The organism is Streptomyces sp. NPDC002701 (assembly GCF_042889045.1).
Taxonomy (GTDB): domain Bacteria; phylum Actinomycetota; class Actinomycetes; order Streptomycetales; family Streptomycetaceae; genus Streptomyces.
Window position 1 is genome coordinate 226,829 of the sequence record NZ_JBIAQL010000007.1, and the last position, 56,577, is coordinate 283,405.

Genomic DNA, 56,577 nt, shown 5'->3' on the forward strand with positions numbered 1-56,577 from the left:
AGCCCGTACCGGTACGCGGGTGCGGGGCCGGGCAGTGAGCGGGCGGCGGCGGTGCCCGCCACGAGCCCGAGGAGCGCGGCCGGTGCGGTCTGTGCCGCCCTCGTCAGCGCGAGACCGGTCGCGGAGGCGCCGCGGGCGCGCCGCAGCCGGTGGGCGTCGAGGCTGCGGCGTACCGCGAGCAGCGCGGTGGCGGCGGCGGCGAGCAGGCCGACGACGAGCAGTGAGGCGAGCGCGAAGGAGATCACGACGCTGCCCTGCCGCCACTGCCGGCCGAAGTCGGTGAGCGTGTCGGCCAGGTGCGAGCTGTCCCGGAGGGTGCCGGCGGGGTGCGGGCCGAGTTGGCAGTACATGCCGCCGTAGTCGGCGATGTCTCCGCAGAAGACGGTCCGTGCGTCGTCCGGGTAGGCGGTGAGCAGCCGGTGCAGTTCGCGCAGGCCCCGGTCGTCGGCGAACCGCGCGGCGGTACGGGCGTCGAGGTCCAGGCGCATCCCCCACGTGACCGTGAGCAGGGCGCCCGCCTGTGCCTGGAGGTCGGTGACGGTGCGGGGCGCGACGAGGGCGCGGGCCTCCCAGTCGATCCCGGAGGCGCTGCGGGGCGGGAGTTCCGAAGGGTTCGCGAGGAGGGGTTGTTCACGCCACAGCCGGTCGCCGCCGGCGGTGCCGGTGCGCCGGCCGGCGTCGCCCTCGGGGTCGGGTCCGGGATCGGGTCCGGGGGCGGGTCCGGGGGCGGCTTCGGCGTCGGCGCCGCCCGCGGTGAAGAAGCCGACGACGACACCGGTGGCCCGGACGTCCTCCAGCGCGCCCGGCCCGAGCGGAAGCCGCTGGCCGAGCCGCAGGTTCAGCACGTCGCGGGTGCGGGTGCTGACGGCGATCTCGACCCTGCCGTCGTCGCCCCCGCCGCTGCCCGCGCCGCGGTGCGGACCGGGCGGCCGGCCCTCGGCGTAGGCTCCGCGACCCGGCGCGTCGGAGGCGTACACCAGGCCGAGTCCCACGTCCCCGGCGGCCGTCGCGGTGGTGAGGAGCGGCAGGGCGACCCGGGTCGAGTCGTGGACGAGGCCGCCCTCCAGGGCGTCGGGCGCCGCGTTCTCGATCACGCCGGTGACCGGGAGCAGGTCCTCGGCCAGGTCGCTCGCCCAGGCGTCGGAGTCCGCACCGCCCGCCGGCTCGAACTGCGCGCTGAGCACGATCCCGGGCTCCGCCCGCTGCTCCTGCGCCAGCCGGGAGGCGAGCGCGCGTCCGGCGAGCCGGTCCATGAGCCCGGGGCCCGCGGCGGCGACCGCGGTGAGCAGCGCCACCAGGACGGCGAGGCAGACCAGCAGGGGGAGATCGGCACGTACCTCGCGCAGGGCGACGGGACGAAGTGCGCGCGAGGGCCGCCTCACCGGTCCTCCCCCGCTCGCAGTACCCGCGCCAGGTCGACGCGTCCCAGGAAGCGGGCGGCGGTCGTCACGACCGCGCAGACGACGAGCGTGGTCGCGCCCGCCGTGAGGGCGACGCGTGTCCAGGGCACGTCGGTGAGCAGTCCCGGATAGACCGGTCTGCCGGTGTCGTCGACCGTGACGACCGGCATGATCGTCGCGGCCAGGGCGGTGCCCAGGAGCGTGCCGAGGACCGCCGCCACCCCCGCGAGCACCAGCTGCTCGGTCCACAGGTACGCGGCGAGCTGTCCGCGGCGCACGCCGAGGGCCCGCAGCAACGCGAACTCCCCTGTCCTGGCCCGCGCCGAGAGCGCCGTGTGCAGCGTGAAGCCGAGGACGGCGAACGCCGGTGCGAGGACCAGACACAGTGTCAGCGCCCCGCGTGCGCCCTGCCGCAGGGGGTCGGCGGCCAGCCGGTCCCGCATCCGCGGCACGTCGACGGCCGTGCCGAGGCGGGGGTCGGCGCGGATTGCGCCCAGCGCCGCCGTCGCGTCCCCGCGGTCGGCCGCCACCCACCAGGCGGACTCGGCGGCGGGCAGGGTTCCGCCGGACACGAACTGGGCGGCCATGGCCCGGGAGTCGACGAGGAGCCGCGGCCGGTCGCGCTCGGCGCCCGGCACGGCATCGATCCTCCCCACGATCCTGAGACGGGCGGTGCCGCCCCCGGCACGCTGCAGCGTGACCGTGTCCCCCACCCGGGCCGCGCCGGAGGCCAGCAGCGTGCGGTCGGCGAGCGCGGGCGCGGCCGGGCGCCCCTTCGCGCGGTCGGTGCCGAGCCGCACACTCCATGTCGGGTACTTGCTCCCGGTGTCGGGTCCGCGCAGCACCGCGTCCAGGAGCGTGCCGGGTGCCGGGCGGTCGGAGCACAGCACGGGTCCCGGGGCGGCGCCGGGCGGCCTGCGCGGTGTCGCACCGGGGCACCCGGCGGTCTTCCGGTCGGGGGCGTCGGTGCGCAGGGGGCGCCAGGCGGCGGGCCGGGCGAGACCGGGCACGCGGTCGACGGAGAGGCGGTAGGTGCGTCGTACGGTCTCGCCGGTCATGGCGAGGCCGAGCTGGACGACACGGGCGCCTTCGGCGTCGACCGGTACCTTCAGGCGCACGGTACGGACCGCGCCGCCGGTGTCCTCCAGGACGACCTCGCTCGCGCCGGTCAGGCCGTCGGCGTCCACGAAGTGCACGGTGAGCGTGACCGGTACGGGAGTGCCGGGCCCGTCGGCGGACAGCCGCACCCGCAGGGGGAGTTCGCGCGCGGAGCCGCCGAGCGGCAGCCCGTACGCGGGAATGTTCCGGCCGAGCGGGGCGATGAGTTCGGCCACCGGCCGGTCGCCGAGGTCGGGGCGCAGGGCGGGGGCGGGGCCGCGTGCGGTGTTGATGCCGGTGACGGTCGTCCAGCTCTGGCCGAGGTATCCGTTCGCCTCCAGCACCGGGGTGACGGCGCCGGCGCCGGGCAGTGCGGCGTACGTGGCGCGCCGCTCGGCCGTGGGGAGCCGCCGACCGGGGTCGACGCGCAGGTCCGCCCCGACCTTGAAGACCGCCTGGTCGTGGTCGCCGCGGTCCAGGACGGCGAGTGCGGTGCTGCTGAGCGCGGCGACGGCCAGGGCGAGTGTCACCAGCAGCGCGGGACCGGCGTGCCGCGCCGCTCGCCGGGCGATCTGCCAGCCGCCCAGGGGCAGTACGAGTCCGGTGCCGCGCCGGGCGAGGGGGTCGGTGAGGCGGGCGGCCAGCGGCAGCGCCCGCAGCACGAGCAATGCCGCGGCGCAGGTCATCGCGACGGGCGCGAGCACCAGCACCGGATCGACCGCCCCGCCGGTCACCGGCGAGCGGTACTGCCTCAGTTGCAGCCAGCCGACCACCGCGACGGCGGCGAGCGCCACGTCGGCGCCGAGGCGCTGCGCCCCCGCGAACCGTCCCAGCCGCAGCCGCAGTCCGCGTACCGCGTGCCGGTCCCGTACCGTCCGTACGGTCGGCAGCAGCAGAGCGGTCCCGTGCACCGCGACGGCGAGCAGCGCGGCGGCCCAGCCCGCTGCCAGGGTCGCCGTCGTGGGGACGTCGCCGGGGATCAGTCCGGCTCCGTCGAGGAGGCGCAGCAGCGGTCCGGCGAGGAACGGTGCGGCCAGCCCGGCCGGCACCGCGACGGCCGCCCACTGCGCCGCCGTCGCCGCGGCGAGCCGCGGGGTCCCGGCGCCGCGTGCGGCGAGCAGCGCGAGTTCGGGCCGGCGGTGCTCGGCGAGCTGGCGCGCGGTGAGCACGAGGGCGGTGGCCGCGAGGGCGGCGAGCAGGGTCGCCGGGATGTAGAGGCCGGCGCGGGCCACGGCGATGGGGGTGGTCAGGTCGTCGAGTGCGTTGTCGAGCGTGGACCTGACGTCGAGCTCGGCCGTGGGGGGCGTCCCGCGGAAGACGGAGAGCGACACGTCGCTGCCGGCGAAGGCGTCGCTGCGTTGCCGCAGTGGCCCGATGTCGCCCAGCCGCAGACCGCCGGTGTCCGGCACGCCCAGCCACAGCGCGTCGGCGTCCCCGGCCAGGCCCGGGATCGCCGTCAGGGCCTGCCGCGGCACGAGCGCCATGGACTCGGTGGCCGAGAAGGTGGGGCTCAGGCTCGCCCAGACGGCCGGGCTGCGGCTGCCCGCCCGGTACAGCCCCGCCACCCGCATCCGGACCTGCCCGCCGCCGGTGGAGCGCACCCGCAGTTCGTCACCGGGCCGCACGGCGAGCTCCACGGCGAAGACGTCGGTCAGCGCGGTCTCGACGATTCCTCCGCCGCCCGTCCGGGGCCAGCGCCCCGTCACCAGGCCGGCGTGCCGGCGCGGGTCCTGGAGGGCGACGAGTGTGACGGGGGCGTCGTCACGCCGGCGGCCGTCCGCCTCGGTCACGCCGAGCGCGGCGGAACGGCCGGCCGGGACCCGTAACGCGGACCACGTGTGGTGCGGTACGCCACCGAAGGCGCGGTCGACGGCGGCGCGTACGAGGCGGTCGGTCTCGCCCGCGGCACGTGAGCGGTACGCGCCCGAGACCTCGACCACGGCTGCCGGGTCGCGGGCGAGCCGCCGCTGCGTCCCGCCCTCGACGGCCTTCTCGGTCAGCGCCGCGAGGGCCGCGAGCACGGTGGCGGCGAGCAGCACGGCCAGCCCGGCGGCCCCCAGCACCAGTCCGTGGTGCGCGGTCCCGCGCACTGCGGTGGGCGCACGTCTCCCGCTCAACTCGCCGGCCTCCCCCCGTACGGCGAGCCACAGTATGGGTCGGTGCGTCCGAGTCCCGCAATCGTCGGGACCGGCCCGCGCCACGATGTCGAGAACGCGTACCCCGCTCCGTCCCGGCAGTGAACGCGACCACAATGGGCCGCACCAGCACCGAGGAGAACCACCATGGCCAAGTACCTGCTCCTGAAGCACTACCGAGGCGCCCCGGCGGCGGTCAACGACGTGCCCATGGACCACTGGACGCCGGAGGAGATCTCGGCCCACGTGCAGTACATGCGCGACTTCGCGGACCGGCTGGAGGGGACCGGCGAGTTCGTCGACGGCCAGGCGCTCGCACCGGAGGGGACGTTCGTCAGGTACGACGGCGAGGGGCGCCCGCCGGTCACCGACGGCCCGTTCGCCGAGACCAAGGACCTCATCGCCGGCTGGATGGTGATCGACGTCGACAGTTACGAGCGCGCCCTCGAACTCGCCTCGGAACTGTCGGCCGCCCCGGGCGCGGGCGGCCGGCCGATCCACGAGTGGCTGGAGTTGCGTCCGTTCCTGACCGAGCCGCCCACCATCACGGAGTGACCTGATCCATGGACGAAGCACTGCTCCGCAGCCTCACGCCGGGCGTGCTGGGGATCCTCGTCCGCCGCGGAGCCGACTTCGCGGCGGCCGAGGACGCCGTGCAGGACGCGCTGGTCGAGGCGGTCCGCGTCTGGCCGGCCGGCCCACCGCGGGATCCCAAGGGCTGGCTGGTCACGGTGGCCTGGCGCCGGTTCCTCGACGCGACCCGGGCCGACACCGCCCGCCGCCGGCGCGAGGAACTCGTCGACGAGGAACCGGCGCCCGGGCCCGCGCAGCCGGTCGACGACACGCTCCAGCTCTACTTCCTGTGCGCCCACCCGTCCCTGACGCCGTCGTCCGCGGTCGCGCTGACCCTGCGTGCCGTGGGCGGTCTGACCACCCGCCAGATCGCCCGGGCCTATCTGGTGCCGGAGACGACCATGGCGCAGCGCATCAGCCGGGCCAAACGCACGGTCTCCGGCGTACGCCTGGACCGGCCCGGTGACGTGGCGACCGTGCTGCGCGTCCTCTACCTGGTCTTCAACGAGGGCTATTCCGGTGACGTCGACCTGGCCGCGGAGGCCATCCGGCTCACCAGGCAGCTCGCGGCGGCGATCGACCACCCCGAGGTGGCGGGGCTGCTCGCCCTCATGCTGCTCCACCATGCCCGGCGTGCCGCCAGGACCGCTCCCGACGGCAGCCTGGTGCCGCTCGCCGAGCAGGACCGCGGCCGGTGGGACACCGCGGCGATCACCGAGGGCGTCGGCATCCTGCAGGCCGCCCTCTCCCGGGACCGGCTGGGCGAGTTCCAGGCCCAGGCCGCCGTCGCGGCGCTGCACGCCGACGCGCCCACCGCCGGGGAGACCGACTGGGTGCAGATCGTCGAGTGGTACGACGAGCTGACCCGCCTCACCGACAGCCCGGTCGTCCGGCTCAACCGCGCGGTGGCCGTGGGCGAGGCGGACGGACCGCGGGCCGGCCTCGCGGCGCTCGCGGCCGTGGACGACTCCCTGCCCCGCCACACCGCGGTGGCGGCCTACCTCCACGAACGGGACGGCGACCTGACGACGGCGGCACGCCTGTACGCCGAGGCGGCGCGCAAGGCGTCCAACCTCGACGAATGCGCCCACCTGACCCGCCAGGCGGCCCGGCTGAACGCGCGCGGGGGACGCCCCTGAGCGGACCCGCGCGAGTCCCGTGGGAGGCGGCGGACCGCCTCGCCCCGCCCCGCCCCGGGGCACGTTCCGTACACGTCGGGCCGCCACCGCCACCGCCGGCCCGGTCCCGGCGGTCACCCGCCGTACGTCCTGTCCTCCCGGAGGCGCTCACGGGCCCGGCGCGTCCAGCGCGGCGGCCGTACGACGCCGTACGCGACGCACCCACCGTGCTCGGCACGGTGGGTGCGTTCGGTGACAGGGCCTCGTGACCTCGGCCGCGGAGGGCTCCGGCGCCGACCCCGAGAGGCGGGTTCAGGCGTTCACGTGACGGCGGGCCGACGTGCCGCGCGGGGCGGCGTGATGGGCGGGCCGGTCCGCGCCCGTGCCCTGGAGGCGCCGCAACCACAGGGAGGTCACGGCCAGCAGACCGGTGAAGACCAGCAGGAAGAGCGCCGACACCCACATCTGCCGGCTCCCGGGATGCTCCCATCCCACCCAGCCGGCCGAGGCCGCCCACAGCAGGACGGCAGCCGCGTAGAAGGTGCGCATCCGGTGCAACTGCCGCACCGCCCGCAGGGACATGGAGTGATCTTTCTTCGGTGCCATGCCGACCCGTGTACCCCCGATGTCCCGTGACTCACCGGGCACGCGGTGTCCAGTGGGTGTCAGGTCTCGCCGGCCCTGTCGAGCCCTTACCGGTCCCGGTGCTCGAAGTCACGTCGTACCGCCGCGCCTTCGTCCTCGACCAGCCCGGACGGGCTCGGGAGTTCGAGCACGGCTCGGCAGTGCTCACACACTGTCGCGTTCTCGGCGGGCCTGCTGCCGCACGCCTTGCACACCCGCTGTGTTTCCCGCCTGTCGCCGGTCTCCGTCATGACCTCTCCCGCTCGTACTCGGTTCCGCGCTCGTCCGTCGTCGTCCGCGGCGTGCTCCGGCCGCGTGCAGACCGGGTTCCCTGAGCGCCGGGCATGATTCCTCGCCGGCGTACCGTGCGGCCCGTCTCACAGTCCCGCGCATCCGCCCGTACCCGTCGAGGATGACTCCGCGTGTCACCCGTACTCGATAGTGAGTAGCCGCGAGGGTCGGCACGGAGGACGACGGCGGGCGCCCGTCCGGCAAGGCTGGTGCGGTTCCCGGAAGCAGCCGCGGATACGGAGACCTCTGTCATGACGGCCCTCGCCCGCCGCGGCCGGCGGTGAGCGTGCCCCGGACGGCCGTGGCCGTGCCGCACGACGACCGCGCCGTGTCTCGTGAATGCGGCACGTGACCGACCATGGGAACAGCGCCCTGACGGAGGACCCGATGCTGACCAGCTGGCGGCGGTACGCCGAACGACACGCCCGCCTCGTCGAGGCGGCGTTCCTGCTGCTGGTGTACGCCGCCACGAGCAGGCAGTACGACAGGGGCGGGCCCGGCTGGGCGTCCGGTCTGCTCATCGCGACCGCCGCCTGTCTCGCCCTGCTGTGGCGGCGCGGGCACCCTCGCGCCGTCGTCGCGGTCACCGCGGTCTGCGCGGGCCTCTCCGGCGGTCTGGGCTACGAGCTCACTCCGCTCATCCTGCTCCCGGTCATCGTGGCGCTGTACGAGCTGACCGTCCGGGTTCCGCTCAGGACGGCACGCACCTGGTGTCTCGCCGTCATCGCGCTCGTCGTCCTGTCCGCCCTGCTCTTCGGCCGCAACGAACAGTCCTGGACGGACAAGACGATCCCCACCGCGTTCTGGCTCATGATGCCGGTGATGCAGGGCTCGGCGGTCCGGGCGCGGCGTGCCCACCTCTCGGCCGTACGGGCCCGCGCCGAGCACGCCGAACGCACCCGCGAGGCGGAGGCACGCCACCGGGTCGCCGAGGAACGTGTCCGCATCGCCCGCGAACTGCACGACGTCGTCGCCCATCACATGGCCCTGGCCAACGCCCAGGCGGGCACCGCCGCCCATCTCACCCGCAGCCACCCCGAACAGGCCGAGAAGATCCTCCTCGACCTGACCGGCACCACCGCGGCGGCCCTGCGCGAGCTGGAGGCCACCGTCGGCCTCCTGCGCCGGCCCGACGATCCCGACGGACCGGACGATCCCGACGCGTCCCTGGAACCGGCACCCGGACTCGGCCGGCTGCCCGAACTGGTCTCCGCGTTCGGCTCCGCCGGGCTCCGGGTCACCGTGTCGGTCGACGGCGAGGAGCGGCAGCTCTCACCCGGCGTGGACCTGACCGCCTTCCGGATCGTGCAGGAGGCCCTCACCAACGTCGCCAAACACGCCGCCGCGCGTACGGCGCGCGTACACCTCGCCTACACCCTGGACCGGGTGATCGTCACGGTCAGCGACGACGGGGGCGCCGCGCCGTCCCCACCGGCTCCCGGCGGAGGTTTCGGTCTCATCGGCATGCGGGAGCGGGCCCGGTCCGTCGGCGGTCGCCTCCAGGCGGGACACCGGCCCGGGGGCGGCTTCGCCGTCACCGCCGAACTCCCCCTGCACACCTGACTCCGCACTCCCGTACCCCCGCGCCCCGACAGCCCCGCACCACCCCCGGAAAGGCCCCGATGACCATCCGTGTGCTGCTCGCCGACGACCAGGCCCTGCTGCGGGCGACGTTCCGGATCCTGATCGACTCCTGCGAGGACATGGACGTCGTCGACGAGGCCGACGACGGAGCCAGAGCCGTCGAACTCGCCCGCGTCCACCACCCCGACGTCGTCGTCATGGACATCCGGATGCCCGGCACCGACGGCCTCGCCGCGACCGCCGCCATCTGCGCCGACCCCGGCCTGCGGGCCACCCGTGTCCTCGTCCTCACCACGTTCCAGACCGACGAGCACGTCGCCCGGGCCCTGCGCGTCGGCGCGAGCGGCTTCCTCGGCAAGAACACCACCGCCGAGGCGCTCCTCGACGGCATCCGCACCGTGGCCTCCGGCGAGGCGCTCCTGTCCCCCGCGGCCACCCGCACCCTCATCACCCGCTTCCTCGCGACCCCGGGGCCGGACGCCGACCCGGCACTCCGCGGGCTCCTCGGCACCCTCACCGCCCGCGAGCGCGAGGTGATGGTCCTGGCCGCGGACGGCAGATCCGACACCGAGATCGCCGCGGAGCTGTTCCTCAGCCCGCTGACCGTACGCACCCACATCCAGCGCGCCAAGACGAAGCTGGGCGCCCGCGACCGCGCCCAGCTGGTCGTCTTCGCCTACCGCGCCGGCCTGATGCGTCCGCCGGGCTGACGGCCGCGGGGGCCGCTCCCCCGTTTCGTGCCCGGCGCGGCGATCAGCTCGACGTCGGCATGGAGAAGAGCAGGCAGCTGCTGGTGGCGTGGGCCAGCAGCCGGTCCGTGGAGTCGAGGAGTTCGGCCTGTGCGAGGGCGGTGCGGCGGCCGCTGTTCAGCACGGTGCCGACGGCGCGGACCTTGCCCGTGTCCACCGTGATCGGGCGCAGGAACTTCAGACTGAGGTCGAGCGAGGTGTATCCCATGCCCTTGGGCAGCACCGACTGGACGGCGCAGCCCGCCGCCGAGTCGAGGAGCGTGGCGTAGACACCGCCGTGCACGCTCCCGATCGGGTTGTAGTGCTCCTCGCCCGGTGCCAGGACGAAGACGGCCCGGCCGTGCTCGACCTCCTCCAGGGTGAAGCCGAGGGTGGCGGAGATGGGCGGGGCGGGCAGGCGCCCGGCGACCATGTCGCGCAGGAAGTCCAGGCCGGTGGCTTCTCCCACCGCAGCCGCCGAGACGGCCGGGTCCCCCCAGGTGAACGTGCGCGACCTGTCCATGTCTCTCCTCCACCGGCTGACTATATTTTTGATAGTTAGCCACTCCCGCGTCTGGCTGTCAATGGCCGGGTCGGCCTAGGGTCGTCGCATGGAGTGGGTCGAGGTCAGCACCGAGAACTGCACCGTCCAGCGGACATTGGACGTGGTCGGCGAGAAGTGGTCCCTGTTGGTGCTCCGGGACGCCATGAACGGCGTCCGGCGCTTCGACGACTTCCGGCGGCACATCGGACTCTCCGACGCGGTGCTCGCGGACCGGCTCCGCAAGCTCGTCGCGGCGGGGATCCTGGCCACCGTGCCCTACCAGGAGTCGGGGCGGCGCACCCGGCACGAGTACCGCCTCACGGACAAGGGCTGGGCCCTGTGGCCCGTGCTGCTCGCCCTCAAGGAATGGGGAGACCGCTACACCGCCGACGCGGAGGGACCGCCCCTCGACGTCCTCCACGCGGACTGCGGCGCACCCGTCCACACGGTGGTCACGTGCGAGGAGGGCCACGGCCCGCTCCGCCCCCGGGAGGCACGCACACGTCCGGGACCGTCGGCGCGGCCGGTGGGCCGGTAGGCGCGGGCCGGCCGGTCGTGGACGCGCCGCACTCGCCGGCCGGCAGGCCCGCGGCGGCGTCGCGGGCTGCCCGACGGGGTCACGGCCGGCGCCTCACCCCCGCCCCGGCCATGGGGCGGGCGGACTCGTCGTCCTGCGGTGGCTTCGTCACGGGCCGCGCCAGATGTTGTCGAAGGCCGCGTCTTCGATGCTGCGGCGCTGCCGCACGGCCTCCAGTTCCCGCACCGCGTCGTTGACGGCGGCCAGTACGGTCACCACGGCGTCGTCGACGAGGCTCGCGGCCTCCTCGGCCAGCTCCTCGTGGATGCCCACCGCGGCCGCGAGGAAGCCGAGGACGGGTTCGTCCGAGGCCCAGCGGTCGGCGGCGTGACGACGGGCCGGCGAGTCGGTCAGAGCCGTCGCGCCGTTCCGGAACGGGATCCACTGGTGGCGCGGCCGGGTGACCTGCCCCTGCGCCTCCAGGGCGGCGAGATAGACCGCGGACAGGCCACGGCCCCGGCGCCACAGCCAGTCCTCGACGGACTCGTACGGCGCCTGACGAACGAGCGCCGCGGCGGCCTCGTCCAACAGGCGGTCGCTCAGCGCCTGTCGGGCGCCGGGCAGGATGCGGTCGCCGTCCAGGGTGAGGGCCCGGGCGGCGCGGAGGTCGATCAGTTCGGCTCCGGCGAGGGCCAGCGACAGATCGCCCTGCCCGACGGGAGGGTCGGACTCGGCCTCCATGGTGACGATCAACAGGTCGCGCGGTGTGGTCGTGACGGGCTCCATGGCAGCAACATAGCCGCAGGTACGCCGCCGGGGGCCGGCTCCGCCACCACGCACGGGCCCGGACACCGCGACCGGCACGCGACCCGCCCGGCGGGCGGCCCGCCGTACACGGACCGCCCGCCGCGCCAGTCGTGGTACTCCGTCGCGGTCGCCCACGAGCTGGACTGCGCCCGCGCCGCCGGGCGCCCTCTGATCGCGGGCCCCCTGCCACTACAGGTCAGGGTGGTGGAACGCGACCCTGACCTGCGGCTGTCCGGCGGTGACCGCCGCCCGGTGTCCCGCACCCCCGCCGCGGAACCCGTCCGGCTCGGCCACGTCGGTCTGCGTCCGCCCGGCCCGGTCGGCGGGGCGGGCGTCGCCTCGTCCTACGGCGCCCGGTCGGCGGGGACGGCCACCGGCGGGTCCTCCCGGCCGCCAGCGCCGAGCAGCAGGCCGGCGGCCACCGCCGCCCCGTCGGTGCGCATCGCGCCGGCCACGGCGGTGGCTCGCGCGCCCGTCGCGGGGGTCAGGGCCCGCACGAGCGCGGCCGACAGGGACTCGACGGTCGGAGTCGGACCCTCGTGCGCGGCGCCGATGCCGAGCTCGGCGACCCGGCCGGCGAAGTACGGCTGGTCGCCGCCCTGGGGCACCACTACCTGGGGCGCGCCGGCCCGGGCGGCCGTCGTCGTCGTACCCGCGCCGCCGTGGTGCACGACGGCGGCCACGCGGCGGAACAGTGCCTGGTGATTGACCTCGCCGACGACGAAACAGTCCTTCTGGTCGTCGACGGCGGCCAGGTCCGCCCAGCCTCGGGAGAGGACCGCGCGGCGGCCCCGCGCGCGGACGGCCTCGATCGCCGCTCGGGCGACGTCCTCGGGCCCCCGCACGGGAATGCTGCCGAAGCCCACGTACACCGGGGGTGTGCCGGCGTCCAGGAAGGCCAGCAGCTCGGCGGGGAGCGGCCGTTCGTCCGGCACGTGCCACGCGCCGGTCTGCACCACCTCCAGGTCCGCCGGCTGTCGCCAGGGCGCCAGGACCGGGTCCGCGGCCAGCCACGGCCGGTCGGTGAACACGTGGTCGCGGAGGTTGTCCACGGACGGCAGACCCACGGACGCCCGGTGGGTGTTGATCACTTCACCGAACACCGCCTGCACGTCCTGGGCGTCCCGGTCCCACAGCACGCGGTTGTCGGTCACGTCCGGCGCGAGCGGCCGGCCGGGCCGCGGGATCGGCGGGTGGTACGGCGACGGCAGACTCACCGGCTGGTAACTCACGTACACATAACGGATGCCGAGTTTCTCGGCCGCCGACCGCACACCCGCCACGGCCGGTACGAGACCGGTGGCGACCAGCACGTCACACCCCTCGGCCGCACCCGTCACCTTGTCGTGGAACTCGGCGACCAGCTCGGCCGCACGCCGGGGCACGCCCGCCGGCGACGGCGGCGTCCTCCCGGTCATCAGCCGCCGCACGGACCGGCCGGTCGGCACCAGGTCCACCCCGGCCCCGGCCAGCCGCTCCGCGAACTCCTCGTCCGGCGGCGCGCACACCCGCACCCGCGCACCCCGTTCCACCAGTCGCACGGCGAGGCCCACCAGTGGTTCGACGCCTCCGCGTGAATCGTAGGCAGACAGCAACACACGCATTCAGTACTCCCGTTCCCGCGGACTTCCGCTCTCGACGGGTGATTCTGCGGCACGACCGGCTCACCACCGCAGACCCCGAAATCTCGCGGGTGTCCTGTCGGACCCCTGTGCGACGATCACCTCGACAACCAATGATCCAGGGGGGATTGCATGTCGGACGACTACTCCTGTCCACCTGCGGGACGGGGGCGGGCGGGCACGGCGGCGGCCGTGTTCGCCGCGCTCGCCGCACTGTTCGCCACACTGCTGACGCTGACCGGGTCGAGCCCCGCCGTGGCCGCCGACGAGGAGTGCGCGCCGCTCGCGCTCGCGCCCTTCGGCGACCCGGGTGACGCCGTCGGAAAGGCGCGCGTCGCGCCCGGGTCGAGCGTCTGCTACACCGTCACCGTCGAGACGCCCGGCCTCTATCTGGCACCGGCGCGGGACGGCGGCGGCAACGCGATGACCCGCCGGCTGCTCGCCGCCGACGGCAGCGAGGTCGACTGCTACGGGGACGCGTACGCCACGAACGACATGTGCGCGGTGCCCGCGGCCGGCACCTACACCCTGAAGGTGCTCAACACCGAATGGGCGGACGCGGACTCGTCGGTCACCCTGGTGCCGCTCGGCTCCACCCGGGGCTGCGCGGACGCCGCCGGCACGAACTGGGACCAGCCGGACGTCACCCGGACGACGGTGAGCCCGGTCGAGGTCGACTGCCAGCCCTTCGAGGGCGAGCGCGGCGACCGGGTCCGGCTCACCTACGGCTCCAGGACGTACGGCGACTCCCTGGCGTGGATCACCGACGCGACCGGAGCGCGGATCTGCGAGCGGTTCCCCGAGGACGACGAGGACAGCTGCGTACTGCCCGGCGACGGCCCCTACCGGGTGATCTCCACCGTCTGGCGCGCGGAGAGCGGCTTCCCCGCCCGGTACGCGGTGAAGGTGCGCCGCCTCGACGACCCGCAGGGCTGCACCACGGCCCCGGTCCGCCCGTACGGCGAGCTGGAGCAGCAGGACCTCGTCACCAACCCGTGCTTCACCTTCACCGCCGGCGCGGCCGGCCCGTTCACCGTGCACTCCGTGAGCGAGGACCGCGAGGTCGGGGTGGCCCGGGTGTACGACGCGGCCGGGCTGAGCGTGTGCCGCTACGGGGCCGACCCGTGCCGGATCAGCACACCGGGGACCTACACGGCCGTCCTCGACGGCACCTCCCCCTTCCGTGACACCCGCGCCGGCCTGGTCGTCCTCGACCGCGCCTCGGACGCCGGCTGCCGGGCGACCCCGATGGGCCTGTACCGGGGCGAGTTGCGTACGGCCGGGCAGTACGACTGCCTGACGCTGGGCGTCCCGCGGGGCGCCAGGATCGGCGCGCTGACCCCGCTCTCCGCCCCCGGCGTGGACGCCGACGTGGAGGTCCTCGACCGGGAGGGCGCCGTCCAGTGCGGCTCGGCCGATCTGTCCGACGGCACCTGCGCGTTGACCGGCGCGGCTCCCTACCGGGCACTGGTGCACACCGAGAGCAGCGGTGCGGACGCCACGGGCCCGTACTCCGTCGCCCTCCACCGCACCGACGCCGCGGACGACTGCGCCGTCCTGCCCGCGGGCAGCTTCACGGCCGACGGCGCCAGGGCCACGCTGACCACCGGTGACGGCGCCTTCTCGCAGTGCCTCGGTGTTCCGGCGGGCGCGCACACGAAGGCCGAGGTCTTCCAGCTGACCGCCTCGTCCGGCGCCGCCGCGGCGAAGTTCTCCGTGCTGGACTCCGGTGGCAGGAAGGTCTGCGACCGCACGGCCACCACCAACGGCTGGATCCTGTGTCCGCTGACGCCCGGCGCGTCCCACACCGTGCTCTTCACGGGCCGCGACCAGGCCGGCACGTACACGCTGACCCGGCGTGACGTCACCTCGACCGCGTCCTCCGCGGGCTGTGCGAAGACCACCGCCGCCGCGGTCGGCGGTCCGTCCGTCGCGGGTGCGTACGGTGATCCCGGCACCCTGAACTGCCATCAGGTCACCACCGGGGCGGCCACGGATGTCGTCCACCTCGACGTGCGGGACAAGCTGGGCACCGCCAACATCGCCGTTCTCGGCGGCGACGGCACCACCGAGTGCTCCTTCCGCAACCGCTCGTGCGCGGCCACCGGGTCCACCACCCACCAGGTCCTGGTGCAGACCCCGGCCACGCTGAAGGCCGCACCCGAGTACCGCCTGGACGCCCTGCGCATCGCGACCGCGGACGGCCCGGCACCGGAGTGCGCCAGGGTCCCGTCCGTGGCCTACGGCTACGGGCCGGTCACCGGCACGCTCGACGAGTCACGCACCGCGGTGTGCGCGGTCCTGCCCACCGCCGGGTTCGACCGCTTCGACGCCCAGGTCACGGACACCACGGGCGCCACCACCACCGCGGTGCCGGCCCTCTACAACAGCGCCTGGAACAACGGCTGCACGCCGTCACCCTCCGGCACCCCGTGCGCGGTGGGCGGTTCGTCCTCGGCCGCAAGCCCGACGGTGTTCGTGCTCGGCCTGCCCGAGAAGGCGTCGAGCACCGCCTACAGCGCCAGGCTGACCTGCCTCTCCACACCGTGCGGACCGGACAAGGTGAGCGTCACCGCGGTCGGCCCGGACACCGGGGTCACCGGCAGCAGGGTCACGGTGAAGGTGACCGGCACCGCGCTGCCCGCGAACGCCACCGTACGGCTGAGCCGGAGCGGGAAGACCGTCACCGCCACCACGGAGTCGGTCTCCGCGGACCACCGCACCCTGACGGCGACCCTCGATCTGACGGGCGTGGCCACCGGCACCTGGAGCGTCAGTGTCCTCACCACCTGCTGCGAGTACTCCCGCGGCAGCTTCACGGTGACCGCGGGGCCCGAGGCGCGGAAGACGTCCGCCGGCAACCCCGCCGAAGGGGGCGCGGGGTGAGCCGACGCGGCTGACGCGGGAGGGGGCCGCCCGGTGCGGCCCCCTTCTGCGTGGGGCGCGCGTGGGGCCCTGCATCTGGTTTGCCGCCCCCGCACATCCACGCGGCAGCGCGGAACCCCGGCCCCGGGAAGGACTTTGAACACTCGCAGTACAAAGTATGGACATGCCAAGTGAAAGTCCCTTAGGTTGGCGGCGCGACGCAGCCACATCAGAGAAGACCGGAACGCAGTCCGGCACGGTCCGGTCCAGCTTCATGGAGGACCGTTGTCCCACCATCAATTCCTGCGTGCCCGAAGACTTCTCACCTCCCTGCTGACCGGAGCCGTCCTGACCGGCGGACTCCTGGCCGCCCCGGCGTCCTCGGCCGCCCCGGCCGCCGTGCCACAGGAACCCGGCGTCACACTCCGCGTGTTCGACGTACAGACGCCGCTGAGCAAGCTGTGCACCCTCAAACCCGGGCAGACCCCCAACTACGACGCGCTCAAGTCCACGGTGGACTGGTCCACGACCGACGACTTCGGTGGCTTCTCCGACCGCTTCGTCACCGAGGTGACCGGCAACCTGGTCGTGCCGAGCGACGGCACCTACGGACTGCGTCTCGTCAGCGACGACGGCTCCCGGCTGGCCATCGACGACGCCACGGTCATCGACCACGACGGCCTCCACGGCGCGGAGCCGAAGGACGCGTCCCTCACGCTCACCGCGGGATCGCACCCGCTGCGCATCGACCACTTCGAGCGGGACGGCGGACAGCAGCTGCAGCTCGCCTGGAAGCCGCCGGGCCAGGACGAGTTCAGCATCGTGCCCCGCGAGGCGCTGACCACGGACGCCGGCGTCGTGCGGGTGACGGCGCCGGGCCGCAAGGAGTGCGAGGGGAGCAACGACACCCCCGGCGACGGCCTCCCGCTCACCGAGGTACGGCCCGACCTGACGCTCACCGATCTCCGCCCCGAAGGTTTCGAACCGCAGGTCAGCGGCATGGACTGGCTGCCCGACGGGCGGCTGGCGATCAGCACCTGGGGCGGCTCCGACAACGTTGCCGGTGAGGTGTACCTGCTGGACAACGTCACCGGGAACACCAGCCGGGACAAGGTCACCGTCAAGAAGGTGGCCGAAGGGCTGCGCGAGCCCATGGGCATCAAGTACGTCGACGGTTCGCTGTACGTCTCGCAGAAGCACGAGCTGACCCGGCTCGTCGACCGCGACCGCGACGACGTGACCGACGAGTACCGCACCGTCGCGACCTGGCCGTACGGCAAGAACTTCCACGAGTTCGCCTTCGGGCTCCTCTACCGCGACGGCCACTTCTACGTGAACCTCTCCGTCTCCATCAACCTCGGCGGCGCGACCACGGTCCCGCAGCCCGCCCCCGGACGTGGAGTCACGTACAAGGTCAGCAAGAAGACCGGGAAGATCAGCCCGGTCGCGGGCGGTCTGCGCACGCCGAACGGCATCGGCTGGGGTCCTGAGGGCGAGATCTTCGCCACGGACAACCAGGGCGGCTGGCTGCCCTCGTCGAAGCTCGTCCACGTCAAGCAGGGCCGCTTCTTCAACCACTACACCGAGCCGTCCGGTCCCTTCGACGCGGCCACCCCGACCGCGCCGGTGCTGTGGCTTCCGCAGAACGAGATCGCCAACTCGCCCTCCACACCGCTCTATGTGCGGAAGGGCCAGTTCAAGGGCCAGATGCTGATCGGCGACGTGACCTACGGCGGCCTGCAGCGCGCGTACCTGGAGAAGGTGAACGGGCAGTACCAGGGCGCCGTCTTCCGCTACACACAGGGCCTGGAAGCCGGCGTCAACCGCCTCACCTACGGTCCCGACGGCGCGATCTACGCCGGTGGTCTGGGCGCCGACGGCAACTGGGGCCAGGAGGGCAAGCTCAGGTTCGGGCTGCAGAAGCTCACCCCCAACGGCGGCAACACCTTCGACATCAAGACGATGCGCGCCGTGCCGGGCGGCTTCGACCTGACCTACACGCAGCCGGTGTCCGCGACGACCGCCGAGGAGCTGGCCAAGCACTACAAGGCCGAGCAGTGGCGCTACACGCCGACCACCGACTACGGCGGCCCCAAGATCGCCGAGGAGGTGCTCCCGGTACGGTCGGCCGAGTTGTCGAAGGACAGGCGCACCGTGAAGCTGCGGCTGGACAACCTGAAGCCCGACCGAGTCGTGCACCTGCGCTCCCCGCGCCCCTTCACGTCCGAGTCCGGCGAGTCGCTGTGGAACACCGAAGCCTGGTACACGCTGAACGCGATGCCCGGCAAGCAGCCGCCCGCCGCGACACAGTACGAGGCCGAGGAGGCGCGTCTGACGGGCGTGGCCGGCATCGCCACGGACCACGCCGGCTACACCGGCAGCGGGTTCGTCGCCCGGTACAACACGGAGGGCAAGGCGAACACCACCTTCGACGTGACGGTCAAGAAGTCGGGCACCTACGACGTCAACCTGCGCTACTCCAACGGCCCGAACCCGTTCCAGGGCACCAAGTCGCTCTCCCTGTACGCCAACGGGAAGAAACTGCGGCAGGTGAAACTCGCCTCCACGGACAACTGGGACACCTGGTCCAGCCAGACCGAACCGGTGCGGCTGCGCGCGGGCAAGAACACCCTGTCCTACCGCTTCGACGCCGGGGACACCGGTCATGTGAACCTCGACGCGATCACGGTGCGCCCGCACGGTGCGCGACTCGCCCTCTTCGACGGGACGGGCGCCTCGCAGGCACAGTGGCAGCACACGGACGGGCGGCGCCTGGAGTGGCCGCTCACCGACGAGAAGTCGATGGAGGTGTGCTGCGGTGACATCCGGACCATCGACGCGTACCAGGACTTCAAGCTGCACGTCGAGTTCCGCGTCCCGCTGCTGCCCGACGACGTCACCGGACAGGACCGCGGCAACAGCGGCATCTTCATCCAGGACCGCTACGAACTGCAGATCCTGGACTCCTACGGTGACACCACCCTGGACACCAACGAGGCAGGAGCCATCTATCTGCAGAAGGCGCCGGACGTCAACGCCGCCAGGGCGCCCGAGACCTGGCAGACGTACGACCTGCTCTTCCGGGCCGCCCGCTACGACGACACGGGCAAGAAGACCGCGGACGCCCGGCTGACCGTCGTGTGGAACGGCAAGAAGGTGCACGACGACATCACCCTCGACGGCCCCACCGCGTCGGGCAGGGCCGAGACACCGGCGGCGGGACCCATCCGTCTCCAGGACCACGGGAACAAGGTCAGGTTCCGCGACATCAGGCTGGAACCGCTGAAGTGACCTGCGGCCGGGCCCGGTTCACGCCGGGCCCGGCACCGTGCAGGGGGGTCTGCAGGGGTCGGGTGGTAGTGCCTGCGGTACCCCGGGGTGGGCAGCGTATGGGTTCGTGACGCCCCCGGTCCGCACGGGAATCTAAAGCCATGACGCGAAGCAAGGCAGTAATCATCCCCTCGGTCCTCCTCTCCCTCGGCGCCGTGGCGGCCGCCACCCCGGCCCTCGCGGACGCGGTGCAGGGCACGCCGGCTCCGACGCACGTCGCGGCATCGGCCACCGCGTCCCGGGACTCGGCCCCCGGCCAGGACCTGAAGGGCGTGGTGGACGCCATCGAGCGCGCCGCCCGTCCCCTCGACAGCACCGATCCCGACAGCCGTTCGCGGGACCTCGGCGCGCTGGACCGCATGATCGGGGACGCCGACGTGGTGGGCCTGGGCGAGGCCACCCACGGCTCGCAGGAGTTCTTCCGCATGAAGCACCGGCTCTTCCGCCACCTGGTCGAGACGAAGGGCTTCCGGACCTTCTCCCTGGAACTGGCCTGGAGCAGCGGTGTGCGGATCAACGAGTACGTGCTGTACGGCAAGGGGGACCTGCGGACCATAGCGCGCGAGGAGTTCCAGGGCGCGTACCGGATCTGGAACAACCAGGACTACATCGACCTCATCGAGTGGATGCGTGAACACAACCGCAGTCACCCGAAGGACCCGGTGCAGTTCATGGGCAACGACATGGGGTACGCGGGGCCGGAGTCGTACCGGCGGGTGACGGATTACGTGGCCCGCGCGCATCCGCAGTTGCTGGGGCGCGTCACCGGGCTGTACCGCGGGCTGGCCCCGACCACCGACGCCGGCACGTACAGCGACAAGTACATCGAGCTGCCGTTGGCCGAGCGCGCCGAGCGGGCGGAACGCACCCGGAAGGTGTACGAGCTGCTGCGCGCCCAGCGGCCGGGCCGCGGCGACGAGCAGGCGCACCTGTGGGCCGTGCAGCACGCCAGGACCATCAACCAGATGGCGGAGGGCTTCTCCCTCGACGTCACCGACGAGGCCGAGGTCACGAAGATGATGAGGCTGCGTGACGAGGTGATGGCGGAGAACGTGGCGTGGTGGCGCAAGCACGCGGGCGACAGGATCCTGCTGTCGGCGCACAACACCCACGTGTCCTACGACTCGTTCGACGAGCGCTACCCCAAGACGCAGGGATCGTTCCTGCACGACGCGCTGGGCCGGGAGTACGTCAGCATCGGCTCCTCCTTCCACCAGGGCGCGTTCAAGGCGTTCGGCACCGAGGACAACGTGATGCGGACCTACCGGGTGGGCGCCGCGCCGGCGGGCTCCAACGAGGACATCCTGGACAAGGTCCGCCAGGAGGACTACATCCTCGACCTGCGTACGGCGCCGAACTCCGCCCGCGCCTGGCTGGCGAAGCCCCGCCTCACCTACAACATCGGCGCCGGGTGGCCCGACCCGATGACGTACGAGATCGGCCTCGGCAAGGCACACGACATCCTCATCCACCTGAACGAGGTCGAGGCCACCGAGTACCTGGGCGCCCCCTGATCCCCACACGGACACCGGCGGGACGGGAGCGAGCACGGGCAGGGGCGTCCGTGCTCGCTCCCGCCGTCCGCGCTCACACCACGGTGCGGATCAGCTTCTTGTTGACGAACTCCTCGATGCCCGGACGCCCGAGCTCGCGGCCGAAGCCCGAGCGCTTGATGCCGCCGAAGGGCAGCTCCGCGCCCTCCGCGCCGACACCGTTGACGAACACCATGCCGGCCTCGATCCGGTCGGCGACCCGCTCGGCCTGGGCCGGGTCGGTGGTGAAGACGTACGAGCCGAGGCCGTACGGGGTGTCGTTGGCGATGCGGACGGCGTCGTCCTCGTCGGCGGCCGGGAAGACCATGGCGACCGGTCCGAACAGCTCCTGCTGTGCGGCGGTGTGTCGGGTGGTGAGCCCGGTGAGGACCCCGGCCGGGAAGTGGGCCCCGTGGCGCCGGCCGGTGCTGTGCAGGGTCGCCCCCTCGCTGACGGCCGCGTCGACCTGGCGGCCGAGGTTCTCGGCGGCGGCCACGGACGACAGGGGCGCGCCGGTCTCCCCGGCGAGCAGCCGCGCGGTGAACTTCTCCACGAACGGCTCGTACAGGTCCTCGACGACCACGAAGCGCTTGGCCGCGTTGCACGCCTGACCGGTGTTGTCGAGCCGCGCGGCGACGGCGGCCTCGACGACCGCGTCCAGGTCGTCGGTGGACAGCACGAGGAACGGGTCCGAGCCGCCGAGTTCGAGGACGACCTTCTTGAGGTGGCGCCCGGCGATCTCGGCGACGGCCGCACCCGCCCGCTCCGAGCCGGTCAGCGACACACCCCGCACGCGCGGGTCGGCGATCACGCCGGCGATCTGCTCGTTGTCGGCGTAGACGTTGACGTACGCGCCGGCCGGGAAGCCCGCCTCGGCGAACAGCTTCTCCAGCAGGGCGGCGGTGGCCGGGCACTGCGGGGCGTGCTTGAGGACGACGGTGTTCCCGGTCGCGAGGTTCGGGGCGGCGAAACGGGCGACCTGGTAGGCGGGGAAGTTCCACGGCATGATGCCGAGCAGGACGCCCACCGGGCTGCGCCGGATGACGGCGGTGCCCGGTCCCGAGGTCACGTCGAGCGGTTCGTCCGCGAGGAACTCCTCGGCGTGGTCGGCGTAGTAGTGGTAGATCTCGGTGCAGAAGCCGACCTCGCCCAGCGCCTCGGCGAGGGGCTTGCCCATCTCCCGGACGATGCTCGTGGCGAGTTCGTCCTGGTGCTCGGCGTGCAGGTCGCCCAGCCTGCACAGCAGGGCGGCCCGCTCGGCCACGGTGCTGGAACGGCCCCACGCGGTGGCGGTGTGGGCCGCGTCGACGGCCGCGGTGACCTCGGCGTCGGTGGCGGTGGGGTAGGTCTCGACGACCTCTGCGGTGGCCGGGTCGGTGACGGCGTACATAGGGACTCCAGGGTCGACGGGGGCGAGAGGTGGTGCGGCCGTCCCGGTCGGCGTACGCGCCGCCCCGCCGGCGATCGCTCTACGGAGGGGAACGGTTCCAGGACTTGCGAGGGTGCTTCTCGGACCACCCTCGACGGTATTCGGACACCGTCACTTATTGGGCACACGACCAATTGCTTATTGGTCGCCCACTCAATAACATTCGCGCCATGACGTCAAGAGGTCCGGCCAAGCGGGTCCGCAAGGCTCCGGCCGAGCGCCGCCACGAGATCGTCGCCGCCGCCGCGCAGGTCGGCCTCACCGAAGGGCTGGAGTGCGTCACCCTGCGCCGGGTCGCCGACGAACTGGGGGTCCGGCCCGGACTCGTCGGGCACTACTTCCCCGCGGCCGACACCCTGGTGGCCGAGGCGTTCACCGCCGCCGCGACGGCGGACCTGGACGCACTGCTGCCCGAGCGGCCGGAAGGACCCGGGGACGGCTCACCACGAGCGGTCCTGCGCCGGTTCTTCACGCTGACGTCCGGTGCCGAGTTCGACGACGTGAGCAGGCTCTGGCTCAACGCACGGCATCTGTCGCGCTACCGCCCCGGACTGCGTGAGCACGTCGTGGCCCTGGAACTGCTGTGGTGCGGGCGCATGGAGGAGACCATCACCGCGGGTACGGATTCGGGGGACTTCTCCTGCGCCGACCCGTGGACGGCGGCCCTGCGCATCCTGGTGGCGATCGACGGGGCCAGCGCCTACATCAACACCAGCGCCGACCGGCGCGGTGCTTCCGTCGCCCACCTGGCCAGGACCGTCGCGGAGACCGAACTGGGGCTCACAGCAGGGGCGTTGGCCCCCTCCTGAGGCGCGACGGCATCGCCGTGCCGCGCTCCCGCGGGGCCGTGCCCTGCCGGAGCCGGCACGGTCACCGGGCCCGTTCGGTCATCCGGCCGTCGGCACGGCGGGCGCCGCTCTCGCGGCCGGCCGGGCCCGCGAGGGCGAGGGCGCCGGGCGCCGCGGCCGGGGCGAGGCTCCCCGCTCGTCGCGGGGACCGGGCTAGCCTGGGGGTTCCGCCATCGAAAGGAGCCGCCATGCCGGAGGAACCGACACCCGGGGGCCCGTTGGGCACAGCGATGCGGAAGGTGACGTTCCCGGACGGGTCGCGCGGGATCATCCTGGTGAAGGCGGGCACGTCGCAGGCGGACGCGGACGCGTTGGCGGCGCAGGTCTGGGCGGACCGGTCGGAACGCGGCCCGGCCGACCGGTAGCCCCTCGACCCGATCCCCGGAACCCCGGGCCATGTCCGCGAAGACCCGTCGTCCGCCCGCCGGGCAGGCGGGACCTTGCGGACACGGGATCTCATCGGACGAGGCCGAGTTCCCGGTCGCCGAGCGGCTCGAAGAAGCGCCGCACGTCGGCGTCGGTGACCTCGGCGAGGGTGCCCGGCGACCAGCGGGGATCGCGGTCCTTGTCGACGACCTGGGCCCGGATGCCCTCGATCAGGTCGGGAGCGGTCAGGGCCGCGCAGGAGACGCGGTACTCCTGCTCCAGCACCCGCTCCAGCGAACCGAGCCGCCGGGCACGGCGCATGGCGGCCAGGGTGACCTTCAGCGCGGTGGGCGACTTCGTGAGCAGGGTCTCCGCGGTCTCCTTCGCGGCCGGGTCCCCGTGGTCGAGCAGGCGCTGGACGATCTCCTCGACCGTGTCGGCCGCGAAGCAGGGGTCGATCCACTCCCGCTGCCCGGCCAGCTCCCCCTCCGGCGACGGCCGCACATGACGCTCCAGCACTTCCCGTACGGGCAGGTCGGCGAGGTCGGCGACGAAGCGCGGCAGCGACGCGGACGGCACGTAGTGGTCGGCGAGCCCGCACAGCAGGGCGTCCCCGGCGCCGATCCGCGCGCCCGTCAGCGCGAGGTGCGTGCCCAGTTCGCCCGGGGCGAGAGCGAGCAGGTGGGTGCCGCCGACGTCCGGCACGAAACCGATACCGGTCTCGGGCATGGCGATCTTCGACCGTTCGGTCACGACGCGGACGCTGCCGTGCGCGGAGACGCCGACGCCGCCGCCCATGACGATGCCGTCCATGAGGGCGACGTACGGCTTGGCATAGCGGGCGATCCGCGCGTTCAGGTGGTACTCGTCGCGCCAGAACGCGGCCGAGGCGGTGCCGTCCCCGTCCCGGGCGTCATCGTGGACGGCGCGGATGTCGCCGCCCGCGCACAGACCGCGCTCCCCCGCTCCGGTGATCACGACGGACTCGACGGCCGGGTCGTGCTCCCATGCCGTCAGCGCCTCGTCGATGCGCCGCACCATGGTGTGGTCGAGGGCGTTGATGGCCCTGGGCCGGTTGAGGGTGATGTGCGCGGCCCGGCCGGCGGTGCGCAGCAGGACAGGTGCTTCGCCGCCGGTCGAAGGGCTGGTCACCCGGGCGGTCACCGGGGTGCTCCCGGCAGGGCGCGGGCCATGAGGACGCGCATGATCTCGTTGGTTCCTTCCGGCTGCCGTCGGACGCCTGACGCGTGGGTCACGGACGATCTTCTCAACCCGGTGCCGGCCCTCGGCGACCCGGTGCCCGACGAGTCGCACGGCGGCCCCGGGACTCCTGCGCGGAGTCCCGGGGCCGCCGTGCTGCTCGGAGCAGACCCGGATCAGACGTGCGGACCGCCGGTGCCGTAGTAGGTGCCCAGCTGGTCACGGTAGCCCTGGTCGCCCAGGTGCTTGTCGCGGTCGAACTCGGGGGCGTCCTTGATCTGCTGCTTGGTGCGGTCGACGATGATCCGCCGCTCCTCCTGATCGATGCTCACGACCGTGCTGGCCGGGAGCAGCACCTCCTTGCCGAAGATCCACACCCCGGTGTCCACCACCAGGTAGGCGTCATCGACCTCGTCGGAGTGCTTGTCGACCTTGCCGATACTGCCGTCCGTGGCCTCGACCTTGTAGCCCGTGAGGTCGGCACCCGCCAGGCGGCCCGCCGTCGACCTGTATCCCCACATGTTCTCCGTCACGTGTGAAACAACTCCTCCGGTGAACAGAGGGCGGCGGAAGGCCCCGCCGACCCTCTTCTTCCGTCGTCGTGCACTGCGGTCCTCGTGACCGGCTGTGCTGCGGGTGCCCGGCGCCCCGGGTCCCACGCCCTCCGGAAGCAGCCGGATTCCCGCCTTGGATAGACGCCGGGCGAAGGGGTACCCAGGCGGCATGACCACCACCGGAACGACCCCTCTGCGGGCTGTCGCACTCGTCTGCAGCCTGTCCCCCTCGCCCGCCGCGTCCAGTTCGCACCTGCTGGCCGAGCAGACCGTCGCGGCGCTCGGCGAGCACGGCGTCACCGGCGAGGTGATCCGTGTCGCCGACCACGACGTGCGGCCGGGGGTCGAGACCGACATGGGTGACGGTGACGAGTGGCCGGCGATCCGGGACACGATCATGGGCGCCGACATCCTGATCCTCTCGACGCCGATCTGGCTGGGGCATCCGTCCAGCATCGCCCAGCGGGTCATGGAACGTCTGGACGCCGAGATCTCCGAGACGGACGACGAAGGGCGGATGCTCACCTTCGGAAAGGTCGCCGCGGTGTGCGTCGTCGGCAACGAGGACGGCGCCCACAAGGTCAGCGCCGACCTCTTCCAGGGACTCAACGACGTGGGATTCTCGCTCGCTCCGAACGCCGTCACCTACTGGGTCGGTGAGGCCATGCAGGGCGTCGACTACCAGGACCTCGACAAGACCCCCGAGACCACCTCGGCCACGACGGCCACCCTGGCGGCCAACACCGCCCACCTAGCCCGCCGGCTGAAGGCGGCCCCGTACCCGCCCAGCTGACACCCGCCCGCCCTGCGACGACCGTGGTGCCGGGGCGAGGACGGCCGATGACGGCCGGCGCACGCGCATGCCGGCCACCTGTCACGGCAGGATGGAGTCGACGTATCCGCCGTCGACGCGCAGAGCGCCGCCCGTGGTGGCCGACGCCTGGTCGGAGCTCAGGTAGACGACCATGTTGGCGATCTCCTCCGGCTCGATCAGCCGCTGCAACAGGGACTGCGGCCGGTGCTCACGCATGAAGACCCGCTGTGCCTCGTCCCACGGCAGATCCCGGTCGACGAGCCCGTACACGAAGTCCTCGACCCCGCCGGTGTGGGTCGGCCCGGCGATGACGGAATTCACCGTGACGCCCGTGCCTGCCGCCCGCTTCGCGAAACCCCGGCCGACCGCGAGCAGGGCCGTCTTCGACATGCCGTAGTGGATCATCTCCGCGGGGATGACCACCGCCGAGTCGCTGGCGATGTACTGGATCCGCCCCCACCCCCGCTCGGTCATCCCCGGCAGGTACGAGCGGGTCAGCCGCACGGCGGCCAGGACGTTGACCTCGAAGTAGCGGCGCCATTCGTCGTCGGTGATGTCCAGCGGGTCCTCGGACCCGAAGATCCCGAGGTTGTTGACGAGGATGTCGACCTGCGGCAGGGCGTCCAGGACCCGCGCCGCGCCCTCTTCGGTGGTGACGTCCGCCGCCACGGGCAGCACGTCCGCGCCGGGCACCTGCCGGGCGAGCCGGTCCGCGCTCTCCTCGGCGCGCCGTGCGTCCCGGCCGTTCACGGCGACGCGGGCGCCGGCCCCGGCGAGACCGGCGGCGATCGCCGCCCCGATCCCCTGGGTGGAGCCGGTGACCAGTGCCGTGCGTCCGCTCAGATCAATGCGCATCCCAAGAACCTTTCGTAGACATCCGTCGGCCGAGTACCCGTTCGCACACTCCGGCAACAAGGGACGCACCGCCGCGGCACCCGGACGGCCGCGGGCGGTGCGGCGGGGGCCGCTTTTTATCGGGCGGCGCGGGAGGCACCGGCGCTGCTAGCCTCGCTGTCATGGCACTCGGTATCTGGTCGCAGAAGGTCCGCTCCGCCCGCTGACGGCGGCGCCTTCTCCCTGCTGAATTCGCGCTCGCCGTCCCGGTTCCCGCCGGGCGGCCCCTTCCGCTGCCCGGCTCCCCTGCGAGCCGCGGAGCATCCGTTGCACCCCATCAGAACCCACGAAGCCATGTCCCTGCCCGTCGGGGCGGGCGGGCGCGCCCATGTCCGTGCCGAGGGCGTCACCGTCACCCTCGGCTCCCGGCTCGTCCTCGACGACGTGTCGGTCACCGTCTCCGCCCGGTCGCGGATCGCCGTCGTCGGCGAGAACGGCCGTGGTAAGACGACACTGCTGCACGTCCTCGCCGGACTCCTCCCGCCCGACGGGGGGACGGTGCAGCGCGCCGGGACGATCGGCCTGGCGCGCCAGGAACTGTCCGCACGCGACGGGGAGACCGTCGGCGACCTGACGGCCGAGGCACTGGCCGCGTCACGGGCGGCTCTCGGCGCCCTCGACGAGGCGACCCTCGCCCTGACCCGGGGAGACCCCACCGCGGACGACCGCTACGCCGCCGCCCTGGACGCCGCCACCCGGCTCGACGCGTGGGACGCCGAACGCCGGATCGACGTCGCCCTCGACGCCCTCGGCGCCTGCGCCGACCGCGAGCGCCCCCTGTCGGCCCTGTCGGTCGGGCAGCGCTACCGGGTCCGCCTTGCGTGCCTGCTCGGCGCGCGGCACGACGTCCTGCTGCTCGACGAACCGACCAACCACCTCGACGCCGACGGGCTGGACTTCCTGACCCGCAGGCTGCGCGAGCACGACGGCGGCCTCGCCGTCGTCAGCCACGACCGGGCGCTGCTGCGTGACGTCGCCGACCGGTTCCTCGACCTCGATCCGACCCGCGACGGGAGGCCGCGCCTGTACGCGGGCGGCTACGACGCGTGGCAGGACGCCCGGCGCCGGGAGCGTGAGCGCTGGGAGCAGGACCACGAGGAGCAGCAGGAGGAACACCGGCGGCTGCGGGACGCGGCGTCGAAGGCCCGTGACCGGCTCTCCACCGGCTGGCGGCCTGACAAGGGGACGGGCAGGCACCAGCGGCAGTCCCGCGCACCCGGCGTGGTCCAGGCCCTGAAGCGGCAGCAGGAGGCCCTCGACGCGCACCGGCTCGACGTACCGGAGCCGCCGCCGTCACTGCGGTGGCCGGACCCGGGTGTCCGGCCCGGGGCGCCGCAGTTGCGGGCGCACGGCGTCACGGTCGCGGGGCGGCTCGCCCGTCCGGTCGACCTGACCCTCGACGGCGGCGACCGGCTGCTCGTCACGGGCCCGAACGGTGCCGGGAAGTCCACGCTGCTCGCGGTGCTGGCCGGTGCGCTGGAGCCCACGGACGGGTACGTACGGACGTCGCACGGGGTACGGCTCGTCCGGGTGCGCCAGGAGACCGCCGAGCAGGATCCCGGCCTCACCGCCCGTGAGGTGCATGCCCGGCACGTGGGACGGCTGGTGGCCCGCGGGGTGCTGCGCGACGCCGACGTCGTTCCCCTGCGAGCGCTCGGTCTGCTGGACTCCGACGCGCTGCGTACGCCGGTCGGGCGGATGTCGCAGGGGCAGCGGCGGCGCCTCGACCTGGCCCTGGCACTGGCCGGGCGCCCCGGGGTGCTGCTGCTCGACGAGCCGACGAACCACCTGGCGTCGGCGCTGGTCGACGAGTTGACCGACGCGCTGCGTGACACGAGCGCCGCCGTCGTCGTGGCGACGCACGACCGGCAACTCCTGCGGGACCTCGCACACTGGCCGCGTCTGGAGGTGGGAGACCGGCCGCCCGACGCCGGCCGGTCCGGCGCGACCCGGCCGGCGTCGGGCGGCCGACCAGGCGCGACCCGGCCGGCGGGCGGGTGAGGGCGCCGGGCAGGTGAAGGCGGGCGGGTTAAGGCGAGCGGGTCGCGGCGCCGGCGCCGGCGTCACCCGTTCGTGCCGGCGCCGCCGTCCCCCCGTTCGCGCCGGAGTCGCCGTCCCCGGTCGTGCCGGTGTCGTCGTCCCCGGTCGTGCCGGGCCCGTCCGGTCGTACGGTGTCAGCCGAGCCGCGCCAGGCGGCGCAGCACCGTGCTGCGCCCGCGGTCGGGCACGGTCCACAGGGTCTGACCCCGAACTCCCCAGCGTTCCAGCAGCGCGTTGGCCGCGAGGAAACCGCTCGTGGCCGCGCGTTCCATGAGCGCCACGGGCAGGTCCGTGCGGACCAGGTCGCCGGCCACCACCAGTCCCGGGTCGGAGGTGCGTACGGTCGGCCGGTCGCCGTGACCGCCGACCGGGAACAGCGGACAGTCGGCCCGCCACTCGTGCCGGGCGTCGACCACCGTCGCCGCCCGGGTCTCCGGATACACCTGGTGCAGTTGCTCCAGCAGGCGCTTCTGCTCCAGGTGCTGCTGCTCCGGCTCCCGGATCGCGCCGTCCGGGAGGGCGTAGGCGTGCAGTTCCACGACCGAGCCCCCGGTGCGGCGGGCCCAGCGCGCCGCCTCCCTCTCCCAGCGCTCCAGCACGCTGACGTTGTCGAGGGACCCGTAGCCGCTGGTGCCGAGGAAGCCCGGCCGGTCGGCGGCGACCGGGCGGTCCAGCCACAGCCGGGAGACCAGGAACGGCGGGGCGCCGCGCAGCCGGGCCGTCCGCTCGCGCCACCCGGTGTCGCCCAGGTGCGGGGAACGGGCGGCCAGGGCGCCGAGGCCCGTTGCGTCCAGGGCGAGGACAGCGGTGTCGTGACGCTCCTCCCGCGCACCGGCGGCGACGAGGAACCCGCCGTCCGGGGTGGGTTCGACCGTCTCGACGGGCGTGCCGGTGCGCAGCTCGACGCCGTGACCGTCCAGATACGTGGCGAGGGGTTCCCACAGGGCGGTGGGGAAGGGTTCGTCGGGTACGTCGAAGAGCAGGCCCTCGGAGGAGCCGAGGAAGTAGATGTGGAACATCAGCACCATCTCCGCCGCGGACAGCCGGCGGGGATCGGCGAAGAAGCTCCGGGAGAACACCTCGAAGGCGAGATGGTGCGCGGCCTCGGGGAACCGGATCGACTCCAGGAAGTCATGGGCGCTGACGCCGTCGAGTCGCTCGTAGACCTCGGGGACGCGGACGTCGAGAAGGGGCAGGGCGGCGACCGGGTTCATGCGGACGAGGTCCCGCAGGCCGAAGGTGGGGCTCAGGGCGACGAATCCGAGCGCGCTCCACGGCGGGGTGCGCGGGACGTGCCGGAAGCTGTCGTGCAGACCGCTGCCGTGCCGCAGGGGATAGTCGGGCAGGCCGCGCAGCCGGTCGAGACCCGGATCGGTACGCCGCAGCAGTCCGCGCAGGTTGTAGTACTGGCGGAAGAAGGCGTGGAAGCCGCGGCTCATGGTCACGGTGCTGCCGTCGGAGAGCGTCGTGGGCCAGCCGGCCAGGCGTCCCCCGAGGGTGGGTTCGCGTTCGTAGAGCGTGACCCGCACGCCTCGTTCGGCGAGAGCCGTGGCGGCGGCCAGCCCGGCGATGCCACCGCCCACGACGGCGGTGGTCGGCGGGCGGTCGCCAGTGAGGCGCGGGGCGCCCGGCGCGGGGAGGATCGTGCGGGCCCGCCGGTCCCTGCCGCGCCCGGCCGCGCCCCCTCGCGCGGTGGCATCCGGTCGTCCTCGCCCGGTGGCGTCCGGTCGTCGGGGTGCGGTCATCGGCCGGCCTCCGCCACCGTGCCCGGGCGGCGGGCGACGATCGTGTGGGTGATCCCGGTCTGCCAGCCCGGCAGGGGCAGCACCCGTACGTCCCGCAGGCCGGCCGCACGGACCCGGCCGGCGAAGTCGCCCGCCGTGTCGAACTCCACGACGCTGCGCCACAGATGGCGGTAGAGGGTGCCGTCGCCGAGGGCGGTGGCGACGGGCAGGACGAGGCCACGGCACACCCCCGTCCACACCGCGCGGTGGGCGGCCCGTCCGCTGAGGGTGTACTCGTGCACCGCCAGTCGTCCCCCAGGTGCCAGCGCCTCACGCACGGACGAGAGGACCGCGTCGGGATCGGCGACGTTGCGGAAGAGGTAGGCGGCGAACACCGCGTCGTACGGGCCCCGCACGCCCGCTTCCGCCAGGCGCTCGGCGGGGGCCTGCACGAAGGTCACGCCGTCCCGCCACGGTTTCGCGGCGGCGCGTTCCAGCATGCCGGCGGAGGCGTCCACGGCGGTGATCTCGGCTCCGGGCAGGACCGCGGCCAGCGCGGCCGTCGAGGCGCCGGTGCCGCATCCCAGGTCGAGGACGCGCAGGGCCCTGCCACCGTTCGGCAGGCCGAGGCGGCGCGCGGAGCGGCGCAGGTGGGCGTGGTAACCGGGGTTGGCGGCCACCAGGGTGTCGTAGCTGCGAGAGGCGTGGTCGAAGGCGGCGGCGAGCTCCTCGTCGCGCAGCACGGTCATGGGGTCTCCGTAGGTGTCAGGTGGCTCGGGGAGGCCGCGGCGACGGCTCGGGAAAGGGCCTGCGGGGCAGCCAGGACAGTTCCGCCGCGGAGCGGAGCATGGGCAGGACGGGCGTGCGGAAGCCGAGGGAGACGTCCTCGTACAGGTGGGTCCCGCCGTCGAGGAACCGCAGCAGCCGTTCCATCGGCACCCGTGTGAAGAGCCGCGCGAAGAACGCGGCGCCGTCGACCCGGCCGCTGTCCAGGGCCCGCAGCAGCACCGCGTCCATGGCTCGCGAGCGGGCCGAGTGGGCGGGGGGCGGCATCGGCCGGCGGCCCGCGCGCAGGGCGTCCACGACGGCTCGTGTCTGGCGCTGCACGGCGGAGAAGGTGTAGCCCGTGGACGGCCGGGTGGCGCCTCCCGCGGCGCCGATGCGGAAGACCGACGGCGCCGTCCGGCGGGCGAAGCGCGCGTCGGTCATGGGAATCACGCCGGTCTCGGCCGAGACGACCTCGAAGTCACCGAGGTGCAGCACGTCCTCGGCGTAGCGGCGCAGGGCGGCCTCGTACGCCTGCCGGGACAGGACGGCGCCGGAGAACTCGGTGTACTCCACCAGTGCCTCGTGGCGGCCGGTCGGCAGGACGTAGCCGAAGGCGAGCCCGCGCGGCGGCTGCGGGACCCGGAAGTCCATGAGGTCCACCGTGCCGGGATCGAACACCGGCCGGCCGGTACGGACGAACCAGCCGTGGAAGTGCTGCAGCAGGGTGGTGCGGGCCGCCGGGAGGCTGCCGAGCGGGCGGGAGTCGAAGACCCAGCGGGCGCGCACGGTCACGGGGTGGCCCTGCCGGGTGCGTGCATGGATCTCGGCTCCGCCGGAGATGCCGTCCACCGTCTCGACGGTCGCCTCCAGCCTGCGGACGTCGGCCTGGCGCGCCAGGTCGCGGGCGACGAGCCGCTCGAAGTCGTCGGAGCGGAGCATCTTGTAGGTGAGCGGCGCGATGTCGTCCGCCGCGGGCCGGCCGGCCGGGGTGTGGACCCGCAGACGTCGCCAGGCGGCGGTCAGCGCGGCGTCGTACGGTCCTGGGCCCTTCTCCCAGAAGCACCAGGTGCGGCTCGGCGGGCGGAGCGGGCCGGGCGGGGCGTCCACCAGGACCGCCGACACGCGCCGTTCTCCGGGGGCGGGGCGGGCGAGCCGGTGGGCCAGGGACAGTCCCGCGGCTCCTCCGCCCACGATGGCCACCTCGGCGTCGAGCACGGACCGCTCCCTCCCCTGTGTGTTCCACCGGCGGTGCGCGGGCGGCCGGTGACCTGTCCCCACCCTTCCCTCCACCGGGCCCGCGCGGATGCAGGCGGGGCCGGGGGGGCCGGCGGCCGAGCGACGGCTCACCCGTGCGGGCCGCGGGGGCGGTGGTGAGGGTGCTGGGGCCGAAGCCGGGCGTGGAGGCGGGCGGCGGCACGCACGACGGCGGCCGAACCCCGCAGGACGTGGGACCCGGCACGCCGGAGGGCCAGGAGGGTACGGGCGTGGGGCCGGCCCGACGGCGTCGTACGGCGGCTGTCGACCGCGAGGCCGGTCCGGACCGCGGCCCACACCCCTCGGGGCGGGTTCAGCAGCACCTGCCCCGGACGGGTCAGCCGGCCGGCCGCGACGACGCGTTCGTAGGCGGTGAGCTGTTCGCGGCAGACCGCGCACCCGGCGAGGTGCCGCGCGGCGGCGGCGCTCCACACGCTCCGGTTCCCGTCGAGCGCGCGGACGGCGAGCTCCGCGTTCGGGATGTGGCCCGGGACCCGGGCTCCCACCACGTCGCCACCTCCTCCCGACCTGTCCCGCAGGGACGAACGGTGTCCACCCCTTTACGCCCGCCGCCCCGACCCCGGATGCACCACCCGCCCCCTGCAGGGGCGCGGGGAACCGCGCGACCAGCCACGACGGCCCGGCACCCGCAACGCACCGGCCCGGGGCGGCGTCCGGAAGGCAAGGGCAGCTTCGGAGGGGATCCGCATCGCTTCTGCAGCGAATCACTCTTCCCGCCCCGACACCCCGTCGTCCTGAAGGCACCGGCTGAGCCGGTGCAGCCCCCGCCGGGCATGGCTCTTGACGGTGCCCAGCGGCCATCCGGTGAGCTCGGCGATCTGCGTCTGCGTCAGGTCGTCGTAGAAGGCCAGCGTCAGCACCCGCCGCTGAGCCGCCGGCAGCCTGGCCAGTTCATGGCCGAGGAGGACCCGGTCGAGCACGGCGGCCTGGCTGTCGTGGTCCGCGGGCCCGACGGACATCCGCGCCCCGGCGGCCGCCACGAGCTCGGCCCGGCGGGTCCGCGCGGACAGGGCGTCGGCGACCTTCCGCCGGGTGATCCCGACGAGCCACGCGCCCAGCGCCCCGCGCTCCGGGGCGAATCCGGCACGCCCCCGCCACGCGGCCAGGAACACCGTCTGTGTGACGTCCTCCGCCTCCCGCACGTCCCCCAGGGAACGCTGCGCCAGGCTGTAGACCAGGGCGCCCCAACGGCGGTAGACGGCGGCGAGACAGGCTTCGTCGCCGGCGGCGAACTGCGCGGCGAGTTCCTCGTCGGCGAGGTGCTCCTCCGCCGGAGCCCACCGCGGGACGTCGAGGGCCCGCTCGGTGACCTGGTGTGCGGTCATGATGCTCGCTCCTCGTGTGGGCGGTGGTCGTTCCGTCGCGCGGTCGGGGTACCCGTCGTCGCCCGTCCCACGGGTGTCGGTCGTCGGTCGCTCCGGGACGGCCCCGGCCTCCCACCCTGCGAGAGGCCCGGCCGACGCAACAACTTGCATCGCCTCTGCATCACTTCACGGGCGGTCCGGGGACACGTCGTCGCCCGGTCGGCCCACCCGTCGGGCACCGACCGCACCTTCTCGCCCGCCCGGCGCATCCGTGGCCGCCCCTGCCACGGAAAGCGTTCCGTCAGACACCTATGCGATCGCGACGAGAGGGAACCGGGATGCGCTCCAGCGAGGCGAAGGATCACTCCGCGGCCGGGGCATCGCCCGGCTCTCATCGCGAGCTCCCGCCCCTGCCCCCGCCGCCGCACTCCGCGGGCCGCGCGGAGTCCTCTTCCTCCGCACGGCTCCCGCTGCCCGTGGACGACCTGCACCTGGACGACCTGCACGTCATCGACAGTGATGTATCCGCCGCCGTGGGGCGTGTGCTGAAGGACCATCTGGCCGAACGGACGCAACGGGCCACCGCGCTGGACGCGGTGTTCGGCCAGGACCTGGCCGAACGCGTCGCGCGCTTCACCCTGGACGGCGGCAAGCGCATGCGTTCGCGGTTCGTGTGGTGGGCGCTGCGCGCCTGCGGCGGCGGGCCGGACCGGGCGGAAGCGGCCCTCCGGGTGGGCGCCGCCCTCGAACTGATCCAGACCTGCGCCCTGGTCCACGACGACGTGATGGACGGCGCGCGGCTGCGCCGGGGACGGCTCGCCCTGCACGCGGACGTCGCCGCCCAGTACGCCGGCACCGTGCCGGGCGGGCCGGGTGCGCGCTTCGGCGAAGCCGCGGCCATCCTCGCCGGGGATCTGGCCCTGGCCTGGGCGGACGACCTCGTCGCGGCCGTCGACACGGCACCGGCCGCGGTACGTGACCTGTGGAGCGCCATGCGCACCGAGATGGTGGCCGGGCAGTACCTGGACCTCCACGGCCAGGCCACCTCCTCGTATTCCCTGCCCCGCGCGATCCGTGCCGCCTGTCTCAAGAGCGCGCTGTACTCCGTGGAGCGTCCGCTGGCGCTCGGGGCGGCGCTGGCCGGAGCGGACGCCGCGCGCGGCGAGGCCCTGTGCTCGGCGGGCCGGCGGATCGGGATCGCCTTCCAGCTGCGCGACGACCTCGCCGACGTGTTCGGCGACCCCGGCCGCACCGGCAAACCCGTGGGCGGCGACATCCGTACGGGCAAGCCCACCTACCTGGTCGCCCTGGGGCAGGCCCGGGCGGAGGCGACCGGGGACCGGCGCGGCCTGGCCGTGCTGCGTCGTTCCCTCGGCCGCGCCGACCTGTCCGACGACGGTCTCGACGAGGTCCGTGCCGTGCTGACCGCCACCGGCGCCCGTGACCTCGTCGAAGCGAAGATCGAGCGACTGGTCGCCCAGGGCATGCGCCATCTGCGGTCCGCCCCGCTGGAACCGGAGGCCGGTCACCGGCTGCGGGAGCTGCTGCACGCCACGGCAGGCGTGTCCCCTCCGGCCGTGGCCTCTCCCGCGTCCCCCGCGCCACGCGGGGAGCGGGACCGCGCATCCGCCCCGCTCCTGCTGGCCGCCGGTGCCGAGGGGGCCGTCCGATGACCAGGACCGTTCCCGGGCGCACGGACCACGTGGTGGTCGTCGGCGCCGGGCTCTCCGGCCTGGCGGCCACCCTGCACCTGCTCGGCGCGGGCCGCCGGGTCACCCTCGTGGAGCGCGACGTACTGCCCGGAGGACGCGCCGGACTGCTGGAGCGCGGCGGCTACCGCATGGACACCGGTCCCACCGTGCTGACGATGCCCGGCCTGGCCGACGAAGCCTTCGCCGCGGTCGGCGAGAACCTGCGGGACCGCGTCGACCTCATCCCGCTGCACCCGGCCTACCGGGCGCTGTTCGCGGACGGCAGCGGCCTCGACGTGCACACCGACGCGGAGGCGATGGAGGCCGAGGTCGAACGCTTCGCGGGGGCCGGGGAGGCCGCGGGCTACCGGCGGCTGCGCCGGTGGCTCGAACAGCTGTACCGAGCGCAGATGCGGCGCTTCATCGACACGAACTTCGACTCGCCCTTCCAGCTGCTGACCCCCGACCTGGCGCGGCTCGCGGCGCTCGGCGGCTTCGGGCGGCTGGACGCGCGCATCGGCCGCCACCTGCGCGACGAACGCCTGCGCCGTGTCTTCTCGTTCCAGTCGCTGTACGCCGGTGTCCCGCCGAAGCAGGCCCTCGCCGCGTACGCCGTCATCGCCTACATGGACACGGTCGCCGGCGTGTACTTCCCCCGTGGCGGCATGCACGCCCTCCCCCGGGCCATGGCGGACGCCGCCGGGCGGGCGGGCGCCGACCTGCGCCTCGGACAGGACGTCACCCGGCTGGAACGCTCCGGGGACCGTGTCACCGCCGTCGTCACCGACCAGGAACGCATCGCGTGCGACGCCGTGGTCCTCACCCCCGACCTGCCGGTCGCCTACCGCCTCCTCGGGCAGGTGCCGCGCCGCCCCCTGCGGATCAGGCACGCCCCGTCGGCCGTCGTCCTGCACGCCGGCACCGACCGGACCTGGCCCGGACTCGCGCACCACACGCTGTCCTTCGGCGCCGAGTGGCACGGCACCTTCGACCAGCTCACGCGGACCGGCGAGCTGATGAGCGATCCCTCGCTGCTCATCACCCGGCCCACCGCCACCGACCCGACTCTCGCCCCGCCCGGCCGCCACCTCCACTACGTGCTCGCCCCGTGCCCGAACACCGACATCGGGCCGGACGCCGCCGCCTGGGGCGAGCTCGCCCCGCGCTACCGCGACAGCGTCCTGCGGGAGCTGGAGCGGCGCGGACTCGACGGCTTCGCCGACGCCGTCGAGGAGGAGACCCTGGTCACCCCGGCCGACTGGACCGCCCAGGGACACGCCGCGGGCACCCCCTTCTCGGCCGCCCACACCTTCGCGCAGACCGGCCCGTTCCGGCCGCGCAACCTCGTGCGCGGTACCGAGAACGCCGTGCTCGCCGGGTGCGGCACCACGCCGGGCGTGGGCGTCCCGACCGTGCTGCTGTCCGGCAAGCTCGCCGCGGCCCGGATCACCGGAACGCGGCCGGCCCCCGCCCCGAGGCGCGTACGCACCGCACCGGCCACGCGGACCGCACCGCACGCACCCGCACCACCCGGAACACCCACAGCACCGACGGAACCGACAGCACCGGAAGGGACCCGCCGATGACCGCCCGCGAACTCGACGCGGCAGGCATCACCGAACCGGCGCTGCGCGACGCCTACGCCCGCTGCCGCCGGCTCAACGCCCGGCACGGCAGGACGTACTTCCTCGCCACCCGGCTGCTGCCCGTCGCACGGCGCCCCGCCGTCCACGCCCTCTACGGCTTCGCCCGCTGGGCGGACGACATCGTCGACGACCTGGACGCGCGCGTCCCGCCCCATCGCCGCGCCGCGGACCTCGCCCGCCTGCACCGGCACCTGGAGCGGGGGCTCAGGGACGGCGGCAGCACCGAGCCGGTCGTCCTCGCACTCGCCGACACGGCGCGGCGGTACGCCATCGACCACCGGCACTTCAGCGACTTCATGGCGTCCATGCGCAGCGACCTGGAGGTCACCGACTATCCGACGTACGACGACCTGCGCGCGTACATGCACGGTTCGGCGGCGGTCATCGGGCTCCAGATGCTGCCGATCCTGGGCACCGTGGTCCCGCGCGAGGAGGCCGCCCCGCACGCCGCCGCCCTGGGCGTGGCCTTCCAGCTGACCAATTTCCTGCGCGACGTCGGCGAGGACCTCGACCGGGGACGTGTCTACCTGCCCGCCGATCTGCTGCGCGCCCACGGCGTCGACCGGGAACTGCTGAGCTGGAGCCGCGGCACCGGCCGCCGCGACCCGCGGATCACCGAGGCGCTGCGGGCCGTCGAGGACCTCACCCGCGGTGTCTACCGCGAGGCGGCACCGGGGCTCGCGATGCTCGACCCGGTGTCACGGCCCTGCGTGCGTACGGCTTTCGTGCTGTACGGCGGCATTCTGGACGCCGTCGCCGACGACGGACACGCGGTGCTGCACCGCCGCGCCGTGGTCCCGCGGCGGCGCCGTGCCGCGGTGGCCGTCGACGGGCTCGTCCGGCTGCTGGCCGCCCGGACCGGAACGCGCGAGCGCCGGGCGGAGCGGCCCGCGACGCGTGCGCTGCCGTTCGGCGGGAACGCGGTGCCGGGCGCCTCCCCCGCCGCTGCGGCGCCGTTGCAGGAGGAGACCGTATGAGCTCCGGTCGTCCCGTCCGCCGCGGACGGTTTCCGCTGTCGCTGCGCAGGAACCCGGTGGCCTGGGAACGGCAGCGTCCGACGTGGCGCGAGGCCCGCCCGGGGGTGATCGCCCAGGCCCTGAAGGGCGCCCAGGCGCGCCCGTCGGGCAACTGGTACGTCGTGGGCGCCGGCCGGGACGTCCGCGACGACCGGCCGCTGGCCCGGACGGTCGCCGGGCAGGAGGTCGTCGTCTGGCGCGACGCCACCGGCCGGCTGGTGGCCGGGCCCGGCATCTGCCCCCATCTGGGCGCCCCGCTCCGGGACAGCCCGGTCCGCTGCGGCACCCTCGTCTGCCACTGGCACGGACTGGCCCTGCGGGGCACGGCGTTCGCGGGCTGGGAACCGCTGCCCGTGCACGACGACGGCGTGCTGGTGTGGGTGCGCCTGGACGGCGTCGGCGGTGAGGCGCCCCTGGCGGCCCCGGTGGTTCCGATGCGGCCGGACCTGGCGGGAGCGGTGTCCGCCGTGTACGCCGGCGTCGGCACGTGCGAGCCCGAGGACATCGTGGCCAACCGGCTGGACCCGTGGCACGGGGCCTGGTTCCATCCGTACTCCTTCGTCGACCTGACCGTCGTCGACACCCCGTCGGCGACGGGTGAGGACGGGTTCGCCGTCGACGTGTCCTTCAAGCTCGCCGGACGGCTCGTCGTGCCCGTACGGGCGGTGTTCACCGCGCCCGAGCCGCGCACGGTCGTCATGCACATCACGGAGGGCGAGGGGCGGGGATCGGTCGTCGAGACCCATGCGACCCCGCTCGGCCCCGACGACCGGGGCAGGCCCCGCACGGCGGTGGTGGAGGCGGTCGTGGCGGCGTCGGACCGAGCCGGGTTCACCGTCGCCCGCAGGATGACACCACTGCTGCGACCGCTGGTGCGGGCCGCGGCCGGACGTCTGTGGCGCGACGATCTGGCCTACGCGGAACGCCGCTGGCAGTTGCGCTCGACCGGCCGCTTCCCCGGCTGAGCCGTACCCGAGCGCGGGCGCATCCGTTCGGCGGCGTCCGCCGGAAGATCGAGCGAGTCATGCGGGCCGCCCGGGGTCCGCGCAGCATGCGAGACGAGGCCGAGCCCATGTCCGAGGAGCGGCCGGTGGACCTGACGGGCCGGGAACCGGCGGAACCCACCGACCTGGGGGTCACGACGGGTTTCCTGGCACGTTCGCTGGGCGTGTCACCGACGACGCTGCGTTCCTGGGACCGGCGGTACGGACTGGGACCCGCGGTGCGGGCGGACGGCCGTCAGCGCCGCTGGTCACCGCAGGACGTGGCCATGGTGCGGGACATGTGCAGGCTGACCGCCACCGGGGTGCCGCCGGCCGAGGCGGCGCGAGCCGCCCTCGACCGTGCGCGGGGCCGGACCGCGGACGCCCCTGCCGTGCGGTCGGGAGACGGTGCCTCCCGCTCCCCCTCCGCGCTGCCCATGGACGTCGCGCGTCAGGAGTGCCGCGGCCTGGCCCGCGCGGCCGTACGGCTCGACGCTGCGGCCGTGCAGGAACAGCTCACGGCGGTGGTGCGCGCCCACGGCCTGGTGGCCGCGTGGGAGGAGGTGATGGCCCCCACCCTGCGGGCGGCCGGCCGCAAGTGGGAGTCCTCGGGCGACCGTTATGTGGAGGTCGAGCACCTGCTGTCCTGGCACGTGTCCACCGTCCTGCGGCACGTGTACGTCGCCTCGGCCGCGTCCCCGCCCCGTCAGGACACCTCCCCCGTCCTGCTGGCCTGTCTGCCCGACGAGCAGCACACACTCCCGATGGAGGCGCTCAACGCCGCGCTGGCGGAGGCGGGCGTGCCGACGCTGATGCTCGGCGGGGCCGTCCCCGTCGAGGCGGTGGACGGCGCGGTGCGCCGCGTCGGCCCGGCGGCGGTCGCCCTGTGGACCCAGTCGCGGTCCACGGCCAACCTCCCGCTGGCCCGGCATCTCGCCGCGACGCGGTGGGGCATCCGCGGTGCGCGCCGGCAGAGCCCGGTGCTGCTGTGCGGCCCCGGCTGGGGCCGCACACCGCCCGAGGGACTGCTGCGCCCGTCGGGCCTGCGGGACGCGGTACGCATGCTCGTCTCGCTCGACGCGTCGATCCGGCCGTGACACAGGCGTCCTAGTCGAAGAGGTCCGGGTCCGTGCGGGAGATCTGGTCGAAGAGGGGCTGGAACTGGAACCAGCCCGCCAGTTCGAAGCCCACCTGTCCGTGGGTGAGTTTCGCTTCTTCGTGGGGGATCCGGATCGTGGGCCCCGCGGCCTCGGCAGCGAGCTGGGCCTGGGCCGACCGTTCCATGGTGATGAACCAGTACGCGGCGGCGTCGACCGAGCCCGCGACCGTGAGCAGGCCGTGGTTGCGCAGGATGACCGCCTTGTGTCCGCCGAGCGCCTCGGCGATGCGCCGGCCCTCCTCGGGGTCGTCGGCCACCCCTGAATACGTCTCGTAGCAACCGTGGTCCTCGTAGAACGCGCAGGCGTCCTGGGTGAGCGGTTCGAGCCGCCGGCCCGTCGCGGACAGGGCCTTGCCGTACACCGAGTGGCTGTGCGCGGCGCCGACCGCGTCGGGCCGTGCCGCGTGGACGGCGGAGTGGATGGCGAAGGCGGCCCGGTTCACCCGGTGGCGGCCCTGGACGACCTCGCCCTCGCGGTTGACGAGCAGGAGGTCACTGACCTTCACGTGCTTGAAGGACACGCCGAACGGGTTGACCCAGAAGTGGTCGGGGAACTCGGGATCGCGTGCGGTGATGTGTCCGGCGGCCCCCTCCTCGAACCCGAAGCGGCCGAACAGGCGCAGCGCGCCGGCCAGCCGCTCCTTGCGGTGACGCCGTTCGACGGCCGCGTCGGTGAACGGCGCGGGGAGGCGGAGGACCAGTTCCTCTTCCGGGACGGGCACCAGGTCCTGCCGGCGCAGCGGTTCGGCACGGGGCCGGCCGGGCACGCGCAGGGCGGCGAGAGGCACGTGGTGCTGGCCGGCGTGGATGTCCCGGTCGCGGGGACCGGCCTGGGCGACGGGACGCGGGAAGGAGATCTTCACGACGTTCAGGGACGGGATGCGGAAGATCTGGACCTGGGCGGCATCCACTCCGTAGAGCTCGGCGACGACCTTCTCGTTGAGGAAGGACGCGTCGGCCGCGATGGCGTAACCGGCGCTGTCCTTCATGAACGTCTCCATCGTGACCCAGAACGGGCCGGCGTTCTTGGAGCGGATCTCGATCGCGTGGTCGGCGAGCACGGACGAGGAGTCGGGACGTTCAGACATGGGAGACCTCACGGGAGTGGTGCGTACGGAACATGCCGGTGGCCGAGTCGACGTCGACGACGTGGTTCAGGACGAACTCGTAGGCCGCGCCGCGTTCGGTCTCGGCCGGTGAGGTGGCGAAGGCGAAGCTGGGCAGGTACTCCATCTCCGGCAGCGGGAGGTGCAGCATGAGGGGGTTGGCGACCTTGGCGATCGCGGTGGCGGTGGCCTGGGAGGGTGCGTTGACGAGGAGCATGACGCCGACCTCCCGGGGCGCGGAGGAGTCGGGGTCCAGGTCTTCGAGAACGGCGTTGTGGCCGTACAGGCGGATGTCCAGCGTGTAGTCGTCGGCCGGCCCGAGGGTCTGTGTGACGCGCTCGGTGAGGACGGTGCGCAACAGCGCGGCCCAGCGGTCGATGTGGGAGACGATGTACGGATCGCGGATGGCGCTGAACGAGACCGTCTCGTAGCCGGTGACGCGGGCGCCCTCCAGTTTGACGGTGTACTGCTCGGCGGGCTCGAAGCGCGAGCCCTCGACGCGTACGCGGCGCTCGTCGAGAGCCGTGTAGGTGGCGTCGGAGACGTCCAGGGTGCCCGCGGGTTCGCGCATCCGGTAGGGGTCGGCCGTCTCGTACAGCATGTGGGCCGCCACCGACGTGGGGGTGCAGACGTTGTCGGCGTCGAGGGGCTCGATCGTGAAACCGTTCTGGTCGACGGTGGCGAAGACGCCGCCGGCCCGGGGGTTCGTGGTGCACTGCCCGCCGCATTCGACGATCTTGGCGGCGTGCCAGGAGGGTCCGGCCGGCATACCGAGCATGAGGGGTACGGCGGCGGCGAGGGCGGTGTCGGTGGCCCGTCCGGCCAGCACGACCTGTGCGCCTGCCCGGATGGCCTCGACGAAGGGTTCGTGGCCCATCATGCCGACGATGTGCGTGCAGCTGTCGAGTGTCTCCGGCCGGAGCGGGCCGTGCGGGGCCAGGGGATGGATCCGTCCGGCGTCCAGTTCCTCCTTGAGGAAGCCGGCCTCCTGCTCGCTGTAGATGCGGGCGATCCGCAGGTCGAGACCTTCCTCCGCCATGATCTGTTCCGCTATTCCGGCGACCCAGTCGACGCCGGAGTCGGTGCCGCTGGTGCCGCAGGAGCCGACGATCAGGGGGATGTTCGCGGTGGCCGCCGCCTTGAGGAGGATGCGCAGGTCACGACTGACGGCGGCCGCGGTGGTCTTGGCGACACCGGAGCCGAGGTAGTGGGGACCCGAGTCGGTGGAGCCGCCGTCGATCGCGATGACGTCGGGGCCGAGTGTCAGGCCCCGCTCGACGGTCTCCGGGGCGAAGCCGGCGCCGAGCATGCCGGACGGCGTCAGGATGCCGACCCGTGCGACGGCTTCAGTGGACGGGGGCATGGTGGTTCTCCTCAGGGGACGGGGCCTCCTCGTGGAAGACGCGGATGTCTTCCGGCGGGAGGCTGACGGTGAGTTCGCCGGCGGTGGCCGGACGCGTGGTCGTCACGATCACGGGGGTGCCGCCGATGCGGATGGTGTAGCGGTAGTGGTCGCCGAGATAGGCCCGGTTGTCGACCTCGGCCGTCAGCGTGCCGGCGGGCGGGTCCGCGTCGCTGCCGCCACCGCTGCGGAGTATGTCGATGTTCTCGGGCCGGATGCAGATACGCACCGCGCCCAGGCGCTTGTCGGTGTGCGGCACGCTCAGCGGCCTGCTGAGGCCCTCCATGCGGATCAGGGCGTGGGTGCCGTCCGCCTCGACGACCGTGGCCGGGAGGATGTTGGCGGTGCCGACGAAGTCGGCGACGAACAGGTCCGCCGGGTGCTCGTAGATCTCGGTGGGGGTGCCGACCTGGCGGACCTTCCCCCGGTCCATGACGGCGACGCGGTCGCTGACGGACAGTGCCTCGTCCTGGTCGTGCGTCACGAAGACGGTGGTGATCCCGACGTGTGACTGCAGGGTCTTGAGCCACTGCCTGGAGCGGTCACGGAGTTTGGCGTCCAGGTTCGAGAAGGGCTCGTCCAGGAGCAGCATGTCGGGCGGGTGGGCGAGGGCACGTGCCAGCGCGACGCGTTGCTGCTGGCCTCCGGACAGTTCGTGGGGGTAGCGGTCGGCGTGGTGGCCCAGTTCGACGAGTTCGAGGACTTCCCGGACGCGTCGGTCGCGCTGTGCCCTGGGGGTCCTGCGGAGCTTGAGGGGGTAGCCCACGTTCTGCGCGACCGACATGTGCGGCCAGATGGCGTAGGACTGGAACACGACGCCGCAATTGCGGTGCTCCGGCTGGACGTCGACGCGTCCGTGGTCGAAGACCACGCGGTCGCCGAAGGCGATGCTGCCCGAGTCGGGCCGGTGCAGGCCGGCGATCGACCACAGGGTGGTGGACTTCCCGCAGCCACTGGGGCCCAGCAGGGTGAAGATCTCGCCGTCCTGGACGGTGAGTGACAGGTCGTGCAGGGCGGTGTGTTCGCCGAACCGCTTGGTGATTCCGTTCAGGTGGAGACTAGGCACGGGGACGCACCCCCAGCAGGGCGCGGCCCGCGCCGAGGACGAGCAGGGTGATGACCATCTGGATGACTCCCAACGCGGCGACGGTCCCGCCGATACTGGTTGCCGCGAGTTGCAGCATGGTGAGGCCGAGCACGGGTGTGTCGTCGGTGACGAGGAACACCGCCGGTTCGGCGTCGTTGAGCATGGCCACGAACAGCAGCACGTACGAGGCGCCCATGGCGGGCGCGACCAGGCGCAGGACGATGGTGCGCATGGCCGTCCACCAGGTGGCTCCAGAGGTGCGGGCGGCGTTGTCGAGATCGGCGCCGATGCCGGCGAGCGCCGGGTAGAAGGCGCTGTAGCCGAGGGCGAGGCTCCGTACGGCGAACGCGATGCCGATGCCCCACAGGCTGGCGCGTACGGCACCCGATTTGTCGAGGAGGGCGAAGCTCCAGAAGAACGCCATGCCGGTGACGAGGGCCGGCATCATGCGCGGCCACAGCATGCCCTGTTGCAGCGAGCCGCGGAAGCGGAAACGGGAGCGGTGGGCGATCACCGACAGAACCGCGATGACCACGGTCGTCAGGGCCCCGCCGACGCCGGCGATCAGCAGGCTGTTGACGATCGACTTGGTGTAGACCGGGTTGTCGGCCACCGCGGAGAAGTTGTCGAGGGTCAGCACGCTCCACGGGGAGATGAAGGGCGACAGGATGGAGGTGAACGCCGCCAGGAAGACGCCGGCCAGGGGTACGAGGACGAAGACGAGCAGGAAGAGCGCGATGGCGGCCGCCATGACCCAGCGTGCGGGACCCAGCTTCAGGATGCGGACGCCGGTGGGTTTCCCCGTGGTGGTGGTGAAGCGGGCCGTGTCCCCGACGAGTCGGTTGCGGAGGACGAGGAGCGCGGAGACGGCGACGAGCAGGAGGACCGCGCCGGCGGACACCAGCCCCTGCTCCGCGTCGTTCACCCAGTGGTCGTAGAGATACGTGGAGATCAGGCTGATCTCGCTGGAGAACCCCAGGATGAGCGGCAGTCCGAGCACTTCCATCGAGAGGGCGAAGACCAGCAGCGCCGCGTTGGTGATCGCGGGCCGCATGAGAGGAAGGCTGACGGACAGCAGGCTGCGCAGCGGACCGGCCCCCGACGTACGGGCGGCGTCCTCCAGCGAGGGGTCGATCGACAGCAGCGTGCCGCGGCACAGCAGGAAGACCGTGGGAGAGGCCACGCTCATGGCGACCAGCGCCATGCCGGGAATGCTGTAGAGAGTGACCGGCATGCTCAGGAAGGTGTGGGCCTCCAGCCACGAGTTGGCGAATCCCGCCGGGGTCCACATGGCGGCCCACCCGACGATGAGCACCAGTCCGGGCAGGGCGACCGGGACGAGCAGGAACGTCGTCAGGACACGTCGTCCGGGAATGTCGGTGCGGGTGAGGAGCAGCGCGCACGCCACGCCGACCAGGATCGATCCGGCGGTGTTGAGCGCGGCGAACAGCACCGAGTTGGTGACCGCGGTCCACCAGCCGCGGTCGGTGAGCAGCGTGTGGAAGTTGTCCCAGGTCGGATGCCCGCCCGACTCGTACAGAGGGGTGGACCACAGCGAGGCGGCCACGACCGGCACGACGGGTCCCACGATGACCAGGAGCGCGAGTGCCCACAGGATGTAGTGGCTTGCCCCGGTGGACGGCCACCGTCGCCGCCGGCGCACCGGTGGCGGAGGGGTGCGGGCCGGGGGCGGCCGCAGTGAGGTGGCGCTCATCGGCCGTACGCCTTCTTCCAGCGGGCCACGATGGACGGTTTGTTCTTGACGATGTCCTTCGGGTAACCGCCGAGCATCAGGTTGCCGGCGCCGACGGCCGCCTCGACCGCGGGCAGCCCGTAGGGGCACTCGACTCCGTCGCGGTACGGGGTGAAACCGCCTTCGCAGGCGGCCTGTTGTCCTTCGACCGACAGCAGGAAGTTCACGAAGAGCTTTCCGGCGTCGGGTGATGCCGCTTTCCTGGTGACGGCGACGGCCCTCGGAAGCAGTGGGGTTCCGTCCGTCAGGTACGTGTAGTCGAGGATCTTCGCCGCTTCCTGCCCCTCGATCAGCGCGCGGACCGAGCCGGCCACGAAGTACGTGGCCTGGTACTGCCCCTGTGCCAGCTTCTGCATCAGGCTGCCGTTGCCCGACTCGACTCCGGTGTTCGGGCCCAGCGCCTCTATGTTCCGCCAGCCCGCGTCGCCGTGTTCGGCGGTGTAGCTGCTGACGGCGCCGAAGGACTGGGAGTTGCTGATGTCCGTGGTCCCGATCTTCCCCTTGAGGGACTTGGACAGCTCGGCGAGGGACTTGAGGTCCTTGGGCTGCTTGTCCTCGGGAAGGAGCGCGGTGTTGTACACGGCGACGAGCGGGTCCTCGGACATGGCGGCCACGCCGGGGGCGAGCCGGGCGTACTCGGGGAGGTGCTGGAGGTTGGGGTCGGTGTGGTCGAGGACGTTGCCCTTGTCGACGAAGTTCAGCACCTCCACCGCGTCGCTGGCCATGACGACGTCCGCGGTACGGACACCTGTGGCGGACTCCGTGGCATAGCGCTGGAAGGTCTGGGTGTCGTTCATGTTCAGCACGCGCACCTCGATGCCGGCGTACTTCGCCTCGAACGCCTTGGTGACCGGTGCCATCTGGTCGGCGTCCGCGTTGGTGTAGAGGAGGACGGATCCCTGCTTCTCGGCCCTGGCCACCGTGGCCGCGTCGAGTGGGGTGACGGGCGCCGCCTTGCCCACGTCGACCGTGGACGTCGGTGCCGCCGGCCCGTCGGAGCCCGTGGACCCTCCGCAGGCGGTCAGCACGACCGCGCAGGCGGCCGCCAGGACGCAGGACCTGGGGAGCGAGATCATCATTGATCCTCCACTATTTGCTATAGCGCCAGAGCCGTAGGAGAACGCGTGAGGCGCACAGGGGTTTCAGGGCCAGGAGACAGCGCGACCTGCCGCGAGCACAGCGGCGACTGCGGCGCGACGCTGCATTCTCGTGTGTCATCGGTGCCGAGTGCCGTGTCTGCACCGATGGCAAGGATGGTATTTGCTACAGCATGAAAGTCAACAGGTCTGGGTGGTGCAGCAGCCGGTATCCGGTGGGCGTCAGGTCGAGGAGCCTGCCCGCGCGGCGGGCCTCGTGGCGGGGGTCGTCCATCGCCACGCCGACCTCGACCCGGCGAAGCCGAGAGCCGAGATCAACAGGCGCCTGATACCGGGGTCGTCATCGATGACCAGCACCCGGTCGGTGGTGCCCGGTGCGTCGACGGCGTTCATACGTACTCCTTGTACGGGCGGGGCGGGCTGCCCGACGGCCACCGCTTCCGCCGGCAGGGCGGCTGCGGGGCGCGTCCCGGCACCGGCTCGGTGGTCCGGTGACCCGGGAATGGAACCGCTGTCCTCTACCCCTCGTTGGGAGGGGTCGAGGTCCTGATCCTGTTCGGCGGACTTCACGGCGGCCCCGCCGTGAACCTGAGGGTTTCTTGACGGTTGACAAGCATGCTGTAGCAAATACCATGTTGTCCATGGCTCTGCTCCCCCAGCTCCCGTCACCGGTCACCCTCGGAGATCAGGCGTACGCCGCCATCCACGAGGCGATCGTCACGGGAGCCCTGAAGCGTGGGGAGAAGGTCACCGAACGGGGCCTGGCCGAGTCTCTCGACATCAGCGCGACCCCCGTCCGTGAAGCGCTCCGGCGCCTGGAGCAGGACCGCCTGGTGGAACGGACGGGGCCGAGGTCGGTCCGCATCGCACAGTTCGGCGAGGAGGAGCTGCGCGAGTTCACCATGATGGAGGACGCACTGCGGGCCCTCGCCGCCCGGCTGGCCGCGGAGAAGTCGACGGCGGCCCAGCGGCGCGAGATGTCCGACTGCCTGGACGAGGCGGACACGCTGCGCGGCCGCCTGCACGACGCCGCGCCGGGGACCGGGGCGGAGCGGGACCTCGTCCTGGAGATCCAGGGGCTCATGCGGCACTTCCACATGCTGGTGGACCGGGCCAGCGGCAACGCGACGCTCGTCCAGATGCTGCGCACCGTCGACGCCTTCGGTTCGGAGGAGCGGCGTAACAGCATCCTGTCCGAGGTGCGCGGCGAACACGCGAAGGTCGTCGACGAGCGGTACCGGCAGCACCGCGTCATCTTCGAGGCCATCGCCGCGGGCAACGGGGAGCGGGCCGAAGAGCTGATGCGGGCCCACAGCCACACCTCGAACATCTCCCGGATCGCGACGCGCTTCCCGAACTGACGCGCTCGGGCCCGGCCCTGGCCGGTGCCGGCTCGACCCGGCGCCGGCCCGGCCCGGGCGCCGGTTCCGTCCGGCCTCAGGCCGTGGTGTCGTCCGTGGGGGTGTCGGACAGGGCGATGCGGGCCGTGATGCGTTTGCCGACCGGCTCCCGGTGGATCCGGAGGTCCTGGGCCACGGCCTTGACGATCTCCAGACCGTGCTGACCGATCCGGCCGGGATCGGCGACGCGGGCCTCGGGAACCGTCGGGTCGCTGTCCCAGACGACGACCTCCACGATCTCGTGGGTGAGGCACAGCTCCAGCCGGACGGGGCCAGGGGCGTATTTGCAGGCGTTGGTGACCAGTTCGCTCACCACCAGCTGCGTCAGGTCCATCGCGCGGGCCGTCACGGACGCGTGCCGGTCCGCGCGGGCCCGCTCGAGGAAGGCGGTGGCGTGGTCGCGGGCATCGGCGATACAGCCGTCGTGCCCACCTGTGGCAAAGCTGGTCCGCATCAGGTGTCCATCGGTCCCCGTACAGCCGTCACCGTCGTCGTGGGATCCCACCGGCATCGTCCTCATTCCCCGTTCACGAGCGCTCCGATACCCGCGGTCCCGCCATTCATGCATCGTACAAGTGTGCTGTGTGGCACAACTGCCGGGGTGCGGCGGGCCGCGCGGGGTACGCCGGCCGGGGGTGACCTGCCGCGCGGGTAGGGTCGGCCGGTATGACCGTCGCTCGTTCCGTCGCCCTGTTCGTCGTCGCCGCCCTGTTCGAGATCGGCGGCGCCTGGCTGGTGTGGCAGGGCGTCCGCGAGCACCGGGGCCGGCTCTGGATCGGCGCCGGTGTCATCGCTCTCGGCCTCTACGGGGTGGTGGCCACCTTCCAGTCCGAGGACCACTTCGGGCGCGTCCTCGCCGCGTACGGCGGGATCTTCGTCGCGGGATCGATCGCCTGGGGCATGGTCGCCGACGGCTACCGCCCCGACCGCTACGACGTCGTCGGCGCGCTGGTCTGTCTGGCGGGCATGGCCGTGATCATGTACGCCCCGCGCCCGCACTGACCCCGCGCCGCCGTGCCGGTCAGCACCGGGGTGACGTCAGGCCCGCCGTGACGCGGGGGCGGACCTGACGTCGGAGCGGACCTGACGCCGGTTCAGGAGCCGGTCGTGACCCCGGTCCTGTCCCGGTCCGAGCCGGCCGTGTCTCCCGAACCGTGGGCGAGTGCCTTGTTCCGGCGGACGGAGGACCAGAAGGACGCGCCGATCAGGATCACGCCGACGAGCCCGGTGATCACCTCGTTGATCTCGTACTGGATGGTGACCAGGAGGATGACCGAGAGGGCGCCGATCGCGTAGTGGGCGCCGTGCTCCAGGTAGACGTAGTCGTCGAGGGTGCCCTGGCGGACCAGATACACCGTCAGCGACCGGACGTACATCGCGCCGGTGCCCAGGCCCAGTGCCATCACGACGATGTCGTTGGTGATGGCGAAGGCGCCGATCACTCCGTCGAAGGAGAAGGACGCGTCGAGGACCTCCAGGTAGAGGAACATGAAGAACGCGGCCTTGCCGGCCAGGGCGACCGCCGACCGTGGTCCGCCGTGCTCGGCTGCGCCCTGCGCCTCCCGCTCACGCTCCTCGTCCTCCTCGATCCTGGTCTCGAAGTGTCCGGACAGGCCCCTGACGAGCATGTAGGTGATCAGGCCCGCGATGCCGGACAGCAGGACCGTCTCCGCCTTGTCGGCGTGCACGCCACCGTGCTGGTGGGCATGGGCCCCGAAGGTCAGGGCGGCGCCGAGCAGCACGACCAGGGCGAGGCAGACCGACAGCATGTCGACCCTGCCCAGCCTGGCCAGCGGACGCTCGATCCAGGTGAGCCACTTGATCTCCCGGTCCTCGAAGACGAAGTCCAGGAAGATCATCAGCAAAAAGACGCCACCGAAGGCGGCGATCGACGGGTGGGCGTCGGTCACCAGTTGCTGGTAACGGTCCTTGTCCGTGAGGGCCAGGTCGACGGCCTCGACCGGGCCCATGGAGGCGCTGACCGCCACGATGACGACGGGAAAGACCAGACGCATGCCGAACACGGCGATGAGGACGCCGATCGTGAGGAAGATCTTCTGCCAGAAGGGGTTCATCTTCTTCAGGATCCCGGCGTTGACCACCGCGTTGTCGAACGACAGGGAGATCTCGAGGACGGCGAGGATGGCCACGAGCCCGAACGCCTGCCACCCCCCGTAGAAGACCGCTGCGACCAGGGCGAACGCGGTGACCGCGAACGACCAGCGGAAGGTTTTCAGAAGCACTGATACCTCGTCGTGTGGTGAGGGCCGCGGGCCCTCGTGGTGCGTGTGAGTAGGAGGTGAACGCTGCCGGGCACGTCGATGGTACGCACGGGGCTCTCGCCGCTCGTGCGGGGACTCGTGCCTGTACCCGGCTGACGTCGGTCTGCGGCGGGCGTCAGTCGGCAACCACCCTTTCGGGGTCGTCGGCCGGGGTCCCCACGCGCAGCCAGCGGTATCCGTAGGCGGGCAGTTCCACCGGGAAGAGGCCGTCGTCGGGCACGGTGAGACCGGCGTGGCCTTGGTCCAGCAGGTCCGTCAGCCTCCCGCCGGGCCCGGCCTCGGACAGCCGCAGCCGTACGGTGACCGGCCGGTCGGCGAAGTTGTGCACCGCGAGGACCGTCCCGTCGGACGTGCAGCCGACATGCGCCAGGACCGCGCTCTCCCCCGTCTCCACCAGCCGGTACTCGCCCCAGGCCAGTTCGGGGGCCTCCCGGTAGCGCTCGGCGAACAGCCGGATCCGGGTCAGCAGCGAGCCAGGATCGCGGCTCTGCTCGTACACGTTGACGTTCTTGCCGCCGAACGTGCCCTCCACCAGTGGATTCGGGAAGGTGTCCGGGTCGGCGGTGGAGAAGCCCGCCCCCGCCTCCGGCGTCCACTGCATGGGCGAGCGCACGGCCTGCCGTCCCTCGGCCGCCAGGTTCTCCCCCATGCCGATCTCCTCGCCGTAGAAGAGCACGGGGGTGCCGGGCAGGGTGAACAGCAGGCTGTAGGCGAGTTCGACGCGGCGCCGGTCGCCGTCGACCATGGGCGGAAGCCTGCGGCGCAGCCCCCGGTCGTAGAGCTGCATGTCCTTCTCCGGGCCGAAGGCCGCGAACACCTCGGCCCGTTCGTCGTCGCTCAGCTTGTCGAGGGTGAGTTCGTCGTGGTTGCGCACGAACGTGGCCCACTGGGCGTCCCGCGGGGCGTCGGGGCGCTCCCGCAGTGTCTCGGCGAGCGGCCGCGCGTCCTGGCGGGCCATCGACAGGTACATCTGCTGCATCCCGACGAAGTCGAAGCACATGGTCAGTTCGTCGCCGCGGTCCGAGTCGGGGTCGCCGAAGAACCGGGTGAGGCCGTCATAGGGCAGGTTGACCTCGCCGAGCAGCACCGACTCGCCGTTGCGGCGGCCGAGGAAGGCGCGCAGGTCGGCGAGGTACTCGTGCGGGTCCGGCAGCGCGTCGGCGTCGGCCTGCCCGTCGGTCTCCAGCAGGAAGGGCACGGCGTCGACCCGGAACCCGGACAGCCCCAGCTGTGTCCAGAACCCCATGATGCGGGCTATCTCGTCGCGGACCTCGGGGTTGGCGACGTTGAGGTCGGGCTGCTGCTTGTAGAACCGGTGCAGGTAGTACTGGCCGCTGCCCTCGTCGTACTCCCACAGGCTGTCCTCCGCGTCGGGGAAGACCACGCCCTCGGGCCCGTCCTCGGGCGGCTCGTCCGCCCAGACGTACCAGTCGCGGTAGGCGGAGTCGCGGCTGGAGCGGGCGTCCTTGAACCAGGGGTGCTCCACGGACGTGTGGTTGACGACCAGGTCGGCGATGACCCGGATACCGCGGTCCCGGGCGGTGCGGACGAACTCGGTGAAGTCCCCGAGGGTGCCGAGCCGGGGGTCGACCCCGTAGAAGTCCGTGATGTCGTACCCGTCGTCGCGCTCCCGCGTCGGGTAGAAGGGCATCAGCCACACGCAGGTCACGCCCAGGCGCACCAGGTGGTCGATGCGCTGGGTGAGGCCCGCGAAGTCGCCGGTCCCGTCACCGTTGCCGTCCTGGTACGTCTCGACGTCCAGGCAGTACACCACCGCGTTCTTCCACCACAGGTCGGACGTACGGGTCAGACGCATCGGAACTCCTTGGCGGTGGCGGGAAGGGGGCGGGTGACGTCGAGCCGCGGCAGTACCTCGGACCCGAACGCGTCGATGAACCGGCGTTGTTCGCGGCCCACGTGATGGAGCATCACCGCGTCGAAGCCCAGCTCGGCGTACTCCTGGAGCCAGGCGGTGTGCCGGCCCAGGTCGGAGGAGATGTTGACGGTGCCGGCCACCTGTTCGGGGCTGACGTGCTCGCTGACGATGTCGAACAGTTCCGGCGAGTCCAGGTCCCAACTGACCGGGGGCGCGAACACGTTGGAGCGCCACTGGTCGTACGCCAGCGCGGCGGCCTCCTCCTCGTCGGGCGCCCAGCTCAGGTGCACCTGGAGGTGCAGCGGGCCACGGCCGCCCGCGTCGCGGTACGCGCCGATGATCTCGCGCAGCCGCTCCCGCGGGGCGTTGACCGTGATCAGGCCGTCCGCCCACTGCGCGCACCAGGCCGCGGTGGCGGTGCTGCAGGCGGCTCCGATCAGCGGCGGGACCTCGGGCGGGCGGGTCCACAGCCGGGCCCGGTCCACGGTCACCAGCCCGTCGTGGCTGACCTCCTCGCCCTCCAGCAGCGCGCGGATGATGTCGACGCACTCGCGCAGCCGGGCGTTGCGGATGTCCTTGCGGGGCCAGCCGTCGCCCGTGATGTGCTCGTTCGACGCCTCACCGCTGCCGAGCGCCGCCCAGAACCGGCCCGGGTACATCGCCGCGAGACTGGCGATGCCCTGCGCGACGATCGCGGGATGGTAGCGCTGGCCGGGAGCGTTCACGACGCCGAACGGCACCTGGCCGGTGGCCTGGAGGGCGGATCCGAGCCAGGACCAGGCGAACCCGGACTCCCCCTGGCGGACGCTCCAGGGCGAGAAGTGGTCCGAGCACATGGCGGCGGTGAAGCCCGCGTGTTCCGCGTGCACGACGGCGTCCAGCAGGTCCGCGGGCGGCACCTGTTCGTGCGAGGCGTGGATTCCATAGGCAGTCATGCCATGCCGGGTACCCTCGGACGCCCTCCAGGCTGCTGAAATTTCGCGGCGATCTGGAACGAGAACCGCAAGGAGGGGGCGCCCCGCCGGCCCGCCCCCCGTGCGCCCCCGTCATCCGGCCGCGGTGCGCTCCCGGATCTGTTCCGGCGTCAGGTACGCGTTCGTGTACTCGAAGTCCCGCAGTGTCGCGGGCGTCCGGGACTGGAACCCGGTGCGTACGAAATCGTCGCCGGCCAGACTGTTCAGCACCCAGTTCGTCGCCACCCTGGCCTTCGCCACGCTGGTGCGCAGCGCCGCCCAGTGGTAGCCGCGGGCGGCGACCAGGGCGGGCACGCCGCGCAGTTCGACACCGAGCGGCTTGGACACGGCGTCGAGACCGCCGAGGTCGACGACGAGTCCCAGGTCCTTGTGGACGTACGGCGTCATCCGCTGTCCGCGCAGTGCGGCGATGACGTTGTCGGCGACGTGCTTGCCCTGGCGCATCGCGTGCTGGGCGGTCGGCGGGCAGACGGCGCCGTCCACGTCCTTGGCCTCGTCCGGCACGGCGGCGGCGTCGCCGAGCGCGAACACGCCGTCGTGGCCGGGCAGGCACATCTCCGAGGTGACCGCCAGCCGCCCCTTGACGGTCTCGGCGCCCAGGGTGGCGATGAGCGGGCTCGCCGCGACGCCGGCGGTCCAGATCAGTGTGTGGGTCGGGACGACCCGGCCGTCGGTGAAGGTGACCTCCTCGGGGCCGGCCTTCTCGATGGACACGCCGAGCGAGACCTCGATGCCCCGCCTGCGCAGGATGTCCTGGGCGCTCTTTCCGAGTTTGTCGCCCAGTTCGGGCATCAGCTTCGGCGCGATGTCGATCAGGTGCCACTTGATCAGCCGCGGGTCGAGACGCGGGTAGCGTTTGACGGCGTTGTGCGTCAGGCGCTGCAGGCAGGCGGCGGTCTCGGTGCCCGCGTAGCCTCCGCCGACCACCACGAACTGCAGCCGCGCGGCCCGTTCGGCCTCGTCGTGGCTGGCGTCGGCGATGTCGAGCTGCGAGATCACGTGGTCGCGGACGTACGCGGCCTCGGCGAGGGTCTTCATACCGCGGGCGTTGTCGGCGAGCCCCGGGATGTCGAAGGTGCGGGTGACGCTTCCCGGCGCCAGCACGATCTGGTCGTACCGTTCGTTGACGATCTCGCCCGTGATCTTGCGGACGACGCAGACCTTGGCCTTCACGTCCACGCCGATGGCACCGCCGGGAATGATGCGGGTGCGGTACCTGCGGCTGCGGCGCAGTGACACCGCGATCGACTGCGGCGTCAGCACTCCCGAGGCGACCTGCGGCAGCAGGGGCAGGTAGAGCTGGTAGGAGAACGGTGTCACCAGCGCCAGTTCGGCCTCGTCGGGTCCCAGTTTGCGCTCCAGGCGGCGGACGCACTCCACTCCCGCGAAGCCCGCTCCCACCACCAGAATCTTCGGTCGTACCACGTTGTCCATCCCTTCACCGGCGCGCTCTTTCGGGCTTCCCTCAGTGCCCTCTGCCCCTGAGTTCCCTCATCGCACATGGTGATCCCTCAACGAGACGAGCGGCCGTACCTCCTTGGACCGGCGAGTCGGCCCGCCGTCCCCGTCGCGGGCCGCTCGGACACGGACGGTCCGTCAGTGGCCGTGCCTCTCGGGCAGGTGCTTCAGCACGGCGCGTGCCATGGCTTCCTCGCCCTTGGCGTTGGGGTGCGCCGGGGCCGCGGGCGAGGCCGGCTGCATCGGTTCGATCCAGCGGACCGCCGGGGCCTTGCACATGTCGTGCCCGATCGTCGGCCCGTACGTGTCGACGTATCCGGCTCCGTTCAGCCGCGCCACCGCCCGCATCATCAGGTTGAGGCGCTTGCCGGTGTCCCGCAGGTAGGGGAAGTCCTTCGCCGCGAACGGCACCGAGGGGTAGCAGCCGCTGCCGTCCTCCGGGAGGAGATCCGGATAGCCGACGACGAGCACGCGGGCGTGCGGCGCTCTGGCGTGCACGGCTCGCAGCACGCGGGCTATTTTCGGCGCGGTCTGGAGGATCTTCAGCGTCAGCCTGTCGGCCCCGGACGGTGAGGTGTAGTGGCGTTGGCACGGGTTTCCCGCCAGGTCCTGCGGAGCGAGCTGGGCGCAGGTGGCGATGATGGAGCCGAAGCCGATGTCGTTGCCGCCGATCTGCACGGTCACCAGGTCGGTGCCCCGCCGCAGGGCGTTCAGCTGCGGAGGGTTGGTCCCCTGGGTCTTCCACATCTGCTCGGTCGTGGCACCGCCGCAGCTCACGTCCTTGAACGTGGACACCGCGCGCTCCGCGGCGACCAGTGAGGGGTAGTTGTGGTCGGAGCGGGCGCAGTCCGCGTCCACCTGCTGCGGGATCCCCGGTCCCGAGGTGTAGGAGTCGCCCAGCGCGACGTAGTCCGTGCCCCTGCCGTGACTGCCGCCGCGTCCGTCACCCCGTCCGTCTCCGTGTGCCGCGACGGGTGCCGCCGACGCGACGACGAGGACGCAGCCGCTGACGGCGGCGGCCACGGCGGTCGCCCGGCGACGTTTCGGCGCGGTCCTGCCGTACTGGCCGTACTGGGTGCGACGGTTCATCGTGGTTCCCCTCCGGGTCCGGGACGGCGCGTGACGCGACTTGTATACCGGCCGGTTCACCACGGGGCCAGAGGGATGCGGCTGCCGTCCGCGGCCGTGCGGGGGCCGGGCGCGCGGTTCCCCGCGCCCCTGAACAGCGGGGGCCGCGCCCCGACTGTTCGTCTCTCGGGGGCGCGGGGAACTCGCGCCCGGCGAAGGGGACCCGGTGGTGTCAGATGCCGAACTCCGTCGGCGAGAGGCCGAGCGTGGTGCAGGCGTCACGGATGGCGTACTGCTCGGACGCCTCGAAGTGCCCGTCGGCGCCCGCGACCACGATGCCCGTCTGGATGACCGCGCGGGCCTCGGCCGGCTTCTTGGCCGCCTTGGCGATCTCCCGCAGCGCCTCGGCCTTGCCCTGCTCGAAGTTGGCGGTGAGCCGGTCCACATGCTGGTTGAAGCGCTGACGGAGCTGGTCCGCGGGGAAGTTCTGCAGCACCTCGTTTGAGACGATCAGCTCCTCCACGCGCTGCCTCTCCGCGGGCTCCACGTATCCGTCGGCGGCGGCCACCAGGGCGCACATCGCCATGCTGGCGTC

The 56,577-nt window shown here is 73.0% G+C and carries 48 protein-coding genes and 1 pseudogene (2 of these 49 only partly in view); 19 read left to right on the forward strand and 30 right to left on the reverse strand.

Annotated elements, in window-relative coordinates; genetic code table 11:
• Positions 1-1,382: the 5' portion of an FtsX-like permease family protein gene (locus ACFYXC_RS21435; protein WP_389553653.1), read on the reverse strand. Its footprint begins 1,531 nt before the window's first position; 1,382 of the gene's 2,913 nt are visible here — the first part of the coding sequence; its start codon is at positions 1,380-1,382; its stop codon lies beyond the left edge, outside the window.
• Positions 1,379-4,615 carry an FtsX-like permease family protein gene (locus tag ACFYXC_RS21440; RefSeq protein WP_389553654.1) on the reverse strand — a complete coding sequence of 1,079 codons (3,237 nt, stop codon included), beginning with the start codon at positions 4,613-4,615 and terminating at the stop codon, positions 1,379-1,381. Before ACFYXC_RS21440 ends, ACFYXC_RS21435 begins: the two co-directional genes overlap by 4 nt.
• A gap of 165 nt (positions 4,616-4,780) precedes the next feature.
• Here ACFYXC_RS21440 and ACFYXC_RS21445 point away from each other — a divergent pair, with 165 nt between their 5' ends.
• Positions 4,781-5,188, forward strand: coding sequence for a YciI family protein (locus tag ACFYXC_RS21445; protein WP_388906194.1), 408 nt, complete (start codon positions 4,781-4,783; stop codon positions 5,186-5,188).
• 8 nt (positions 5,189-5,196) lie between these two features.
• The gene (locus ACFYXC_RS21450; protein ID WP_389553655.1) at positions 5,197-6,345 is read left to right on the forward strand and encodes an RNA polymerase sigma factor; all 1,149 of its coding nucleotides are present in this window, start codon (positions 5,197-5,199) and stop codon (positions 6,343-6,345) included.
• 291 nt (positions 6,346-6,636) lie between these two features.
• Here ACFYXC_RS21450 and ACFYXC_RS21455 read toward each other — a convergent pair whose 3' ends face one another.
• Both ACFYXC_RS21455 and ACFYXC_RS21460 read right to left on the reverse strand, forming a co-directional pair.
• Positions 6,637-6,930, reverse strand: coding sequence for a hypothetical protein (locus ACFYXC_RS21455; RefSeq protein WP_388906189.1), 294 nt, complete (start codon positions 6,928-6,930; stop codon positions 6,637-6,639).
• 86 nt (positions 6,931-7,016) lie between these two features.
• Positions 7,017-7,199 (reverse strand): hypothetical protein, encoded by a 183-nt coding sequence (locus ACFYXC_RS21460; protein ID WP_388906187.1) that lies wholly within the window; start codon positions 7,197-7,199, stop codon positions 7,017-7,019.
• A 427-nt stretch (positions 7,200-7,626) separates the two neighbouring features.
• Between ACFYXC_RS21460 and ACFYXC_RS21465 the strand changes: the two genes are divergently transcribed.
• The gene (locus ACFYXC_RS21465; protein WP_389553744.1) at positions 7,627-8,802 is read left to right on the forward strand and encodes a sensor histidine kinase; all 1,176 of its coding nucleotides are present in this window, start codon (positions 7,627-7,629) and stop codon (positions 8,800-8,802) included.
• 59 nt (positions 8,803-8,861) lie between these two features.
• Positions 8,862-9,533 (forward strand): response regulator, encoded by a 672-nt coding sequence (locus ACFYXC_RS21470; protein ID WP_389553656.1) that lies wholly within the window; start codon positions 8,862-8,864, stop codon positions 9,531-9,533.
• A gap of 43 nt (positions 9,534-9,576) precedes the next feature.
• On the opposite strand, the gene ACFYXC_RS21475 is transcribed toward ACFYXC_RS21470, so the two are convergent.
• A complete protein-coding gene (locus ACFYXC_RS21475) occupies positions 9,577-10,074 on the reverse strand; it encodes a PaaI family thioesterase (RefSeq protein ID WP_389553657.1) in 498 nt (165 codons plus the stop codon).
• An 88-nt stretch (positions 10,075-10,162) separates the two neighbouring features.
• On the opposite strand from ACFYXC_RS21475, the gene ACFYXC_RS21480 reads away from it, so the two are divergent.
• On the forward strand, positions 10,163-10,633 hold the full coding sequence (locus ACFYXC_RS21480; RefSeq protein ID WP_388906178.1) for a winged helix-turn-helix transcriptional regulator: 471 nt from the start codon (positions 10,163-10,165) through the stop codon (positions 10,631-10,633).
• A 147-nt stretch (positions 10,634-10,780) separates the two neighbouring features.
• On the opposite strand, the gene ACFYXC_RS21485 is transcribed toward ACFYXC_RS21480, so the two are convergent.
• Positions 10,781-11,398 carry a GPP34 family phosphoprotein gene (locus ACFYXC_RS21485; RefSeq protein WP_389553658.1) on the reverse strand — a complete coding sequence of 206 codons (618 nt, stop codon included), beginning with the start codon at positions 11,396-11,398 and terminating at the stop codon, positions 10,781-10,783.
• A 365-nt stretch (positions 11,399-11,763) separates the two neighbouring features.
• Positions 11,764-13,023, reverse strand: coding sequence for a glycosyltransferase (locus ACFYXC_RS21490; RefSeq protein ID WP_389553659.1), 1,260 nt, complete (start codon positions 13,021-13,023; stop codon positions 11,764-11,766).
• 150 nt (positions 13,024-13,173) lie between these two features.
• Between ACFYXC_RS21490 and ACFYXC_RS21495 the strand changes: the two genes are divergently transcribed.
• The 3 genes from ACFYXC_RS21495 (at position 13,174) to ACFYXC_RS21505 (ending at position 20,750) form a co-directional block, all read left to right on the forward strand.
• The gene (locus ACFYXC_RS21495) at positions 13,174-15,927 is read left to right on the forward strand and encodes a Tat pathway signal protein (protein ID WP_389553660.1); all 2,754 of its coding nucleotides are present in this window, start codon (positions 13,174-13,176) and stop codon (positions 15,925-15,927) included.
• Between the two features lie 264 nt (positions 15,928-16,191).
• Positions 16,192-19,197: a family 16 glycoside hydrolase gene (locus ACFYXC_RS21500; protein ID WP_389553661.1), complete on the forward strand. Its 3,006-nt coding sequence runs from the start codon at positions 16,192-16,194 to the stop codon at positions 19,195-19,197.
• Between the two features lie 140 nt (positions 19,198-19,337).
• Positions 19,338-20,750: an erythromycin esterase family protein gene (locus ACFYXC_RS21505; protein WP_389553662.1), complete on the forward strand. Its 1,413-nt coding sequence runs from the start codon at positions 19,338-19,340 to the stop codon at positions 20,748-20,750.
• A 73-nt stretch (positions 20,751-20,823) separates the two neighbouring features.
• Here the strand turns inward: ACFYXC_RS21505 and ACFYXC_RS21510 are convergent, their stop codons facing one another.
• Complete coding sequence (locus ACFYXC_RS21510; protein WP_389553663.1) at positions 20,824-22,158, reverse strand: NAD-dependent succinate-semialdehyde dehydrogenase; 1,335 nt, start codon at positions 22,156-22,158, stop codon at positions 20,824-20,826.
• A gap of 209 nt (positions 22,159-22,367) precedes the next feature.
• On the opposite strand from ACFYXC_RS21510, the gene ACFYXC_RS21515 reads away from it, so the two are divergent.
• Positions 22,368-23,006, forward strand: a complete 639-nt coding sequence (locus ACFYXC_RS21515) for a TetR/AcrR family transcriptional regulator (protein WP_389553664.1) — start codon at positions 22,368-22,370, stop codon at positions 23,004-23,006.
• A gap of 227 nt (positions 23,007-23,233) precedes the next feature.
• Positions 23,234-23,410 carry a hypothetical protein gene (locus ACFYXC_RS21520; protein WP_389553665.1) on the forward strand — a complete coding sequence of 59 codons (177 nt, stop codon included), beginning with the start codon at positions 23,234-23,236 and terminating at the stop codon, positions 23,408-23,410.
• Between the two features lie 91 nt (positions 23,411-23,501).
• Here the strand turns inward: ACFYXC_RS21520 and ACFYXC_RS21525 are convergent, their stop codons facing one another.
• Positions 23,502-24,563, reverse strand: coding sequence for an enoyl-CoA hydratase/isomerase family protein (locus ACFYXC_RS21525; protein ID WP_389553745.1), 1,062 nt, complete (start codon positions 24,561-24,563; stop codon positions 23,502-23,504).
• A 224-nt stretch (positions 24,564-24,787) separates the two neighbouring features.
• Positions 24,788-25,144: a PRC-barrel domain-containing protein gene (locus ACFYXC_RS21530; RefSeq protein WP_389553666.1), complete on the reverse strand. Its 357-nt coding sequence runs from the start codon at positions 25,142-25,144 to the stop codon at positions 24,788-24,790.
• A gap of 190 nt (positions 25,145-25,334) precedes the next feature.
• On the opposite strand from ACFYXC_RS21530, the gene ACFYXC_RS21535 reads away from it, so the two are divergent.
• Positions 25,335-25,958, forward strand: a complete 624-nt coding sequence (locus tag ACFYXC_RS21535) for a flavodoxin family protein (protein WP_389553667.1) — start codon at positions 25,335-25,337, stop codon at positions 25,956-25,958.
• Positions 25,959-26,039: 81 nt separating this feature from the next.
• Here the strand turns inward: ACFYXC_RS21535 and ACFYXC_RS21540 are convergent, their stop codons facing one another.
• A complete protein-coding gene (locus ACFYXC_RS21540) occupies positions 26,040-26,834 on the reverse strand; it encodes an SDR family NAD(P)-dependent oxidoreductase (RefSeq protein WP_389553668.1) in 795 nt (264 codons plus the stop codon).
• 306 nt (positions 26,835-27,140) lie between these two features.
• On the opposite strand from ACFYXC_RS21540, the gene ACFYXC_RS21545 reads away from it, so the two are divergent.
• Entirely contained in the window at positions 27,141-28,874 is a 1,734-nt protein-coding gene (locus tag ACFYXC_RS21545) for an ABC-F family ATP-binding cassette domain-containing protein (protein WP_389553669.1), read from the forward strand.
• Between the two features lie 173 nt (positions 28,875-29,047).
• Here ACFYXC_RS21545 and ACFYXC_RS21550 read toward each other — a convergent pair whose 3' ends face one another.
• From ACFYXC_RS21550 to ACFYXC_RS21570, 5 genes are all read right to left on the reverse strand, one after another.
• A complete protein-coding gene (locus ACFYXC_RS21550; protein ID WP_389553670.1) occupies positions 29,048-30,658 on the reverse strand; it encodes an FAD-dependent oxidoreductase in 1,611 nt (536 codons plus the stop codon).
• Positions 30,655-31,386: a methyltransferase gene (locus ACFYXC_RS21555; RefSeq protein WP_388906143.1), complete on the reverse strand. Its 732-nt coding sequence runs from the start codon at positions 31,384-31,386 to the stop codon at positions 30,655-30,657. The genes ACFYXC_RS21550 and ACFYXC_RS21555 overlap by 4 nt, the downstream gene beginning before the upstream one ends.
• A gap of 16 nt (positions 31,387-31,402) precedes the next feature.
• Positions 31,403-32,620: a lycopene cyclase family protein gene (locus ACFYXC_RS21560; protein ID WP_389553671.1), complete on the reverse strand. Its 1,218-nt coding sequence runs from the start codon at positions 32,618-32,620 to the stop codon at positions 31,403-31,405.
• Between the two features lie 128 nt (positions 32,621-32,748).
• Positions 32,749-33,168 carry a hypothetical protein gene (locus ACFYXC_RS21565; protein WP_389553672.1) on the reverse strand — a complete coding sequence of 140 codons (420 nt, stop codon included), beginning with the start codon at positions 33,166-33,168 and terminating at the stop codon, positions 32,749-32,751.
• Positions 33,169-33,384: 216 nt separating this feature from the next.
• Complete coding sequence (locus ACFYXC_RS21570; RefSeq protein ID WP_389553673.1) at positions 33,385-34,005, reverse strand: sigma-70 family RNA polymerase sigma factor; 621 nt, start codon at positions 34,003-34,005, stop codon at positions 33,385-33,387.
• Positions 34,006-34,322: 317 nt separating this feature from the next.
• On the opposite strand from ACFYXC_RS21570, the gene ACFYXC_RS21575 reads away from it, so the two are divergent.
• From ACFYXC_RS21575 to ACFYXC_RS21595, 5 genes are all read left to right on the forward strand, one after another.
• On the forward strand, positions 34,323-35,657 hold the full coding sequence (locus ACFYXC_RS21575) for a polyprenyl synthetase family protein (RefSeq protein WP_389553674.1): 1,335 nt from the start codon (positions 34,323-34,325) through the stop codon (positions 35,655-35,657).
• Positions 35,654-37,261 carry a phytoene desaturase gene (locus ACFYXC_RS21580; protein WP_389553675.1) on the forward strand — a complete coding sequence of 536 codons (1,608 nt, stop codon included), beginning with the start codon at positions 35,654-35,656 and terminating at the stop codon, positions 37,259-37,261. Before ACFYXC_RS21575 ends, ACFYXC_RS21580 begins: the two co-directional genes overlap by 4 nt.
• Entirely contained in the window at positions 37,258-38,298 is a 1,041-nt protein-coding gene (locus tag ACFYXC_RS21585; protein ID WP_389553676.1) for a phytoene/squalene synthase family protein, read from the forward strand. Before ACFYXC_RS21580 ends, ACFYXC_RS21585 begins: the two co-directional genes overlap by 4 nt.
• Positions 38,295-39,302 carry a DUF5914 domain-containing protein gene (locus tag ACFYXC_RS21590; RefSeq protein WP_389553677.1) on the forward strand — a complete coding sequence of 336 codons (1,008 nt, stop codon included), beginning with the start codon at positions 38,295-38,297 and terminating at the stop codon, positions 39,300-39,302. The genes ACFYXC_RS21585 and ACFYXC_RS21590 overlap by 4 nt, the downstream gene beginning before the upstream one ends.
• A gap of 86 nt (positions 39,303-39,388) precedes the next feature.
• Entirely contained in the window at positions 39,389-40,417 is a 1,029-nt protein-coding gene (locus ACFYXC_RS21595; protein WP_389553678.1) for a MerR family transcriptional regulator, read from the forward strand.
• 10 nt (positions 40,418-40,427) lie between these two features.
• Here the strand turns inward: ACFYXC_RS21595 and ACFYXC_RS21600 are convergent, their stop codons facing one another.
• The 7 genes and pseudogenes from ACFYXC_RS21600 to ACFYXC_RS21630 form a co-directional block, all read right to left on the reverse strand.
• Positions 40,428-41,201, reverse strand: a complete 774-nt coding sequence (locus tag ACFYXC_RS21600) for a class II aldolase/adducin family protein (protein ID WP_389553746.1) — start codon at positions 41,199-41,201, stop codon at positions 40,428-40,430.
• Between the two features lie 60 nt (positions 41,202-41,261).
• Positions 41,262-41,567 (reverse strand): annotated as a pseudogene (locus tag ACFYXC_RS21605) (DUF4387 domain-containing protein); the annotation flags it as partial.
• Positions 41,560-42,948, reverse strand: a complete 1,389-nt coding sequence (locus ACFYXC_RS21610) for an acyclic terpene utilization AtuA family protein (RefSeq protein WP_389553679.1) — start codon at positions 42,946-42,948, stop codon at positions 41,560-41,562. The pseudogene ACFYXC_RS21605 and the gene ACFYXC_RS21610, both read right to left, overlap by 8 nt.
• On the reverse strand, positions 42,932-44,053 hold the full coding sequence (locus ACFYXC_RS21615; protein ID WP_389553680.1) for an ABC transporter ATP-binding protein: 1,122 nt from the start codon (positions 44,051-44,053) through the stop codon (positions 42,932-42,934). The genes ACFYXC_RS21610 and ACFYXC_RS21615 overlap by 17 nt, the downstream gene beginning before the upstream one ends.
• Entirely contained in the window at positions 44,046-45,788 is a 1,743-nt protein-coding gene (locus ACFYXC_RS21620; RefSeq protein WP_389553681.1) for an ABC transporter permease, read from the reverse strand. The genes ACFYXC_RS21615 and ACFYXC_RS21620 overlap by 8 nt, the downstream gene beginning before the upstream one ends.
• Entirely contained in the window at positions 45,785-46,906 is a 1,122-nt protein-coding gene (locus ACFYXC_RS21625; protein ID WP_388906120.1) for an ABC transporter substrate-binding protein, read from the reverse strand. Before ACFYXC_RS21625 ends, ACFYXC_RS21620 begins: the two co-directional genes overlap by 4 nt.
• Positions 46,907-47,146: 240 nt before the next feature.
• The gene (locus tag ACFYXC_RS21630) at positions 47,147-47,317 is read right to left on the reverse strand and encodes a hypothetical protein (protein ID WP_389553682.1); all 171 of its coding nucleotides are present in this window, start codon (positions 47,315-47,317) and stop codon (positions 47,147-47,149) included.
• Positions 47,318-47,565: 248 nt separating this feature from the next.
• On the opposite strand from ACFYXC_RS21630, the gene ACFYXC_RS21635 reads away from it, so the two are divergent.
• Positions 47,566-48,285 carry a GntR family transcriptional regulator gene (locus tag ACFYXC_RS21635; protein ID WP_389553683.1) on the forward strand — a complete coding sequence of 240 codons (720 nt, stop codon included), beginning with the start codon at positions 47,566-47,568 and terminating at the stop codon, positions 48,283-48,285.
• A gap of 76 nt (positions 48,286-48,361) precedes the next feature.
• Here the strand turns inward: ACFYXC_RS21635 and ACFYXC_RS21640 are convergent, their stop codons facing one another.
• Entirely contained in the window at positions 48,362-48,778 is a 417-nt protein-coding gene (locus ACFYXC_RS21640) for an ATP-binding protein (protein ID WP_388906112.1), read from the reverse strand.
• A 212-nt stretch (positions 48,779-48,990) separates the two neighbouring features.
• Between ACFYXC_RS21640 and ACFYXC_RS21645 the strand changes: the two genes are divergently transcribed.
• Positions 48,991-49,326, forward strand: a complete 336-nt coding sequence (locus ACFYXC_RS21645) for a YnfA family protein (protein WP_389553684.1) — start codon at positions 48,991-48,993, stop codon at positions 49,324-49,326.
• Between the two features lie 92 nt (positions 49,327-49,418).
• Here ACFYXC_RS21645 and ACFYXC_RS21650 read toward each other — a convergent pair whose 3' ends face one another.
• From ACFYXC_RS21650 to ACFYXC_RS21675, 6 genes are all read right to left on the reverse strand, one after another.
• Positions 49,419-50,567, reverse strand: coding sequence for a DUF475 domain-containing protein (locus ACFYXC_RS21650; protein WP_389553685.1), 1,149 nt, complete (start codon positions 50,565-50,567; stop codon positions 49,419-49,421).
• A 154-nt stretch (positions 50,568-50,721) separates the two neighbouring features.
• The gene (locus tag ACFYXC_RS21655; protein ID WP_389553686.1) at positions 50,722-52,422 is read right to left on the reverse strand and encodes an alpha-amylase family protein; all 1,701 of its coding nucleotides are present in this window, start codon (positions 52,420-52,422) and stop codon (positions 50,722-50,724) included.
• Positions 52,413-53,417 (reverse strand): TIGR03885 family FMN-dependent LLM class oxidoreductase, encoded by a 1,005-nt coding sequence (locus tag ACFYXC_RS21660; RefSeq protein WP_389553687.1) that lies wholly within the window; start codon positions 53,415-53,417, stop codon positions 52,413-52,415. The genes ACFYXC_RS21655 and ACFYXC_RS21660 overlap by 10 nt, the downstream gene beginning before the upstream one ends.
• 111 nt (positions 53,418-53,528) lie before the next feature.
• A complete protein-coding gene (locus ACFYXC_RS21665) occupies positions 53,529-54,890 on the reverse strand; it encodes an NAD(P)/FAD-dependent oxidoreductase (RefSeq protein ID WP_388906102.1) in 1,362 nt (453 codons plus the stop codon).
• 162 nt (positions 54,891-55,052) lie between these two features.
• A complete protein-coding gene (locus ACFYXC_RS21670; RefSeq protein WP_389553688.1) occupies positions 55,053-56,003 on the reverse strand; it encodes an SGNH/GDSL hydrolase family protein in 951 nt (316 codons plus the stop codon).
• Positions 56,004-56,214: 211 nt separating this feature from the next.
• Positions 56,215-56,577: the 3' portion of a tellurite resistance TerB family protein gene (locus tag ACFYXC_RS21675; protein ID WP_388906441.1), read on the reverse strand. Its footprint extends 243 nt past the window's final position; 363 of the gene's 606 nt are visible here — the last part of the coding sequence; its start codon lies beyond the right edge, outside the window; it ends in the stop codon at positions 56,215-56,217.

Bases quoted from the DNA above. Each gene is read 5' to 3' on its own strand.
- ACFYXC_RS21475 (WP_389553657.1), bottom strand. From the start codon at position 10,074: ATGGACAGGTCGCGCACGTTCACCTGGGGGGACCCGGCCGTCTCGGCG.
- ACFYXC_RS21445 (WP_388906194.1), top strand. From the start codon at position 4,781: ATGGCCAAGTACCTGCTCCTGAAGCACTACCGAGGCGCCCCGGCGGCG.
- ACFYXC_RS21465 (WP_389553744.1), top strand. From the start codon at position 7,627: ATGCTGACCAGCTGGCGGCGGTACGCCGAACGACACGCCCGCCTCGTC.
- ACFYXC_RS21585 (WP_389553676.1), top strand. From the start codon at position 37,258: ATGACCGCCCGCGAACTCGACGCGGCAGGCATCACCGAACCGGCGCTG.
- ACFYXC_RS21645 (WP_389553684.1), top strand. From the start codon at position 48,991: ATGACCGTCGCTCGTTCCGTCGCCCTGTTCGTCGTCGCCGCCCTGTTC.
- ACFYXC_RS21460 (WP_388906187.1), bottom strand. From the start codon at position 7,199: ATGACGGAGACCGGCGACAGGCGGGAAACACAGCGGGTGTGCAAGGCG.
- ACFYXC_RS21535 (WP_389553667.1), top strand. From the start codon at position 25,335: ATGACCACCACCGGAACGACCCCTCTGCGGGCTGTCGCACTCGTCTGC.
- ACFYXC_RS21590 (WP_389553677.1), top strand. From the start codon at position 38,295: ATGAGCTCCGGTCGTCCCGTCCGCCGCGGACGGTTTCCGCTGTCGCTG.
- ACFYXC_RS21555 (WP_388906143.1), bottom strand. From the start codon at position 31,386: ATGACCGTGCTGCGCGACGAGGAGCTCGCCGCCGCCTTCGACCACGCC.
- ACFYXC_RS21450 (WP_389553655.1), top strand. From the start codon at position 5,197: ATGGACGAAGCACTGCTCCGCAGCCTCACGCCGGGCGTGCTGGGGATC.
- ACFYXC_RS21655 (WP_389553686.1), bottom strand. From the start codon at position 52,422: ATGCGTCTGACCCGTACGTCCGACCTGTGGTGGAAGAACGCGGTGGTG.
- ACFYXC_RS21455 (WP_388906189.1), bottom strand. From the start codon at position 6,930: ATGGCACCGAAGAAAGATCACTCCATGTCCCTGCGGGCGGTGCGGCAG.
- ACFYXC_RS21490 (WP_389553659.1), bottom strand. From the start codon at position 13,023: ATGCGTGTGTTGCTGTCTGCCTACGATTCACGCGGAGGCGTCGAACCA.
- ACFYXC_RS21575 (WP_389553674.1), top strand. From the start codon at position 34,323: ATGCGCTCCAGCGAGGCGAAGGATCACTCCGCGGCCGGGGCATCGCCC.
- ACFYXC_RS21580 (WP_389553675.1), top strand. From the start codon at position 35,654: ATGACCAGGACCGTTCCCGGGCGCACGGACCACGTGGTGGTCGTCGGC.
- ACFYXC_RS21640 (WP_388906112.1), bottom strand. From the start codon at position 48,778: ATGCGGACCAGCTTTGCCACAGGTGGGCACGACGGCTGTATCGCCGAT.
- ACFYXC_RS21610 (WP_389553679.1), bottom strand. From the start codon at position 42,948: ATGCCCCCGTCCACTGAAGCCGTCGCACGGGTCGGCATCCTGACGCCG.
- ACFYXC_RS21635 (WP_389553683.1), top strand. From the start codon at position 47,566: ATGGCTCTGCTCCCCCAGCTCCCGTCACCGGTCACCCTCGGAGATCAG.
- ACFYXC_RS21495 (WP_389553660.1), top strand. From the start codon at position 13,174: ATGTCGGACGACTACTCCTGTCCACCTGCGGGACGGGGGCGGGCGGGC.
- ACFYXC_RS21595 (WP_389553678.1), top strand. From the start codon at position 39,389: ATGCGAGACGAGGCCGAGCCCATGTCCGAGGAGCGGCCGGTGGACCTG.
- ACFYXC_RS21670 (WP_389553688.1), bottom strand. From the start codon at position 56,003: ATGAACCGTCGCACCCAGTACGGCCAGTACGGCAGGACCGCGCCGAAA.
- ACFYXC_RS21485 (WP_389553658.1), bottom strand. From the start codon at position 11,398: ATGGAGCCCGTCACGACCACACCGCGCGACCTGTTGATCGTCACCATG.
- ACFYXC_RS21520 (WP_389553665.1), top strand. From the start codon at position 23,234: ATGCCGGAGGAACCGACACCCGGGGGCCCGTTGGGCACAGCGATGCGG.
- ACFYXC_RS21625 (WP_388906120.1), bottom strand. From the start codon at position 46,906: ATGATGATCTCGCTCCCCAGGTCCTGCGTCCTGGCGGCCGCCTGCGCG.
- ACFYXC_RS21550 (WP_389553670.1), bottom strand. From the start codon at position 30,658: ATGACCGCACCCCGACGACCGGACGCCACCGGGCGAGGACGACCGGAT.
- ACFYXC_RS21620 (WP_389553681.1), bottom strand. From the start codon at position 45,788: ATGAGCGCCACCTCACTGCGGCCGCCCCCGGCCCGCACCCCTCCGCCA.
- ACFYXC_RS21505 (WP_389553662.1), top strand. From the start codon at position 19,338: ATGACGCGAAGCAAGGCAGTAATCATCCCCTCGGTCCTCCTCTCCCTC.
- ACFYXC_RS21630 (WP_389553682.1), bottom strand. From the start codon at position 47,317: ATGAACGCCGTCGACGCACCGGGCACCACCGACCGGGTGCTGGTCATC.
- ACFYXC_RS21540 (WP_389553668.1), bottom strand. From the start codon at position 26,834: ATGCGCATTGATCTGAGCGGACGCACGGCACTGGTCACCGGCTCCACC.
- ACFYXC_RS21665 (WP_388906102.1), bottom strand. From the start codon at position 54,890: ATGGACAACGTGGTACGACCGAAGATTCTGGTGGTGGGAGCGGGCTTC.
- ACFYXC_RS21660 (WP_389553687.1), bottom strand. From the start codon at position 53,417: ATGACTGCCTATGGAATCCACGCCTCGCACGAACAGGTGCCGCCCGCG.
- ACFYXC_RS21570 (WP_389553673.1), bottom strand. From the start codon at position 34,005: ATGACCGCACACCAGGTCACCGAGCGGGCCCTCGACGTCCCGCGGTGG.
- ACFYXC_RS21470 (WP_389553656.1), top strand. From the start codon at position 8,862: ATGACCATCCGTGTGCTGCTCGCCGACGACCAGGCCCTGCTGCGGGCG.
- ACFYXC_RS21480 (WP_388906178.1), top strand. From the start codon at position 10,163: ATGGAGTGGGTCGAGGTCAGCACCGAGAACTGCACCGTCCAGCGGACA.
- ACFYXC_RS21515 (WP_389553664.1), top strand. From the start codon at position 22,368: ATGACGTCAAGAGGTCCGGCCAAGCGGGTCCGCAAGGCTCCGGCCGAG.
- ACFYXC_RS21510 (WP_389553663.1), bottom strand. From the start codon at position 22,158: ATGTACGCCGTCACCGACCCGGCCACCGCAGAGGTCGTCGAGACCTAC.